Source organism: Streptomyces sp. NPDC096323, from assembly GCF_040302845.1.
In the GTDB taxonomy this organism is placed as follows: Bacteria; Actinomycetota; Actinomycetes; order Streptomycetales; family Streptomycetaceae; genus Streptomyces.
This window is the reverse complement of the sequence record NZ_JBEOSI010000001.1, coordinates 628,362-684,075: the sequence shown is the minus strand read 5'-3', so window position 1 is coordinate 684,075 and position 55,714 is coordinate 628,362. Positions and strand designations below refer to the sequence as shown.

Annotated in this window: 57 protein-coding genes (2 of these 57 only partly in view); 42 read left to right on the top strand and 15 right to left on the bottom strand. The window is 70.7% G+C overall.

Annotation, left to right across the window (positions count from 1 at the left end; all coding sequences use genetic code 11):
* The 7 genes from ABTX18_RS03070 to ABTX18_RS03040 all read left to right on the top strand — a co-directional run.
* On the top strand, positions 1-165 hold the final stretch of the coding sequence (locus tag ABTX18_RS03070) for a MarR family winged helix-turn-helix transcriptional regulator (protein ID WP_352120972.1). 342 nt of this gene lie to the left of the window's left edge; the window shows 165 of its 507 coding nt (coding positions 343-507); the start codon falls outside the window, past its left edge; the stop codon is at positions 163-165.
* 386 nt (positions 166-551) lie between these two features.
* Positions 552-2,147: a sensor histidine kinase gene (locus ABTX18_RS03065; RefSeq protein ID WP_352120971.1), complete on the top strand. Its 1,596-nt coding sequence runs from the start codon at positions 552-554 to the stop codon at positions 2,145-2,147.
* Positions 2,144-2,551 (top strand): roadblock/LC7 domain-containing protein, encoded by a 408-nt coding sequence (locus tag ABTX18_RS03060; protein WP_136324765.1) that lies wholly within the window; start codon positions 2,144-2,146, stop codon positions 2,549-2,551. Before ABTX18_RS03065 ends, ABTX18_RS03060 begins: the two co-directional genes overlap by 4 nt.
* The gene (locus ABTX18_RS03055) at positions 2,548-2,919 is read left to right on the top strand and encodes a DUF742 domain-containing protein (protein WP_352120970.1); all 372 of its coding nucleotides are present in this window, start codon (positions 2,548-2,550) and stop codon (positions 2,917-2,919) included. Before ABTX18_RS03060 ends, ABTX18_RS03055 begins: the two co-directional genes overlap by 4 nt.
* Entirely contained in the window at positions 2,900-3,514 is a 615-nt protein-coding gene (locus ABTX18_RS03050) for a GTP-binding protein (protein ID WP_352120969.1), read from the top strand. The genes ABTX18_RS03055 and ABTX18_RS03050 overlap by 20 nt, the downstream gene beginning before the upstream one ends.
* A gap of 68 nt (positions 3,515-3,582) precedes the next feature.
* Entirely contained in the window at positions 3,583-5,136 is a 1,554-nt protein-coding gene (locus ABTX18_RS03045) for a cytochrome P450 (RefSeq protein ID WP_352120968.1), read from the top strand.
* An 88-nt stretch (positions 5,137-5,224) separates the two neighbouring features.
* Positions 5,225-6,565 carry a 6-phospho-beta-glucosidase gene (locus ABTX18_RS03040; RefSeq protein WP_352120967.1) on the top strand — a complete coding sequence of 447 codons (1,341 nt, stop codon included), beginning with the start codon at positions 5,225-5,227 and terminating at the stop codon, positions 6,563-6,565.
* 34 nt (positions 6,566-6,599) lie between these two features.
* Here the strand turns inward: ABTX18_RS03040 and ABTX18_RS03035 are convergent, their stop codons facing one another.
* On the bottom strand, positions 6,600-7,040 hold the full coding sequence (locus tag ABTX18_RS03035) for a hypothetical protein (protein ID WP_352120966.1): 441 nt from the start codon (positions 7,038-7,040) through the stop codon (positions 6,600-6,602).
* A complete protein-coding gene (locus tag ABTX18_RS03030; protein WP_352120965.1) occupies positions 7,034-7,492 on the bottom strand; it encodes an ATP-binding protein in 459 nt (152 codons plus the stop codon). The genes ABTX18_RS03035 and ABTX18_RS03030 overlap by 7 nt, the downstream gene beginning before the upstream one ends.
* Positions 7,493-7,696: 204 nt before the next feature.
* Between ABTX18_RS03030 and ABTX18_RS03025 the strand changes: the two genes are divergently transcribed.
* The 3 genes from ABTX18_RS03025 to ABTX18_RS03015 all read left to right on the top strand — a co-directional run bounded on the left by ABTX18_RS03025 (position 7,697) and on the right by ABTX18_RS03015 (position 9,697).
* On the top strand, positions 7,697-8,557 hold the full coding sequence (locus tag ABTX18_RS03025) for a Sco1979 family transcriptional regulator (protein ID WP_352120964.1): 861 nt from the start codon (positions 7,697-7,699) through the stop codon (positions 8,555-8,557).
* On the top strand, positions 8,557-8,796 hold the full coding sequence (locus ABTX18_RS03020) for a DUF397 domain-containing protein (RefSeq protein WP_352120963.1): 240 nt from the start codon (positions 8,557-8,559) through the stop codon (positions 8,794-8,796). The genes ABTX18_RS03025 and ABTX18_RS03020 overlap by 1 nt, the downstream gene beginning before the upstream one ends.
* 94 nt (positions 8,797-8,890) lie before the next feature.
* Entirely contained in the window at positions 8,891-9,697 is an 807-nt protein-coding gene (locus ABTX18_RS03015) for an SAM-dependent methyltransferase (protein WP_352120962.1), read from the top strand.
* A gap of 19 nt (positions 9,698-9,716) precedes the next feature.
* Here the strand turns inward: ABTX18_RS03015 and ABTX18_RS03010 are convergent, their stop codons facing one another.
* Complete coding sequence (locus ABTX18_RS03010) at positions 9,717-11,204, bottom strand: membrane-associated oxidoreductase (protein WP_352120961.1); 1,488 nt, start codon at positions 11,202-11,204, stop codon at positions 9,717-9,719.
* Between the two features lie 129 nt (positions 11,205-11,333).
* Between ABTX18_RS03010 and ABTX18_RS03005 the strand changes: the two genes are divergently transcribed.
* The gene (locus ABTX18_RS03005) at positions 11,334-11,774 is read left to right on the top strand and encodes a YchJ family protein (RefSeq protein ID WP_352120960.1); all 441 of its coding nucleotides are present in this window, start codon (positions 11,334-11,336) and stop codon (positions 11,772-11,774) included.
* Between the two features lie 54 nt (positions 11,775-11,828).
* Here ABTX18_RS03005 and ABTX18_RS03000 read toward each other — a convergent pair whose 3' ends face one another.
* The 4 genes from ABTX18_RS03000 to ABTX18_RS02985 all read right to left on the bottom strand — a co-directional run bounded on the left by ABTX18_RS03000 (position 11,829) and on the right by ABTX18_RS02985 (position 16,744).
* Positions 11,829-13,901 carry an MDR family MFS transporter gene (locus ABTX18_RS03000; protein WP_352120959.1) on the bottom strand — a complete coding sequence of 691 codons (2,073 nt, stop codon included), beginning with the start codon at positions 13,899-13,901 and terminating at the stop codon, positions 11,829-11,831.
* 55 nt (positions 13,902-13,956) lie between these two features.
* The gene (locus tag ABTX18_RS02995; protein ID WP_352120958.1) at positions 13,957-14,784 is read right to left on the bottom strand and encodes an ATP-grasp domain-containing protein; all 828 of its coding nucleotides are present in this window, start codon (positions 14,782-14,784) and stop codon (positions 13,957-13,959) included.
* A 225-nt stretch (positions 14,785-15,009) separates the two neighbouring features.
* Positions 15,010-15,273: a hypothetical protein gene (locus ABTX18_RS02990; RefSeq protein WP_352120957.1), complete on the bottom strand. Its 264-nt coding sequence runs from the start codon at positions 15,271-15,273 to the stop codon at positions 15,010-15,012.
* Between the two features lie 256 nt (positions 15,274-15,529).
* On the bottom strand, positions 15,530-16,744 hold the full coding sequence (locus tag ABTX18_RS02985) for a PucR family transcriptional regulator (protein WP_352120956.1): 1,215 nt from the start codon (positions 16,742-16,744) through the stop codon (positions 15,530-15,532).
* Positions 16,745-17,676: 932 nt separating this feature from the next.
* Between ABTX18_RS02985 and ABTX18_RS02980 the strand changes: the two genes are divergently transcribed.
* The 17 genes from ABTX18_RS02980 (at position 17,677) to ABTX18_RS02900 (ending at position 34,678) form a co-directional block, all read left to right on the top strand.
* Positions 17,677-18,309, top strand: coding sequence for a hypothetical protein (locus ABTX18_RS02980; RefSeq protein ID WP_352120955.1), 633 nt, complete (start codon positions 17,677-17,679; stop codon positions 18,307-18,309).
* A 123-nt stretch (positions 18,310-18,432) separates the two neighbouring features.
* Positions 18,433-19,947, top strand: a complete 1,515-nt coding sequence (locus ABTX18_RS02975) for a DUF6801 domain-containing protein (RefSeq protein ID WP_352120954.1) — start codon at positions 18,433-18,435, stop codon at positions 19,945-19,947.
* Between the two features lie 79 nt (positions 19,948-20,026).
* Positions 20,027-20,980: a hypothetical protein gene (locus tag ABTX18_RS02970; protein WP_352120953.1), complete on the top strand. Its 954-nt coding sequence runs from the start codon at positions 20,027-20,029 to the stop codon at positions 20,978-20,980.
* A gap of 367 nt (positions 20,981-21,347) precedes the next feature.
* On the top strand, positions 21,348-22,343 hold the full coding sequence (locus ABTX18_RS02965) for an ABC transporter ATP-binding protein (protein ID WP_136324787.1): 996 nt from the start codon (positions 21,348-21,350) through the stop codon (positions 22,341-22,343).
* Positions 22,340-23,188, top strand: coding sequence for an MlaE family ABC transporter permease (locus ABTX18_RS02960; RefSeq protein ID WP_352120952.1), 849 nt, complete (start codon positions 22,340-22,342; stop codon positions 23,186-23,188). Before ABTX18_RS02965 ends, ABTX18_RS02960 begins: the two co-directional genes overlap by 4 nt.
* Before the next feature lie 3 nt (positions 23,189-23,191).
* Positions 23,192-23,995 (top strand): MlaE family ABC transporter permease, encoded by an 804-nt coding sequence (locus tag ABTX18_RS02955; RefSeq protein WP_352120951.1) that lies wholly within the window; start codon positions 23,192-23,194, stop codon positions 23,993-23,995.
* A complete protein-coding gene (locus tag ABTX18_RS02950) occupies positions 23,995-25,308 on the top strand; it encodes an MCE family protein (protein WP_352121156.1) in 1,314 nt (437 codons plus the stop codon). The genes ABTX18_RS02955 and ABTX18_RS02950 overlap by 1 nt, the downstream gene beginning before the upstream one ends.
* Positions 25,305-26,336, top strand: coding sequence for an MCE family protein (locus ABTX18_RS02945; protein WP_352120950.1), 1,032 nt, complete (start codon positions 25,305-25,307; stop codon positions 26,334-26,336). The genes ABTX18_RS02950 and ABTX18_RS02945 overlap by 4 nt, the downstream gene beginning before the upstream one ends.
* Positions 26,333-27,352 (top strand): MCE family protein, encoded by a 1,020-nt coding sequence (locus ABTX18_RS02940; protein WP_352120949.1) that lies wholly within the window; start codon positions 26,333-26,335, stop codon positions 27,350-27,352. The genes ABTX18_RS02945 and ABTX18_RS02940 overlap by 4 nt, the downstream gene beginning before the upstream one ends.
* Position 27,353: 1 nt before the next feature.
* On the top strand, positions 27,354-28,484 hold the full coding sequence (locus ABTX18_RS02935; protein WP_352120948.1) for an MCE family protein: 1,131 nt from the start codon (positions 27,354-27,356) through the stop codon (positions 28,482-28,484).
* A complete protein-coding gene (locus ABTX18_RS02930; protein WP_352120947.1) occupies positions 28,481-29,638 on the top strand; it encodes an MCE family protein in 1,158 nt (385 codons plus the stop codon). Before ABTX18_RS02935 ends, ABTX18_RS02930 begins: the two co-directional genes overlap by 4 nt.
* On the top strand, positions 29,635-30,897 hold the full coding sequence (locus ABTX18_RS02925) for an MCE family protein (protein ID WP_352120946.1): 1,263 nt from the start codon (positions 29,635-29,637) through the stop codon (positions 30,895-30,897). Before ABTX18_RS02930 ends, ABTX18_RS02925 begins: the two co-directional genes overlap by 4 nt.
* Positions 30,894-31,415, top strand: coding sequence for a hypothetical protein (locus ABTX18_RS02920; protein WP_352120945.1), 522 nt, complete (start codon positions 30,894-30,896; stop codon positions 31,413-31,415). Before ABTX18_RS02925 ends, ABTX18_RS02920 begins: the two co-directional genes overlap by 4 nt.
* On the top strand, positions 31,412-32,047 hold the full coding sequence (locus tag ABTX18_RS02915; RefSeq protein WP_352120944.1) for a flagellar basal body-associated FliL family protein: 636 nt from the start codon (positions 31,412-31,414) through the stop codon (positions 32,045-32,047). Before ABTX18_RS02920 ends, ABTX18_RS02915 begins: the two co-directional genes overlap by 4 nt.
* A 62-nt stretch (positions 32,048-32,109) precedes the next feature.
* Complete coding sequence (locus ABTX18_RS02910; RefSeq protein WP_352120943.1) at positions 32,110-32,640, top strand: Rv1363c family protein; 531 nt, start codon at positions 32,110-32,112, stop codon at positions 32,638-32,640.
* Positions 32,641-32,679: 39 nt separating this feature from the next.
* Complete coding sequence (locus ABTX18_RS02905; protein ID WP_352120942.1) at positions 32,680-33,375, top strand: hypothetical protein; 696 nt, start codon at positions 32,680-32,682, stop codon at positions 33,373-33,375.
* A gap of 22 nt (positions 33,376-33,397) precedes the next feature.
* Entirely contained in the window at positions 33,398-34,678 is a 1,281-nt protein-coding gene (locus tag ABTX18_RS02900; protein ID WP_352120941.1) for a lytic murein transglycosylase, read from the top strand.
* A 19-nt stretch (positions 34,679-34,697) separates the two neighbouring features.
* On the opposite strand, the gene ABTX18_RS02895 is transcribed toward ABTX18_RS02900, so the two are convergent.
* Positions 34,698-35,762 (bottom strand): ATP-dependent DNA ligase, encoded by a 1,065-nt coding sequence (locus ABTX18_RS02895; RefSeq protein ID WP_352120940.1) that lies wholly within the window; start codon positions 35,760-35,762, stop codon positions 34,698-34,700.
* Positions 35,763-35,859: 97 nt separating this feature from the next.
* Between ABTX18_RS02895 and ligD the strand changes: the two genes are divergently transcribed.
* The 3 genes from ligD to ABTX18_RS02880 all read left to right on the top strand — a co-directional run bounded on the left by ligD (position 35,860) and on the right by ABTX18_RS02880 (position 38,846).
* Positions 35,860-36,870 (top strand): non-homologous end-joining DNA ligase, encoded by a 1,011-nt coding sequence (gene ligD / locus ABTX18_RS02890; protein WP_352121155.1) that lies wholly within the window; start codon positions 35,860-35,862, stop codon positions 36,868-36,870.
* Positions 36,867-38,045 carry an ABC transporter permease gene (locus tag ABTX18_RS02885; protein ID WP_352120939.1) on the top strand — a complete coding sequence of 393 codons (1,179 nt, stop codon included), beginning with the start codon at positions 36,867-36,869 and terminating at the stop codon, positions 38,043-38,045. The genes ligD and ABTX18_RS02885 overlap by 4 nt, the downstream gene beginning before the upstream one ends.
* Positions 38,046-38,111: 66 nt before the next feature.
* The gene (locus tag ABTX18_RS02880; protein ID WP_352120938.1) at positions 38,112-38,846 is read left to right on the top strand and encodes an ABC transporter ATP-binding protein; all 735 of its coding nucleotides are present in this window, start codon (positions 38,112-38,114) and stop codon (positions 38,844-38,846) included.
* Between the two features lie 61 nt (positions 38,847-38,907).
* Here the strand turns inward: ABTX18_RS02880 and ABTX18_RS02875 are convergent, their stop codons facing one another.
* Together ABTX18_RS02875 and ABTX18_RS02870 are read right to left on the bottom strand one after the other, a co-directional pair.
* Entirely contained in the window at positions 38,908-41,115 is a 2,208-nt protein-coding gene (locus tag ABTX18_RS02875; RefSeq protein WP_352120937.1) for a DEAD/DEAH box helicase, read from the bottom strand.
* A 113-nt stretch (positions 41,116-41,228) separates the two neighbouring features.
* Entirely contained in the window at positions 41,229-42,014 is a 786-nt protein-coding gene (locus ABTX18_RS02870) for an IclR family transcriptional regulator (protein ID WP_352120936.1), read from the bottom strand.
* A gap of 192 nt (positions 42,015-42,206) precedes the next feature.
* Between ABTX18_RS02870 and ABTX18_RS02865 the strand changes: the two genes are divergently transcribed.
* From ABTX18_RS02865 to ABTX18_RS02825, 9 genes are all read left to right on the top strand, one after another.
* Entirely contained in the window at positions 42,207-42,317 is a 111-nt protein-coding gene (locus tag ABTX18_RS02865) for a putative leader peptide (RefSeq protein WP_352120935.1), read from the top strand.
* Between the two features lie 144 nt (positions 42,318-42,461).
* Positions 42,462-43,490, top strand: a complete 1,029-nt coding sequence (locus ABTX18_RS02860; protein ID WP_352120934.1) for an ABC transporter substrate-binding protein — start codon at positions 42,462-42,464, stop codon at positions 43,488-43,490.
* Positions 43,487-44,503 carry an ABC transporter substrate-binding protein gene (locus tag ABTX18_RS02855; protein WP_352120933.1) on the top strand — a complete coding sequence of 339 codons (1,017 nt, stop codon included), beginning with the start codon at positions 43,487-43,489 and terminating at the stop codon, positions 44,501-44,503. The genes ABTX18_RS02860 and ABTX18_RS02855 overlap by 4 nt, the downstream gene beginning before the upstream one ends.
* Complete coding sequence (locus tag ABTX18_RS02850; protein ID WP_352120932.1) at positions 44,500-45,333, top strand: ABC transporter permease; 834 nt, start codon at positions 44,500-44,502, stop codon at positions 45,331-45,333. Before ABTX18_RS02855 ends, ABTX18_RS02850 begins: the two co-directional genes overlap by 4 nt.
* Complete coding sequence (locus ABTX18_RS02845; protein WP_352120931.1) at positions 45,330-46,088, top strand: ABC transporter ATP-binding protein; 759 nt, start codon at positions 45,330-45,332, stop codon at positions 46,086-46,088. The genes ABTX18_RS02850 and ABTX18_RS02845 overlap by 4 nt, the downstream gene beginning before the upstream one ends.
* Complete coding sequence (locus tag ABTX18_RS02840) at positions 46,089-46,976, top strand: ABC transporter substrate-binding protein (RefSeq protein WP_352120930.1); 888 nt, start codon at positions 46,089-46,091, stop codon at positions 46,974-46,976.
* Positions 46,977-46,980: 4 nt separating this feature from the next.
* Positions 46,981-48,054 carry an LLM class flavin-dependent oxidoreductase gene (locus ABTX18_RS02835; protein ID WP_352120929.1) on the top strand — a complete coding sequence of 358 codons (1,074 nt, stop codon included), beginning with the start codon at positions 46,981-46,983 and terminating at the stop codon, positions 48,052-48,054.
* Between the two features lie 130 nt (positions 48,055-48,184).
* The gene (locus ABTX18_RS02830) at positions 48,185-48,985 is read left to right on the top strand and encodes a VOC family protein (protein ID WP_352120928.1); all 801 of its coding nucleotides are present in this window, start codon (positions 48,185-48,187) and stop codon (positions 48,983-48,985) included.
* A 96-nt stretch (positions 48,986-49,081) separates the two neighbouring features.
* Complete coding sequence (locus ABTX18_RS02825) at positions 49,082-49,336, top strand: WhiB family transcriptional regulator (RefSeq protein ID WP_219568402.1); 255 nt, start codon at positions 49,082-49,084, stop codon at positions 49,334-49,336.
* A gap of 15 nt (positions 49,337-49,351) precedes the next feature.
* Here the strand turns inward: ABTX18_RS02825 and ABTX18_RS02820 are convergent, their stop codons facing one another.
* From ABTX18_RS02820 to ssgD, 4 genes are all read right to left on the bottom strand, one after another.
* Positions 49,352-50,260: a chitosanase gene (locus ABTX18_RS02820; protein ID WP_352121154.1), complete on the bottom strand. Its 909-nt coding sequence runs from the start codon at positions 50,258-50,260 to the stop codon at positions 49,352-49,354.
* A gap of 146 nt (positions 50,261-50,406) precedes the next feature.
* Entirely contained in the window at positions 50,407-51,381 is a 975-nt protein-coding gene (locus ABTX18_RS02815) for an acyl-ACP desaturase (protein WP_352120927.1), read from the bottom strand.
* Positions 51,382-51,630: 249 nt separating this feature from the next.
* Positions 51,631-53,262, bottom strand: coding sequence for an ABC-F family ATP-binding cassette domain-containing protein (locus ABTX18_RS02810; RefSeq protein WP_352120926.1), 1,632 nt, complete (start codon positions 53,260-53,262; stop codon positions 51,631-51,633).
* 337 nt (positions 53,263-53,599) lie between these two features.
* Positions 53,600-54,016: a spore wall synthesis regulator SsgD gene (gene ssgD, locus ABTX18_RS02805; protein WP_352120925.1), complete on the bottom strand. Its 417-nt coding sequence runs from the start codon at positions 54,014-54,016 to the stop codon at positions 53,600-53,602.
* Positions 54,017-54,231: 215 nt separating this feature from the next.
* Here ssgD and ABTX18_RS02800 point away from each other — a divergent pair, with 215 nt between their 5' ends.
* The gene (locus tag ABTX18_RS02800) at positions 54,232-55,332 is read left to right on the top strand and encodes a WD40/YVTN/BNR-like repeat-containing protein (protein ID WP_503061081.1); all 1,101 of its coding nucleotides are present in this window, start codon (positions 54,232-54,234) and stop codon (positions 55,330-55,332) included.
* Here the strand turns inward: ABTX18_RS02800 and ABTX18_RS02795 are convergent.
* Complete coding sequence (locus ABTX18_RS02795; RefSeq protein ID WP_352120923.1) at positions 55,329-55,622, bottom strand: YciI family protein; 294 nt, start codon at positions 55,620-55,622, stop codon at positions 55,329-55,331. The genes ABTX18_RS02800 and ABTX18_RS02795 overlap by 4 nt on opposite strands.
* A gap of 89 nt (positions 55,623-55,711) precedes the next feature.
* Between ABTX18_RS02795 and ABTX18_RS02790 the strand changes: the two genes are divergently transcribed.
* A protein-coding gene (locus ABTX18_RS02790; RefSeq protein ID WP_352120922.1) for an endonuclease V crosses the window boundary here: on the top strand, positions 55,712-55,714 show its 5' end (the start). The gene runs 675 nt beyond the window's last position; only the first 3 of its 678 coding nucleotides appear in the window; it begins with the start codon at positions 55,712-55,714; its stop codon lies beyond the right edge, outside the window.

Here is a 55,714-nt window from a genome sequence, read left to right as displayed (position 1 = left end):
ACCGACGAGGGGCGGGAGCTGGTCGACGGACTGCTCCCGCAGCAGCTCGCGTACGAACGCGCGGTGCTCTCCGGTCTCGACGCGGAGTCCCGCGACCGGCTCAGTGCACAGCTCAGCGAACTGCTCCTCCAGCTGGAAGGCCGCATCGGCGGCGCCCGCCGCTGATCGACGGGCCGCCCCCGCGACCGGGCGGCCTCGCACGCTCGGGGTGGTCATGGGTCTGCCACTTTCGATCCGCTTCGATCACATGTGCCCTTGTCCCGGCGGTCCCCGTCTCGTGCAAGAGGGGATGCGCAGGCCAGGCCCCGCATACCCGGCCTTCGTCACTCCTCGCGCACGACCGTTGGCGGTGCGTGCAAAAACTCGTGAGTGTATTACCGCCCGAGCGCTCGCGCAGGGGGTTGGGCGAATGTGCCGAAGCACTGTTTCGATCTGACTAAGCTCACGCGCAGTGAAGCCGAGTTGATATGAATTCGAGCGCTTGTTCCCTCCTGCCCTGTAAGTGCCGTAGCTCCCGATATACCTCCCGAATCAACCGCCAGAGGTTTTAGATGGTTCGTGTTGAATCACCACCGATCGACCGAGAAACCCCCGTCGTCCGCACCGTGTTGCTGTCCGTCGTCGTGATGGCCGGAGCAACCGCGGCCGCCGTGGCCCTGGTTGCCGAGGCCGCGCGGATACCACTCATCTGGGGCGGCGCCTTCGCCACCGTCGTGGTCGCCGTGCTCACCGCCGAACTCGCCCGCCGCGCCCGTACGATCCGGCGCCAGCGCGCGCATTACGAGCAGCGCGTCACCGCGCTGGAGCGGCGCATCGCCAACCATGACGAAGAGACCGTGCGGATCAGCAAGGAGCTCCTCCCCGCCGCGATCCACCGGCTGCGCGTGGGCAATTCGCCCGACGAGGTGCTGCGGGACGTCGTCGACGCGGACGAGGTCTACCGCCATCTCCCGGACGCCCAGCGCTCGCTCGTCTACACCGTGCTGGACATCATCGACAACGAGGAGGCGACGCGTGACTCCGCGCAGCGCGCCTTCGTCAACGTCGCCCGCCGCGTCCAGGCGATCGTCCACCGGCAGGCCAGTGAACTGCGGGAGATGGAGGAGCACCACGGGCGCAACCCCGACGTCTTCGACGACCTCCTGCGCATCGACCACGGCACCGCGCTGATCGGCCGGCTCGCCGACTCCATCGCCGTGCTCGGCGGCGCACGCCCCAGCCGTCAGTGGCCCAAGCCGGTACCGCTGTTCAGCGTGCTGCGCGGCGCCATGTCACGCATCCTGGAGTACCCGCGCGTCGATCTGCACTCGATCGCCAAGGTCGCCATCATCGGCACCGCCGTCGAACCGCTCATCCACGCCTGCGCCGAACTCCTCGACAACGCCACCCGCTACTCACCGCCGCAGACCCGCGTCCACGTCACCGCCGTCGAGGTCCAGACCGGCATCGCCATCGAGATCGAGGACGGCGGCGTCAGCCTGAGCGAGGAGGCCCGCGCCCGGGCCGAGAACATGCTCGCCAGGGCCCAGGCCGGCTCGAGTATGAACGACCTCGGTGAGTCCCCCCGCCTCGGCATGGCGGTCGTCGGCCGGCTGTCGCGGATGTACGACCTCCAGGTCTCGCTGCGCCAGTCCGCGTACGGCGGCGTCCGCGCCGTGCTCATCGTGCCCCGCGCCATGATCACCACCGGACCCGCGCCCGGCATCGCCCACGGCATCGGCGCCACGTCGCGGCCCACCAGCGACATCGACCTCGCGGACATGAAGCACGTCGTCCCGGCCCGCAGCCCCCACCGCAAGCCGCGCCCCGTCGCCTCCCGCCCGGCCACCGGACCGGTCGCACCCGAGACGCGCCCCGCCACCCCCGCCGTCGCCATGCAGGACGACGCCCCCGTGGTGACCGAATGGACCTCGGGCGGACTCCCGCAGCGCCGCAGCCGCGGCCGCGCGCCGCTGGGTTCGCACAACCTCCCCGCCCAGTCCACCGACGGTGCCGGGCGGAGCAACGGCAGCGGCCGGGCCAACGGAACGGAGCCGCCTCCCGGGATCTGGCTGGAGGCGTTCACCAAGGCCGCCAACGGCGTGCCCCAGGAGCCCAGGACGGACGACGACTCTGACGATGCGTGGGACAAGGGAGACCTGAAGTGATCCAGCAGCGAGGCAACATGGACTGGATGCTCAAGGAGCTCGCGGACGACGTCCCCGACATCCATCAGATCGTCGTGCTCTCCGCGGACGGACTGCGCATCGCCCGGCACGGCGGTGACCCCGACGTCGCGGACCGGCTCGCGGCGGCCTGCGCCGGGCTGCAGAGCCTGGCCGCCGCGGTCGCCTCGGAAATCCCGTACAGCGACGGCAAGATGCGGCTCGTCGTCATCGAGGTGACCGGCGGGTTCTTCTATCTGATGGCCGCCGGGACCGGCGCGTACCTCGCGGTGCTCGCCGGTGAGACGGTCGACGCGGGGCTCGTCGGAGCACGGATGCGCGACATGGTCGTACGGATCGGCGCCCACCTCACGAGCCCGCCCCGGCACGACGGGCAGGCCGGATGAGTTCTTCCCGACGAGAACGCCCCAAGGCCGATCCGGCACTGAGCGATCCGGAACGGCTCTACGTCATCACCGGCGATCCCGACGGCAGCGAGCGGGCAGCGCTCGACCTGGTCACGATGGTGGTTTCGAAGTCGCAGCCGACCCCGACGGTCCAGCCCGAGCAGGCCGTGATCCTGCGGCTCTGCCAGGCCCCGTTATCCGTCGCCGAGATCTCCGCCTACCTCAGCCTGCCCTTCAGCGTGGTGACCTCGCTCCTCACCGAACTCCTCGCCACGGAACTGATCGAATCGCGCGCGCCGATCGTCCGCGCGACCCTCCCGGACAGGTCCCTCCTCGAAGCGGTGATGCATGGACTTCAGAAACTCTGACACGATCACGGGCCCACGGAGCGAGGACATCCTGCCCACCACGGCCACCGCCGCGGTGAAGGTCGTGATCGTCGGCGGATTCGGGGTCGGCAAGACGACCATGGTCGGCTCGGTCAGCGAGATCCGGCCGCTGACCACCGAAGAGACCATGACCCAGGCCGGTGTCGGCGTGGACGACAACTTCGGGGTGGAGAGCAAGACCGCCACCACCGTCGCCATGGACTTCGGCCGGATCAGCATCAGCGAGGAGCTGATCCTCTATCTGTTCGGCACGCCCGGCCAGGAGCGCTTCTGGTTCCTGTGGAACGGGCTGTTCGAAGGCGCGCTCGGCGCCGTCGTGCTCATCGACACCCGCCGGCTCGAGGTCAGCTTCGACGTCATCGGGCGGCTGGAGGAGCGCGGCGTGCCGTTCGTCGTCGCCGTGAACACCTTCCCCGACGCCCCGAAGCACCCCGTCGAGGCGCTGCGCAGCGCCCTGGACCTGCCGGACGAGGTCCCGATGATCGACTGCGACGCCCGGCTGCGCGCCTCCAGCCGCGATGTGCTGATGACCCTGATGCGCTATCTGCACAGTCTGGCCGTCCCGCTCGGCTGACGCCGCCCCGCACCCGATTCGCGTACCCCACCCGTCCGGCCCTTGGCAGCCTGATCCCTGGAGCGATCGTGACAACCCCATTCCACTACGAACCCGGCGAGGCCCGGGGGCAGGTTCCGCCCCCCGAGTGCCCGGCCCACGGCCTCGGCATCGGCCCCGGAGGCGTGCGACGGTTCTACGGCCCCGAGGCCGAACAGGATCCGCATGGCCTGTACGACAAACTGCGCGCCGAACACGGCTCCGTGGCGCCCGTGCTGCTGCACGGGGACGTACCTGCGTGGCTGGTCCTCGGGCACAGCGAGAACCTGCACATGACCCGTACGCCCTCGCAGTTCTCCCGTGACTCGCGCCGCTGGCGGGCCCTGCAGGACGGCAGCGTCGCGCCCGACCACCCCCTGGCACCGATCTTCACCTGGCAGCCGATCTGCGCCTTCGCCGACGGTGCCGCCCACGAGCGTCAGCGCGGCGCCGTCACCGACTCCATGGGGCGGATCGACACCCGCGGGGTGCGCCGCCACGTCAACCGGTACAGCAACCGGCTCGTCAACGACTTCTGCCGTGAGGGCCGCGCCGACCTGGTCAGCGCCTTCGCCGAACGGCTGCCCATGATGGTGATGTGCGCGATCCTCGGCATGCCGGAGGAGTACAACGACCGGATGGTGCAGGCCGCGCGTGACATGACCCGGGGCACCGCGACCGCCGTCGAGAGCAACGCCTATGTGCTGGCCGCGCTGAACCGGCTCGTCGAACGGCGCCGCCGCGAACCCGCGGACGACTTCGCCACCTGGCTCGTCGAGCACCCCGCCGCCATGAACGACAAGGAGGTCGCCGAGCATCTGCGGCTCATCCTGATCGCCTCCTACGAGTCGACCACCAACCTGATCGCCAACGTCCTGCGCATGGTGCTCACCGATCCGCGCTTCCGGGCCCGGCTCAGCGGCGGGCACATGACCGTCCCCGAGGCGGTCGAGCAGACCCTCTGGGACGAGCCCCCGTTCACCGCCGTCTTCGGCCGCTGGGCGGTCGGCGACACCGAACTGGGCGGGCAGCGCATCAAGGCGGGCGACGCCCTGATCGTCGGCATCGCCCCGGCCAACACCGACCCGCTGGTGCGGCCGGACCTCGACGCCAACATGGAGGGCAACCGTGCCCACCTCGCGTTCAGCGGCGGACCCCACGAATGCCCGGGCCAGGACATCGGCCGCGCGATCGCGGACGTCGGCGTCGACGCCCTGCTGATGCGCCTGCCCGACCTCGAACTCGCCGTCGAGGAGAGCGAACTGCGCTGGGTCGGCAACATCATGGGCCGCCATCTGGTCGAGCTGCCCGCCGAGTTCGCGCCGCGCTCCCCGCAGGACGACCGGGAACCGCCGTCCATGGGCAAGCCGAACCCGGCGCGCCAGGACTGGGAGGTGCAGTCGGCGGTCCGCCACGTGGCGCCGACCCCGGTACGCACCCCCGTTCCCGCCTCCGCGGCCGGCGCGGCCCCGGCGGGGGCGACCGTGACCGTCGAGGGGCGGGTGGGCGAGGGCTCCCCGGCCGGAATGATCCCTCAGCAGCGCAGGCCCGCGGCCCCGGCCAGGCTGTGGCGCGTCGTGACCCGCTGGTGGAACGGCTACTGAACCGCGCGCCCGCTGACGGGCGCGGGCGTCCCGGCCCACCGGCCGGTCGTCCGCGCCCCGTTCCGCCACCCACGTACCATGCGGAAGCGTGAAGCTGACAATTCTGGGCGGCGGCGGATTCCGGGTTCCTCTGGTGTACGGGGCGCTGCTCGCCGACCACGCCGAGGGCCGCGTCACGGCCGTCACTCTCTACGACACGGACGCGGACCGGCTCACCGCCGTGGCCCGGGTCCTCACCGAGCAGGCCGAGGGCATTCCGGACGCGCCGGCCGTCGTCGCCACCACGGAACTGGACGAGGCGCTGCGCGGCGCCGACTTCGTCTTCTCGGCGATCCGGGTCGGCGGCCTCGCGGGCCGGGCCGCGGACGAGCGGGTCGCACTCGACGAGGGCGTCCTCGGCCAGGAGACCGTCGGCGCCGGCGGAATCGCCTACGGGCTGCGTACCGTACCGGTCGCCGTCGACCTGGCCCGCCGCATCAGTCGGCTGGCCCCGCACGCCTGGGTCATCAACTTCACCAACCCCGCGGGTCTGGTCACCGAGGCCATGTCCCGCCACCTCGGCGACCGCGTCATCGGGATCTGCGACTCGCCCGTCGGCCTCGGGCGCCGCATCGCCCGCGTGCTCGGCGCCGACCCCGGCCGGGCCCGGATCGACTACGTCGGCCTCAACCACCTCGGCTGGGTGCGGGGCCTGTACGTCGAGGGCCGGGACGAACTCCCGCGCCTGCTCGCGGATCCGGAGCTGCTCGGCTCGTTCGAGGAGGGCCGGCTCTTCGGCGCCGACTGGCTGCGCTCCCTGGGCGCGATCCCCAACGAGTACCTGCACTACTACTACTTCAACCGGGAGGCGGTCCGCGCCTACCGGGACGCCGAGCAGACCCGCGGCGCCTTCCTCCGCGCACAGCAGGAGGGCTTCTACGGCCGGATGAAGGACCCCGCCACACCGGCGCTGGCCACCTGGGACCGCACCCGTGCCGAGCGCGAGGCGACGTACATGTCGGAGAACCGGGACGTCGCGGGGGCGGGGGAGCGGGACGAGAGCGACCTCGACTCCGGCGGCTACGAACAGGTGGCGCTCGCCCTCATGCGGGCCGTCGCGCGCAACGAGCAGACGTCTCTGATCCTCAACGTCCGCAACCGCACCACCCTTTCGGTGCTCGACGAGGACGCCGTCATCGAGGCGCCCTGCCTGGTCGACGCGAACGGCGCCCGCCCGGTCGCGGTCGACCCGCTCCCGTACCACGCCGTCGGCCTGGTCACCGCGGTGAAGGCCGTCGAACGCGCGGTGCTCGACGCGGCGGCGAGCGGTTCGCGCACCGACGCCGTGCGCGCCTTCGCCCTGCACCCGCTGGTGGACTCCGTCTCAGTGGCCCGCCGGCTCGTCGACGGCTACGTGAAGGCGCACCCGGGGCTGTCGTACCTGCGATAGCCGCCACACCCCCGCACGCACACGGGAAAGGGCGTCAGGGAGCGGAGACGACGCGTGGTCCGCCCGCGGGTGCCCACGAAGGGGCCACCCCCATCACCTGGCAGACCATCAGGAAGAGGGGGATGGGCGGGGTGTAGGGCGTCCGGCTGTCCGGCTGGTGGATCAGCCGGGGGCGCACCGCCGGGACGCGGGTCCCTCGCGCGTAGGCGGCCTGCGCGGGCCAGTCCAGATCGAGGTCGGAGCCGGACGGCACGATCCACCACCAGCGCTCGGCGTCCGCGAAGACGCAGCCCGTGCGCGGCAGATGAGACATCAGCCGGAAGCCGTAGCGCGCGGGCACCCCCACCGCGTCACAGCCCAGGCTCGCCGAGAGGGACGCCGGCAGCGGCAGCTGCACCATGCCGGCGGCGGGGACGCAGCCCGGTTCGCGGGAGCGCCTGGCTCCGAGCAGATGGGACATGGCGTTCTTCAGCATGAGTGCTCCGAGCCGTGCGGCAGTTCCGCCCAGACGATGCGGCCCGACCCGTTCCCCGCGTCGCGGGACCCCCAGGCGCTGCACATCGCGTCGACGAGCAGCAGGCCGCGTCCGTGCTCGTCGTCGGCACCGGCGCCCAGACGCGGCCCGCCGGGTTGGTGTCCCTGGTCCTGCACGGCTATGCGCAGCCGGTGGCCGAGGCGGCTCAACTCGCACACGACGCGGGTGCTGGCGGTGTGCACCACCGCGTTGGTGACCAGCTCGGACACGATGAGGACGGCGGCGTCGTAGGTGTCGCCGTCCGGCCGCCACTCGTCCAGCCGGGCCCGCGTCAGCCGCCGGGCACCGGCGACCGACTCGGGCTGCGCGGGCAGCGCGAAGCAGTACCGGAGCGCTTCGGTCCCGGGGCTGAGATCCATGAGCCGGGGGATGAGCGCACTGCCAGGTGCCACGACCGAATCCTCACAGTGGGGGCTGTGTCACGCTTCGCGATCTTCCTGAAAAAGGGCGGGCATGACGAGTGAACTGGTTCACTCACCAACTCTCCCCCTGTCGGGAACACTTGGCAAGGGGCACTCTGAAAATTTCAGAGTGGCTGTGTTCTTGGTGGGATGCACATGGCACACTGCTGGCAACAGAGCATGGGGAGGTCTGAAGTGAGCGAACCGCGGTCCGCCCCGACCGTGGGTCAGGTCGTTCTGGGCAAGCGCCTGCAGGATCTGCGGGAGCGTGTCGGCCTGAGCCGGGAGCAGGCAGCCAAGGTGCTCCGCGTCGCCCCGGCGACGATCCGCAGGATGGAGACGGCCGAGGTCGCTCTCAAGATTCCCTATGTGCAGGCGCTCCTGAAGGCCTACGGCATCGCCGAGGCGGAGACCGACGCCTTCGTCGATCTCACCGAGGAGGCCAACAAGCCGGGCTGGTGGCAGCGGTTCCACGACGTGCTGCCCGACTGGTTCAGCATGTACGTCAGCCTGGAGGGCGCCGCGAGCCTCCTGCGCATGTACGAGCCGCACTTCGTCCCCGGACTGCTGCAGACCGAGGACTACGCGCGCTCCGTCATGCGCACCGGAGCGATCGGCCAGACCAGGCCCGAGGACATCGAACGACATGTGGCCCTGCGGATGGAGCGGCAGTCCCTGCTCACCCGGCCGGACGCCCCGAAGCTGTGGGTCGTGATGGACGAGACGGTGCTGCGCCGCCCGGTGGGCAGTCCCGACGCCATGCGCGCCCAGACGGACCGGCTGCTGGAAGCGACCGAGATGCCCAACGTGACCCTGCAGGTCGCCGAGTTCTCGACCGGCCACCACCCGGGCACGTACGGGCCCTTCGTCCTCTTCCGGTTCGCCGTCCCCGAACTTCCCGACATGGTCTACAGCGAATACCTGACCGGGGCCGTCTACTTCGACGCGCGCCCCGAGGTGGCCTCCTACCTCGAGGTCATGGACCGCATGGCGGCCCAGGCCGCGACTGCACAACGCACGAAGGAAATCCTCCGGGACTTCCGCAAGGAGCTGTGATGACACCACCCATATACAACGGCATGCCGGCCGCCGATCTCGGCTCCGAAGGCTGGTACAAGCCGTGGAGCGGTGGCAACGGCGGCAACTGCGTCGAGGCGATGAAGCTCTCCGACGGAAGAATCGCCATGCGCCAGTCGGCCGACCCCGAGGGTCCGGCCCTCATCTACTCCCACCGCGAGATCGCCGCCTTCATCCAGGGTGCCAAGGCGGGCCAGGCGGACTTCCTCCTGACCTGACCTCGCCCGGCCTACGTCTCCGCGCGGACGGTTCCCGGTCGCCGCGCACCGAAGCAGTCCTCTGTTCGCCGACCACGGAACCAAGGAGCGCGCTATGACCGGGCACGAGCCCCCCGTCGAGATCGACACGAGCAAGCCGCATCCTGCGCGGATGTACGACTGGTTCCTCGGCGGCAAGGACAACTATCCGGTCGACGAGCAGATGGCCCGGCAGTTGCTGGCCGTGGACGCCCGTGGCCGTGACATGGCGCGCGTCAACCGGGCGTTCATGCACCGGGCCACCCGCTGGCTCGCGGAGAACGGCATCCGGCAGTTCCTCGACATCGGTTCCGGGATTCCGACCGAACCCAACCTCCACCAGATCGCCCAGCGGACCGCGCCGGACGCCCGCATCGTCTACTGCGACAACGACCCGATCGTCCTCGCCCACGCGGCGGCCCTGCTGCGCTCCACCCCCGAAGGCGCCACCGAGTACATCCAGGCCGACGCCCGCAGGCCCGAGGTCATCCTCGAAGCGGCCGGCAAGGTCCTCGACTTCGACCGGCCGGTCGCCCTGTCGCTGCTGGCGCTGCTGCACTTCCTGGACGACGAGGACGGCGCCGCCGAGCTGGTGGACCGCCTGGTCGACCAGCTCGCGCCCGGCAGCTACCTCGTCCTCTCCCAGACCACCGGCGACTTCGACCCGGAGGGCGCGGCCAAGGCAGCGGCCCTCTACAAGGCCCGCGGCATGACGCTGCGCCCCCGCAGCCACGCCGAGCTCTCCGCCTTCTTCCACGGCCTCGAACTCGTCGACCCCGGCGTCTCGCTCTCCGCCGACTGGCACCCGGAACTCGGCGAGGTCATCGACGTCCCGGGCGACGAGCCGATCCCGGGCTACGCGGGCGTGGCCCGCAAGGGCTGAGCGACGGGGGTGCGCACCGCTACTGCCTGCTGACCGAACGGCTGATGCCCGCGGCGATCGTCGTCGCGAGCAGCCAGCCCGTGACGATCAGCGCGTACGACAGCCACTGGAACCCGCTCTGCGGATTGAACGCCTTCTCCTGCCCGAAGTCGACGAGGGGCAGGAGCAGGTCAAGGGTGTAGAAGAGCGCGTTGAACGGGGGATGTTCGTCCGCCTTGAGCGGGACCGGCTCGTGAGCCGCGTACGCCAGCGTGCCGATGAGCAGTAGCGACACGAGCCAGGTGGCGGCCCGGACCGGACGGTAGCCGTACCCGACGGTGACGTCCTGGAGATAACCCCAGATCCGGGCGTACATGGGCAGGGTGCCGCGGTGGCGGCGCTGCTTGGCGAGCAGCACGGTGCGCGCCGCGCTGTCGTCCCCGATCCGACGGTACGACGTCGTCAACTGCTCGTAGGCGTACGGGGTGTACCCGTCACCCTCCCTCTCGAGCAGGGGAAGCCGCTGCTCGGCGGGCAGGGTCGGCAGCAGGGCCGTGTAGCTCAGCCCGTCGAGCCGCACGTCCCGCGGCCATACGGCCGGCTCGGCGTGGATGAGGTCGATCTGGGTGCGGCGCAGATTCACGGCGCCCTGAATGGGCGCGGCGGCCCGCAGCCAGAACTCGCCGACCATGCAGCTGCTCGCGCGGAGCGCCACTCCGCCGGGATTGGAGAGCCGGGCGTACGAGAGGTTCCACTGCCCCGGAATCCGCATGCCGCGCACGTTGGTGCGTCCCTGGATCCGGATCCGCATCGCATGCAGGTCGGTGCCTGCGGTGAGGGTCTCCGCCTGCAGAGCGGTGGCCCCCGGATGCGTCAGCTCGGCGTCGTCCAGCCGGACCTGGCCGGACACGCTCGCTCCGTCCAGCCGGAGCTCGCCGTGCAGGACGAGCCCCGGCAGCCACAGATCGTCCTCGATGACGGTGTGGTTCAGCTGGAGGACCGGATTCCGGTTGAACGCGGTCGAGCCGTCCGCGTGCACGCCGATCCTCGCCCGGTCGCCGAACAGGGCCTGGGTGATCTTCGAGCCGCCCAGCTTGACCGGGCCGGGAATGCGGCAGCCGCTGATCCGGAGCACGCCGTCGACCCGGAGGGTTGCGGCGGACAGCCCGGGCAGCACCGAGTCGCTCAGATTGAGCTGCCTCATCGCGGCCCCGTAAAGCTCGGGCGCCTGCTCGAAACGGCAACGGTGCAGGGTCACGGCGCAGGCGACGGTGGCGAACCGCAGATTCAGGACGCCCGTGACGCGTGCGCCGGTCACCCGCAGCGCGGCTATCTGGCCGTCCTCCTGCGGGCTGACGGCCAGCAGCGCGCGCAGCACCTCACCGCGCACGGTGCGTTCGCCGCCCCAGGCCTCGGCGGTCTCCGGATCGTCCGCCACCTCGTCCCCGGTGCGGAAGTCGACGGTGTCACCGCGGGGGAAGGCATCCCAGACGCGGCGTTCGGCGGCGGTCAGCTCGGTGATCTCCATCGGCGGGACTCTGACCCGTGAGCCCGGTGCAAGTCAACCCGGCCCTCCCACCCGGCCATTCGGACTTCGGGGCGCGGGCGGACGACCTCCGCCGCACGACCTGTCACCGCCGCAGGTCACAATGGATCCATGTCCCGACGCACCGCACGCCCCAGGCGGCCCTCCACCGCTCCCGCCGCTGAGGTCACCGCGGCCTCGCCGTGCCCCTGCGGGCTGCGCGCCCCGTACGCGGAGTGCTGCGGGCGGTTCCACGCGGGGGCGGCGGCGCCGACGTGCGAGGCGCTGATGCGGTCGCGGTACACCGCCTTCGTGGTCCGGGACGCGGCCTACCTGCTGCGCACCTGGCATCCGGACCACCGGCCGGACGTCCTCGACCTCGACCCCGGTCAGCGCTGGCTGGGACTGGAGATCCTGGAGACCTCGGAGGGCAGTGCCTTCCACACCACGGGTACCGTCACCTTCCGGGCGCACTACTCGTCGGGCGGCCGGCGCGACTCGCTGCACGAGAAGAGCCGCTTCGTCCGGCACGAGGGCGCGTGGGTGTACGAGTCGGCGGTCTTCGCCGACTGACGGTCCGGGGTCTTCGCCGACTGACGGTCCCCGGCCGGGCGGCCCGGAGCGGCCTCAGACCGGCGCGCCCGCCGGCGCCGCGGGGGAGAGTTCCTGGGTGAGGTCCTCCGCCAGCAGCCGCTTGGCGATCACATCGACCGCGGCGCGCAGCCGGGCGTCGTCCGCCTGCTCCCGCTGGTCGCCCAGCTGCTCGGTGAGCCAGTGGGACCAGGCGTCGGTGATCGTCCTGGCCTCCCGGCTGCCCGCCGCGGTGTGGGTGAACAGATGTCCGTCCCCGGTGAGGTAGCCCTCCTCGATCATCCGGTCGAAGACGGGCACCAGGACCTCCGGCGGAATCCGGTGCCGGGCCGCGATCAGCCGGAGCCCCGCATGGCCGACCATGCGGGTGAACAGCTCGACCTGCATCACCGCCCAGGCGCCCGCCATGTCGAGCCGGGTGTCGGACGAGGCCACGATCCGCCGGGCCGTGTCCGGGTCCACCCGCCGCAGGACCTTGGCCACCGAGAACTCCAGCAGCCGGGCCGAGTCCCCGGCGCTCGGCGAGGCGAATCCCTCACCCATGTCGGTCGAGCCGGCCCGTGCCGTGTCCCGCAGCTTCACCTCCTTCAGGAACAGCGCCACCAGGAAGCCGAGCACCGCGACCGGCACCGTCCACAGGAACACCGTGTGCAGGGTGTCGGCATACGCCTGGGCCAGCGGCGCCGACTGGGCGTCCGGAAGCGCGTGCAGCGCCTGCGGACTCTGCGAGGCCTTCGCCAGCACCGCCGGATCACCGCCCGCCCGAGCCGCTTCCGCGACGCGGTCCTCGAGGTTCGGGCCGAGCGAGTTGGCGTAGATCGTCCCGAAGACGGCCGTGCCGAAGGAGCTGCCGAGCGTACGGAAGAACGTCACGCCCGAGGTCGCCGTGCCCAGGTCCGCGTAGTCGACGGTGTTCTGCACCGCGATCGTCAGTACCTGCATGCACAGCCCGATGCCGAGACCGAGCACGAGCATGTACAGCGACTCCAGCCACACCCCGCTGTCCGGGCCCATCCGGGACAGCAGGAACAGTCCGACCGCCATGACCAGCGAACCCACGATGGGGAAGATCCGGTAACGGCCGGTCTTGCTGACCACGTTGCCGCTGAAGATCGAGGCGGCCAGCAGGCCGATGACCATCGGCAGCGTCCGGACCCCCGAGAGCGTCGCCGAGTCCCCGTCCACGTACTGCAGATAGGTCGGCAGGTAGATCATCGCGCCCAGCATCGCGAAGCCCACGATGAAGCTGAGGATCGAGCAGACGGTGAACACCGGATTCCCGAACAGCCTCATCGGCAGCATCGGCTCCTTCGCCCGGAACTCGACGAGGCAGAAGAGGGCCAGGGCCACCAGACCGAGGACGAACAGGCCGATGATGACGCCGGAGCCCCAGGCGTACTCGTTGCCGCCCCAGCTCGTCGCCAGGATCAGCGAGCTCGCCCCGACCGTGACCAGCGCGATGCCCAGATAGTCGATGACCGGCCGGCCCGCCGCCTTCACGGACGGGATCGTGCGGGCCGCCGCGATGACCACCACGATCGCGATCGGCACGTTGACGTAGAAGGCCCAGCGCCAGGTCAGATGGTCCGTGAAGAGACCGCCGAGCAGCGGCCCGATGACGGTCGACACGCCGAAGACGGCGCCGATCGCGCCCTGGTACTTGCCGCGGTCGCGCAGCGGGATCACATCGGCGATCAGCGCCATCGACGTGACCATCAGACCGCCCGCGCCGATGCCCTGCAGACCGCGCCACACGATCAGCAGCGTCATGTTGGTCGCGAGACCGCAGAGGAACGAACCGGTGATGAAGATGATCGCCGAGAGCTGGAAGACGATCTTCCGGCCGAACAGGTCGCCGAACTTGCCGACCAGGACCGTCGCCACGGTCTCCGCGAGGAGATACGCCGTCACCACCCACGACATGTGGGCGGCGCCCCCGAGGTCCGAGACGATCGTCGGCAGCGCGGTGCCCACGATCGTCTGGTCGAGGGCCGCCAGCAGAATGCCCAGCACGATCGTCGCGAAGACGATGTTCCGGCGGCGCGGATCGAGCAGGGGCGGGGCACCGGCAACCTGCGCGGCGGGGGCGGTCTCGCTGGCAGTGGTCACCTTTGCACCCTCACACCGCGCCAGGCGCCACGCATGCGGTGAACGGCCGGACGTGTCAGCCCAGCAGATCCTTCAGCGACGCCTTCATCCGGGTGACGAACGCCTCCCGTACCGGCTCGGCCACCCGGTCCAGCGAGAGATACGGATTGAGGTCCTCGAGCTCGACGAGCAGCAGAGCGCCCTCGGCGGTCCGGCACGCGTCGACCCGCTGGATGCCGTGGTCGAGGGTGTTCCACTCGACGAACGACCGTGCGAACTCCAGATCCGCCGCAATCGCCTCGTACGGCTCCAGGACCCAGCGCCGCTCCGGGTGCGGCGCGTACAGCGCGTACTGGAAGTCGTGGTCGACGAAGTAGAAGGACACCTCGTACCGGAAGTCGATCCGAGGCTGGACCAGCTGCGTGCCGTCCGCCCCGGGCGGCAGCGCGGGGGTCCGCACGAACCGCAGGCCGGCCGAGTCCGCGCCCAGCTTCGGCTTGACGACATAGCCCTCGGACTCGGGCAGCAGCCCCAGATCCGCCACCCGGTCCACGGTCGGGATCACCGGATACCCGGCCCGGCCCAGATCGACGAGGTACTGCTTGCCCGCCATGTCGCCGCGCCCGGTCAGCGGGTTGTAGACCCGAGCGCCCACCTCCCGGGCTCGCGCGCGGAAGGCGTCGTACTCCTCCTGGTAGTGCAGGACGGGACCGCTGTTGCGTACGACGACAGCGTCGAAACCGTCCAGCAGAGCTGCGGCATCACGGGGGTGACAGAGCGCGATGTCGAAGTCCTCGCGCAGCCGCGACGTCAGGTGGATGTCCTCGTCGCAGTAGCGCCGGCCGCGGGCCTCGTAGGCGAGGTCGGTGACGAACAGGACGGACGGGCGCGGTGCGGCGGGCATGGTTCCCCCAGGGGTTTCGGGGCGGACGGTGGGACGGCGTCGGGGGTGCTGCCCGTCAGCGACCCCGGGGCGTCACGACGTCCGCCCCACAAGAGTCACTCGCCTCGCAAGCACCGCCCGTTCCCCGCATTCTCTCGCCCGTGCGTGCCGGCGATCGCCGCGGGGCCCACCCGGCCCTGCGAACACGACCTCGGGCGGGACCGACCGTCACACGAGGCCGGGGAGTCACCAGGAGCTGCCGGGGCTGATGGCCAGGCGGGGGTGGTGGGCGGAGAGGACCTTGTTGGCACGGGCCAGCTCCGACAGGGCCTGCTCGCGGTCGGCCTGGTCCTCGACGCCGAGCCGCGGGCCGCGGAACCTGCGGACCTCGCGCGCGGCGCACTCGGCGGCGAACTCCGCCTCCACGATGTGCGCCGGGGTGCAGGAACCGATCAGTGCCGCGATGCGGTCCGGGATCGGGACGGGGACGAGCAGGTGCGAGGCGGTCATGGGTTCCCTCTCGAATGGTGGCCAGGAGGTCGGGCGGCGCGGCCGCCGGGTGGGCTGCCGACTCCTCCATGTGTACGGGACGCGCTTCCGGGTTTCTCGCTGAGAACGTCTCCGTGTGGCAACCGTTTGGGAGTGACCGGGTATTTCCTCTTACCTGTCGGTAAGTTGACCCGTCGTGACGTACGTGCTCCGGCCCCGCGTCGCTTCCGCCCCCCATCAGGGCGACGGTGCGCGGATCACGCGGCCGGAGCGCCGTTCAACGAGACGCGTCCTCGCTGCGGGCCCGCAGTTGGAGCGCACGCAGGACCGCCTCGGTCGAGAACCGGCTTTCCGGGTTGACGAGTTGGTCACCGAATATGGTCTCCAGGTTGCGCATGCGGTAGCGGACGGTCTGCGGATGCACATCGAGGAGAGCTCCCATGTGCGCGGCGGTGCCACGGGTGTCGAGCCAGATGCGCAGCGTTTCGACCAGCCTGTCGCGCCGGGCCGCGCTGATGCCGGCGACGGGCGCGAGCTCGCGCGCGGCCAGTTGGTCGAGCAGGGCGGGGTCGGACAGCAGCCAGAGGGTGACCAGATGGTCCTCGCACAGCACGACCGGGGCGTCGTCGATGACTCCGCTGTCGACGAGTTCCAGGACGCGGCGTGCCCAGCGGAGGGAATCCGAGGCCTGCGCCGTCGGTACGGTGGGGCCGATCGCCGTGCGGGTGCCGATGAGCGCCCGGTCGAGCATCTGTCTGCGAGCCTCGTCGAGTGGCCCCGGGATGAGTAAGTGCGGCTGCGGACTGCTGAGATCCACGAGCAGGTCGCGGTCCGCCTCGACCCGGTCGAGACCGGCGGGCGTCCGGGCCGCGACCAGCGTCACCCGCTCGGGCAGTGCCCAGCCGGTCTGCTCGCAGAGCTCGGCGATGGCCGTGCGCGGCACCGGGCGCCCGGCGAGGATCAGATGGAGCAGCCGGCGGCGCACGGCCTCGCTCTGTTCGCCCGACTGCGACTGGGCCTCGAGGAAACCCTCGCGCGAGAGCGACTCCAGCTCGTCGACGTAGCCGAACAGCGCGTCGGCGAAGCTGAGCATCAGGGCGGGGGAGAAGTTGTAGCTCCGGCCGACCTTCTTCGCTCTGCGCAACGCCACCCGTGCGCCGAGGCGGTACGCCCCCTGCAGCGCCTCCATGCTCCGGCCCTCGTAGGCCTCGAACCGGCCGAAGCGGCGGCACATGTCGTCGCGCAGCGTCGTGGACGTCGTGGGCTCGGCGACCAGGTCGACGAACGAGGAGAGGCTCTGTTCCACGCCGACCCGCAGGGCCTGTCCGTTGGGTCCGTCGAGCAGGCGCGCGTACTCCGGGTACGCCCGGGTCACCTCGACGCCTATCTCCTTGATGAGGCTGGGCAGTTCGGGCCGCATAATGGCGGCGAATTCCTGGGGGAGCGGTCCCAGTGGGTCGCCGGCGTCGGACGGATGAATGAGATGCGGCATGGCTGTCCCCTTGCTCTCCGGCGCCCGGTGGGGGGTGAGGCAGTGGGGGAAAGCGCTCCCACGAACCGACAGGTGCGTACCAAAGTCCGCGATGAAGATAGACCAACGCGACGGCTGTGGGCACCACTTGAACAAGATCAAAATGCAGGGGCCACACATCATGGGCGCGTTGTGGTGCTTCCGTGCAGGTGGGACGCGAATGCTCACTTCAGGACAATGTTTTTCGGACAATTGCTCTTCTCCCGACAATGAAGTAACCCTGGGTAACGGTGGGCATGGGGGAACTCGGGTCGATTCGTCGTCGAATGTTCCGGGGCCCGAAGCCCGGGTGTCCTCGGCGCCCGGACACCGGGACCGTGGCGGCGCGGTGGCCCATTTCGTCCGGCATTCCCGGGCGCACGCCGTTTTCCGGCCTCCCGGCGTTCGGTGGCGGTCATCGGAGTCGGGTATTCCGGCGTTCTCGGGGCGCTTGTGCGGGGTCGACGCGGAATCTCACCGACAGTTACCACGAAGCCTGGCCGACTCCCGTCCCCGGAGGAAGCCGCCGGGCGATTGCCGGCGTCCGGGCGGACCGGGGCACCGGGCGGCCGCGTGTCCGCGGGGAATGGTGGCGGCGCGGCTGTATGCGCCGGGACGGGTGAGGGGGCCGCGAGCTTCGGGTATGGCCGGGAAAGTGCGCAGTAAGTGCTAAGCCGGGTGAGCGAATTAGTGACCGGCGGACGAGGAAAAAGTCTCTTACGGAGAATCTTGACGAGCAGGATTGTGCTGGAAGTTTCCCGCAAGTAACGTCACGGCCTGTCACAGAACGTGTGTGGCTGATCATGCACGGCCCCCACGCAACACGGTTCATCGCCGCACTCCCTGCGTCTGTGCAGGATCCCGGGTGCGTCCCCGCAGCAGTGCACCCGCACTGTCGAATCGGAGGAACTACTGTGCGCAATTCCCTCAGAAAGCTCGCTGTCGCGGTCGGTGCCGGCGCCGCCGCCGTCGTCCTCGCCGCCCCCGCCGCCACCGCCGGCGCGACGGCACTGTGGACCGTCGGTCCCAACTCACCCGAGACGTTCTCGGGTTCGGCCACGAACGCGGTGCTGACCCTCAACAGCATCCCGATGACATGTTCGTCCTCCGCCGCGAGCGGTGTGCTGACATCGGCGAGCGGCACCACGAACGTCCAGCTGGGCACCATCGCCCCACTGACGTTCTCCGGCTGCACCAGTGCGTTCGGCGTCGTGACGCCGACCACGGACACCTCGACGCCGTGGCGCCTGGTGGCCAACACCTACAGTGCGGGCGTCACCAGCGGCTACATCGACGGCGTCAAGGCCACCATCAAGGTGCTCACCTGCACCTTCTCGGTGACGGGCCGAGTCGCGGCCACGTACACCAACTCCACCGGCAAGCTGGCGGTCAGCAACAACGCCACCTACAAGCTCACGGTCTCGGCGGTCAGCGCGAGCGGCTGCACCGGCATCGCGAAGGTCGGCGACGTCCCGACCTTCACCGCCTCCTACGCGGCGGTCACACCGGCCGGCGGAACGGTCAAGCCGACCATCGTCTACAGCTGATCCGGCCCCGCGCGACCCGTGGGTGAGAACGGGATCGCACGGCGGGTCACCCGCCGTGCGGTCCGCAGCCGGTCCGCAGCCCAGTCCGCAGTCCGGTCCGCTCGAAGGGAGAAACCGTAAGTGATGCGCATCCGGTCGGTGGGAGTCCGGCGTCGTGCCACGGCGCGCAGCGCCGTCGTGGCGACCGCGGTACTGCTGGGTGGCATGCTGCCCGGCGCCCAGGCGATGGCCGGGGATCAGGAGATCGACGCCGACCTCGTCTACACCTGCGACTTCCCTTCGGGCAGGCAACCGGTGAAGGTCGGGGTCACCGCGACCGTTCCGGACGCGGCGAAGCCCGGCGAGATGATCCAGCCCACCGCGGTCGTGACCGAGGTGACCCTGCCGGAAGCCGCTCTGAAGGACCTGGTCGCCGCCGGTGCGACGGTGCTGAGCGCCGAGACGCGGCTCACCACGCAGGTTGCCCAGAAGGACCACCGGGCCGAGAGCGAGTGGATCGGTAACACCGAGGAAGCGGTCCCGATTCCCGGGTCCGGCGACCTCACGCTGACCGCGTCCGGCGGCGTTCCCTTCGTACGGCCCCTGGCGTCGGGCGATCTGGCGTTCACGGCCGCCGGTCTCTCGGGCGTGCTCACGCCCCGGAAAGCCGACGGGACACCCCTCGAACCGCCCACCACGCCTCTCGCCTGCACACCGGACGCGGGGCAGGAGACGACGATGGGCACGGTACGGATCGCGGGGGAGGAGCCGGCGTCCGCCGAACCGGAGCCCACCTGGTCCGCCGTGGACGACGACAACAAGACCGAACCGGCCGACCCGGCGGCTCCGGAGGTCGGCGCCGACAAGCGGAAGGCCGCGCCGGCCGACAGGGCCGGCGTGCCCCCCTGCGTGGGTGATCCGAACGACGGGCTCAACATGGTCGCCTACGTCACCGGCTACGCGAACGTGGCGAAGCTTCACAGCGCGACCAAGTTCCCCGTGGGCTGCGGACAGATCACGCAGGGACCCACGGTGCCGGACTTCTCCCAGCCCGGTTTCCTCCACATCTACCAGGACTCCGCCGTGGTGCTGGATTACCAGGGGAAGCCGCAGCTCCCACCGGCCGAGGGCACGTTCCTCACGTTCGGCTTCATGCCGACCACGGCGGTTCTGGAGATGACACAGATACCGCCGAAGACCGGTGCGGACGGCGTCCCGGTGCCGAACATCAAGTCCGACATCGCCATCGACCTGTCGGACGGCTCCAGCAAGAACATCACGATCATCACGCTGGACCTCACCCTGCGGCTGCACGATGTCGAGGTCAACGGCGTACCGCTGGACGTCGGGGACTCGTGCCGCACGAGCAAGCCGTTCACCCTCACCCTGGAGGGCCGGATGACGCGGACCGCGGAGGGTGTCATCGACGGGTACACGCTGGTCGGCGGCGGCGCGTTGACGGGAGGGGTGACCATCCCCCCGTTCAGCGGATGCGGCAGCGCCGGTGATGATCTCGACAGCCTCTTCACCGCGTCGATCTCCGGCGTGCCCAATTACGTCAAGCAGGTCCAGGGCGCTCCGTGCGCGACCGTGAGCGCCGACCCCACGTACTGCACACCGGACGGGCAGCCGGTCGACATACCCGAGGCGCAACGCTGAACCACGACGGTTCGGCGGGAAGTCCGCACCTCGCACCGAGTTCCGCAATCCACAGTGGCGCAATCGAATCGAGGAACACATGAGACCTGTCCCGAAGAGCTGGCGAAACGGTCTTTTCGCGGCCGCGGCCGCTGCCGCACTGGTCGTGCCCGTGGCCGCCTCGCCCGCCGGCGCCGCAACGGCGGCAACCCAGCTCAACGGCGGCTGGGCGCCGTTCACCCGCTGTCCGGTGGACAACCCCGCCATGCTGGCCACGGACGGCGAGAACGAGATCGCGCTGTGCGTGACCTCGACGTCCCCGAACGGCACGATCAAGCTCGGCAACACCACGGCGACGACCGGGGCGACCAACCTCCAGTTCGGTGTCATCCAGCACCCGGCCGAGGGGACGTACACCGTGGTCCCGCCGGCCGGCGGCTCCATCATCAGCGGCGCCACCACCATCCCGGGCGGGCTGCTCGGCCTGATGTGCCCGAGCAACATCCCGGTCGTTTCCGGCATCTGCCGGCAGATCACCGACGCCTCGCTGAACAAGGTGACGGCGACGGTGGAGTCGGCGGGCACGCCCACCGACTTCGACCTGGTGGCGGGGCTCAGCTCCGGACCGATCGTCTCGCTGCCGGTCCGCATCCACCTGCAGAACCCCTTCCTCGGATCCAACTGCTACCTAGGCTCGACGAGCAACCCGATCGTCCTGCACCCCGGCAACCTGAGTGCGCCGACGCTCGGCGTGACCCTGTTCGATCCCGACGGGGCGACGAACCCGGACGGATCACTGATCCAGATCGCTCTGACGGGCGCCGGCCAGGGTGACAGTACCTTCGCCGTGCCGAAGTCCAGTGGCTGCGGCCTGGGCGGCATCCTCAACGGCGTGCTCGACCTGAAGACCGGACTGCCCGCCGCTTCCGGGAAGAACAACCTCGTGCTGAACAACGCCTCGACGTACACCGCCGGTCTCAGCGCGCCCGGGCTTGTCGTGCCGGATGCCGGGAAGATCCTCTCGCAGAACTGGCACGCCGGAGTGACGCAGTAGTCGCTCCTCCTGTGGGCGGGCGGGCGGGGCACTTTGTCACTCCGTGCGTATTCGCTTCCCGCCCGCTTTCAGGACCGCCCCGCTCAGGTGACCCCTGACCGGGGCGGGTCGCGGCCAGGGCCCCTTTCCGTACGCGGATCGCTTGCGCACGTTCCGACAAAGTCGTTCCCCGGATTTGTCACTCGGTGACAAGTGATCCACGCCGAGTGCCCCGTTCGTCGATTTCCGCTGTTCAACGGCTTGTCCTGGCGGTTTCGGCGGACATAACGTGCGCCTCCTGGTGCATGTGTGACGAGCCGCCATTGGATTTCTCAGAGTCGGAGCGCTGACAGATGACTTCGTTCACCGATACGTCGAGGGAGGGCCGATGGGAATCGAAGTAGTCGTGGAAGGCCTGACGAAATCCTTCGGCAAGCAGAACATCTGGCAGGACGTCAGCCTCACCCTGCCCGCCGGTGAAGTGAGCGTGATGCTCGGTCCTTCCGGCACCGGAAAGACCGTCTTCCTCAAATCCATCATCGGCCTGCTCAAGCCCGAGCAGGGACGCGTGCTCATCAACGGCGTCGACATGGTGAACAGCCCCGAGCGGAAGATCATGGAGACCCGGAAACTGTTCGGGCTCATGTTCCAGGACGGTGCGCTCTTCGGGTCGATGTCCCTCTTCGACAACATCGCCTTCCCGCTGCGTGAGCACACCCGCAAGAGGGAATCGGAAATCCGCCGGATCGTCATGGAGCGGATCGACATCGTCGGTCTTCTCGGGGCCGAGGACAAACTGCCCGGTGAGATATCCGGCGGCATGCGCAAGCGGGCGGGCCTCGCCCGCGCACTCGTCCTGGACCCGCAGATCATCCTCTGCGACGAGCCCGACTCCGGACTCGACCCGGTCCGCACCGCGTTCATCTCACAGCTGCTGATCGACCTCAACGCCCAGATCGACGCGACGATGCTGATCGTCACCCACAACCTCGACATCGCCTCCACCGTCCCGGACAACATGGGCATGCTGTTCTGCCGCAACCTCGTCACCTTCGGGCCGCGCGAGGTGCTGCTGACCAGCGACCTGCCCGTCGTCTCCCAGTTCCTCGCCGGGCGTCGCGAAGGGCCCATCGGCATGTCGGAGGAGAAGGACGCGGCCACTCTCGCCGCCGAACAGCTCAATGGGTACGGACAGGGCATCAGTTCGGCGAACGCCCCGCGCACCGTCGTGCCCCAGCTGGAGCCCTCGCCCGGCCTGCCCGTGCGGCAGGGCGCCCTGCGCCGCCGCGAGCGGGTCATGGCGATGATGGGACAGCTGCCGGAGGCCGCCCGTACCGCCATCCTGAACAGCTACAGCCCCGCCGCGGGCGGTGGGCGCCCATGACCGCCCCCATGCCCGTGCGTCCTCCCGGGCCGCCGGCGGACCGGGAGGCGGAGAAGGCGCCCGGGGAGCGACGGCCGGCACGGCTGCTCGCCCCGCTGCGCGAGACCGGGAAGCTGTTCACCCTCGCCGGGACCGTGTGCCGCGAGACCTTCCGCAGGCCCTTCCAGGTACGGGAGTTCATCGAGCAGTTCTGGTTCGTCGCCAGCGTCACCATCCTGCCCGCCGCCCTCGTCTCCATCCCGTTCGGCGCGGTCATCGCCCTCCAGGTCGGCTCCCTCACCCAACAGCTCGGCGCCCAGTCCTTCACCGGCGGCGCCAGCGTCCTCGCTGTCATCCAGCAGGCCAGCCCGCTCATCGTGGCGCTGCTGGTCTCCGGGGCGGCCGGTTCGGCGATCTGCGCCGACCTCGGATCACGCAAGATCCGTGAGGAGCTCGACGCGATGGAGGTCATGGGCGTCTCGCCCGTCCAGCGCCTCGTCGTCCCGCGGGTCCTGGCCACCATGCTGGTGGCGGTCCTGCTCAACGGCCTCGTCTCCGTCGTCGGCACGATGGGCGGCTACTTCTTCAACGTGATCATGCAGCACGGCACCCCCGGGGCCTACCTCTCCAGCTTCTCCGCCCTGGCCCAGCTGCCCGATCTGTACATCAGCGAGATCAAGGCCCTGATCTTCGGTTTCATCGCCGGCATCGTCGCCGCCTACCGCGGTCTGAACCCGCGCGGCGGGCCGAAAGGGGTCGGGGACGCGGTCAACCAGTCCGTCGTCATCACCTTCATGCTGCTGTTCTTCGTGAACATGGTCCTCACGGCGATCTATCTGCAGATCGTCCCCGCGAAGGGGAGCTGACCGATGTCGATGCTCAGCTGGCTCGACCGGTCCGGAGACCAACTCACCTTCTATGTACGGGCGCTGGTCTGGATCCCCCGGACCCTGCGCCGCTACCTCAAGGAGGTGCAGCGCCTGCTCGCCGAAGTCGCCTTCGGCAGCGGTGGGCTCGGGGTCGTCGGCGGCACCATCGGTGTCATGATCGCGATGACGCTCGCCACCGGCACCGTCGTCGGCCTCCAGGGTTACGCGGCCCTCAACCAGATCGGCACCGCGGCCTTCACCGGGTTCGTCTCCGCCTACTTCAACACCCGCGAGATCGCCCCGCTCGTCGCCGGACTCGCCCTCTCCGCGACCGTCGGCGCGGGCTTCACCGCCCAGCTCGGCGCCATGCGGATCAACGAGGAGATCGACGGCCTGGAGTCCATGGGCGTGCGGTCCATGCCCTACCTCGTCACCACCCGCATCATCGCCGGCGTCGTCGCGATCGTCCCGCTGTACGCGATCGGGCTGCTCTCCTCGTACCTCGCCTCCCGTTACGTCACCGTCCTGTTCAACGGACAGTCGGCGGGCACCTACGACCACTACTTCAATCTCTTCCTCTCCCCGCAGGACGTCCTGCTGTCGGTGCTCAAAGTGCTGATCTTCAGCGTGATGGTGATCCTCGCGCACTGCTACTACGGCTTCCACGCCACCGGCGGCCCCGCCGGGGTGGGCGTGGCGGTCGGCCGGTCGGTGCGCAACGCCATCGTGCTGATCAGCGTCACCGACTTCTTCCTCTCCCTCGCGATCTGGGGCGCCACGACGACCGTGAAGGTGGCCGGATGATGAAGAACCGGACCTCACGGACGGCCGGCCGCAGGGCCGCCGGAGTCGCCTTCCTGCTGGTGCCCGCCCTCCTCATATGGGTGTCGGTCGCCGTGTACGAGAAGGAGTTCAGCGACGACGCGACCGTGACCGTACGCACCGGAAGCGTCGGCAACGAGATGCACGACAACGCCGATGTGAAGCTACGAGGAGTCGTCATCGGACACGTCCGCGACATCGCGGCCGACGGCGAGGGCGCCCGGCTGACCCTCGCGATCGAGCCCGGCCGGCTCGAACGGATTCCGGCCGACGTGACCGCCCAGATGCTGCCCACCACCCTGTTCGGCGAACGGTTCGTGGCTCTCGTGCCGTCGGCCGTCCCCTCCGCGCAGACGCTGCGGGCCGGAGCCGTCATCCCGCAGGACCGCTCCAGCAACGCCATCGAACTTCAAGAGGTGCTCGACAACGTCCTGCCGCTGCTGACCGCGGTGAAGCCCGAGAAGCTCTCCGCCACCCTCAACGCGGTATCCCAGGCACTCCAGGGGCGCGGCGAGAAGCTCGGCGACACCCTCGTCACGCTCGACGCCCACCTCCAGAAGTTCAACCCCCAGCTCCCCACGCTCAACGCCGACATCAAGGAACTCGTCAAGGTGAGCAGGGTGTACGCGGACGCGGCGCCCGATGTCCTGGACGCCCTCACCGACCTCACCACCACCAGCGGCACCATCGCCGAACAGCAGGCGGAACTCGCCGACCTCTACGGCTCCACCACCGCCACCGCCCGGGACGTCACCTCCTTCCTCAGGGAGAACAAGGACAACCTGATCCGGCTCTCCGCCACCGGCAGGCCGACGCTGGAGCTCCTGGCGAAGTACTCCGCCGAATTCCCCTGCACCCTGCGGACCATGGCCGGCTTCGTCCCGGCGATGGACAAGGCGCTGGGCAAGGGAACGGACCGGCCCGGCCTGCACGTCACGCTCAAGTCCGTGAAGTCCCGGGGGAAGTACGTGCCCGGCGCGGACACCCCCGTGTACGACGCCACCGGCGGCCCGCACTGCTACTCCGTGCCGTACGTCGGGACGGCCGTGCCCACCGCCGCCGGGCGGGCGGCCGGCTCGCCCGCCCCCGGCGGCGCGGCCAACGCCCGGGAGCGGACCGTCACCGTGCCGGCGGCCCAGGACGCCGCACTCGGCATGCCCAACTCCCCGCAGGAGAGCCGGCTCGTCAACGAGCTGGTCGCTCCCTCACTGAAGGTCCAGCCGCAGACCCTGCCCGACTGGAGCAGCGTGCTCATCGGTCCGGCCTTCCGCGGTGCGGAGGTGAAACTCAAGTGAAGCGCCGCTCCCTCGCGGGACCGCTCGCGAAATCGATCGTCTTCATCCTGGTGACCGTCCTGGCCACCACCGTCCTCGGTCTGTCCATCGCCAACACCGGGGTCGGCGACACCACGACGTACAAGGCCAGGTTCGCGGACGCCACCGGGCTGATCGTCGGTGACAGCGTCCGGATCGCCGGGGTCAAGGTCGGGCAGGTCGAGTCCATCGAGGTCGCCGACAGACGGGTCGCCGAGGTCGGCTTCGCCGTCCGCAAGGGACGGAAGCTGCCCGCTTCGGTGACCGCTTCGATCAAGTACCTCAACATGGTCGGCCAGCGGTACATCGACCTCGACCAGGGGGCGGGCCCGGTCGGCACGAGCTTCCCCGCCGGAGAGACCATTCCGCTCGCCCGCACCACACCGGCGCTCGACCTGACCCAGCTCTTCAACGGCTTCCAGCCGCTCTTCGAAGGGCTGTCGCCTCCGGACGTCAACCAGCTCGCGGGCTCCATCGTCCAGGTGCTCCAGGGCGAGGGCGGCACCGTCGACAGCATCCTCCAGCACGTCGGCTCCCTGACCAGCACGGTCGCGGCCAAGGACAAGGTGATCGGCGAGGTGGTCAAGAACCTCAACACGGTGCTGAAGACCGTGAACGACCGGGAAGCCGGCTTCGACGATCTGGTCGACACGCTCCAGAAGCTCGTCACGGGCTTCTCCGGCGACCGCAAACCGCTCGGACAGGCCGTCAAGGCCATGGGCGCGCTCACCACGGTCACCGCCGACCTGCTCCAGGACGGCCGTAAGCCCCTCAAGGACGACATCAGGCAACTGGGGCGTCTGTCCGGTCAGCTCGACCAGGGCGCCCCGCAGATCGAGAACTTCCTGAAGAGGACCCCGGCCAAGATGGAGGCGATCAGCCGCCTCGCCTCGTACGGCTCCTGGCTCAACCTGTACCTCTGCGAGGCCAAGGTCCGCGGTGTGACCACCGAGGACGGCAGCGCGCCGCCCACCGGGATCACGATCACCCAGCCGAGGTGCCTGGCATGAGCATCAGACCCCTGCGGGACCGCAGTCCCGTCGCCATCGGCATCGTCGGACTCCTCGTCCTGGCCCTCGTCGGGTTCGGCGCCTACCGCGCCGACTCGCTGCCCTTCATCGGCGGCGGCACCACCTACACCGCCGACTTCACCGAATCGGCGGGCCTCGCGGAGGGCGACGAGGTGCGGATCGCCGGCGTCAAGGTCGGCGAGGTCACCGGCGTCTCGCTCGACGGCGCCAAGGTCAAGGTGAGCTTCCGGGTCAAGGACGCCTGGATCGGCGACTCCTCCACCGTCGGCATCGCCATCAAGACACTCCTCGGCGAGAAGTACCTCGCCGTCGACCCGCTCGGCACCGGCCCCCAGGACCCGGAGCTGCGTATCACCGCGAGCCGCACGACGTCCCCGTACGACGTCACGCAGGCGTTCAACGGCCTGGGCGAGACCATCGGGGAGATCGACACCGAGCAGCTCGCCAAGAGCTTCGAGACGATCTCCGCCACCTTCAAGGACTCACCACCCGACGTGAAGAGCGCCGCCGACGGGCTCTCCGCCCTCTCCCTGACGGTCTCCAAGCGCGACGCCCAGCTGGCCACCCTGCTCAAGGGCAGCAAACAGCTCACGAAAACCCTCGCCGGCAAGAAGAGCAGCTTCGAAACCCTGCTGGAGGACGGCAATCTGCTCCTCGGCGAGATCCAGGCCCGTCGCGACTCCATCCATCTGCTGCTCACCGGCACCCGGAACCTGGGAACCCAGCTCACCGGCCTGGTCGCGGACAACAACAAGCAGTTGAAGCCCACCCTGGACTCGCTCGGCCGGGTCACCGCCGTCCTGGTCAAGAACCGCAAGAGCCTCGACAAGGTGCTGTCGCTCGCCGGGTCCTACAACCGGCTCGTCGGCAACACCCTGGGCAGCGGCCGCTGGTTCGACAACTACGTCTGCGGGGTCGTCCCCAAGAACTACCTGCCCGCCGGCACGCCTCCGGCGACCGGATGCATGCCACCCAAGCAGCAAGGCGGCCGCTGACATGAGACTCACGCGCATCGTCGGCATCGGCGCCGGACTCGCCGTCGTGGCCGTGGCGGCCACCACCGGGGTGATGGCCATGGACGAGGAGGGAACCACGACCGTCACCGCCTACTTCGACCAGGCCACCGGGGTCTACGCCGGATCGGACCTGCGGGTCCTCGGAGTGAAGGTCGGCAGGGTCGAATCGGTGCAGCCGAAGGGGAAGGAGGTCAAGGTCGTCCTCCGCGTCGACAAGGGCGTCAAGGTGCCCGAGGACGCACACGCCGTGGTCGTCGCCCCCAGCCTGGTCGCCGACCGGTACGTCCAGCTCGCCCCCGCCTACAGCGGAGGACCGGTGCTGGACGACGAAGCCGAGCTGCCGGCCGCGAACAACGCGACCCCCGTCGAGGTCGACCAGCTCTACGCCTCCATCACGGAACTCTCCACCGCGCTCGGCCCCGACGGCGCCAACGCCAACGGCGCGCTGGCGAAGCTGCTGGACACCGGCGCCAAGAACCTCGACGGCAACGGAAAGGCCATCGGGGACTCCATCGAACAGTTCGGCAAGGCGACGAAAACCCTCGACAAGAGCAGCGGGAACCTCTTCGACACGCTGTCCTACCTGCAGACGTTCACCACGATGCTGAAGGACAACGACGGCAACGTCCGCGTCGCCGAACAACAGCTCAACTCGGTCACCGGATTCCTCGCCGACGACAAGAAGAACCTCAGCGCGGCACTGAAGGAACTGGGCACGGCCCTCGGCCAGGTCAAGACCTTCATCCAGAAGAACCGCGGTGCCCTGAAGGCCAACGTGGACGCCCTCGTGCCGATCACCCAGACGCTGGTCGACCAGCGGGCCTCGCTCGCCGAGTCCATGGACACGCTGCCGCTCGCCGCGGGCAACGTGCTCAACGCCTACGACCCGTTGAACCGCACGCTCAACGGCCGTACCAACCTCAACGAACTCTCCATGGGGGGACCGCTCACCGACGAGCCGGCCGGCCTGGCCGGACTCTCACCGGTGGGCGCCACCCGGCAGAAGGCCCTGCCCGCACTGCCGCTGCCCGCCGTCGGCACCGTCTACGGCACGCCCGAGAAGTCCGCCACGCAGAAGTCCGCCACGCAGAAGGAGGGGGCGACGCGATGAGCAGCGCGCTGCACAGACCCGGCGCCCGCGTGACCGGCGTCGCCGCCGTGCTCGCCGTGGGCGTCGGCCTGGCCCTGGTCGCCACCACGGTCGACCTGCCGGCATTCACCGGCATCGACCAGGTGGCCCTGCCCGGCGGCGCTGACCTGGGCGATCACCCGTACGAGATCACCGCCGAGTTCGCGGACGTACTGAGCCTCGCCCCGCAGTCCTCGGTCAAGGTCAACGACGTGGCCGTCGGCCGCGTCACCAAGATCTCCCTGGCCTCCGGCAGCTGGAACGCCAAGGTCACCATGCGGGTCAACGGAGGGATCAGACTGCCCGCGAACGCCTACGCACACCTGGAGCAGTCCAGCCTCCTCGGCGAGAAGTACATCCAGCTCTCCCCGCCCGCCACCGGCACCGCCACCGGAGCCCTCGCCGACGGCGCCCGCATCCCGCTGACCAGGACCAACCGGAACCCGGAGGTCGAGGAGGTGTTCGGGGCCCTGTCGATGCTCCTCAACGGCGGCGGCATCAACCAGCTCAAGACCATCACCACCGAACTCAACAAGGCACTCGCCGGGCAGGAACCCCAGGTCCGCTCCATGCTCAAGCGCGTCAACACCCTCGTGACCGATCTCGACGGCCACAAGGAGGACATCACCGATGCCCTCGACGGGGTCAACCGGCTCTCCGCCACCCTCGCCACCCGCAAACACGACGTCGGCACCGTCCTCACCGGGCTCAGCCCCGGCATGAAGGTCCTGGAGAAGCAGCGCGGCTCGCTCATGACGATGCTGAGCTCCCTCGACACGCTCTCCACCGTCGCCGTCGACACGGTCAAAAAGAGCAAGGCCGACATGGTCGCCGACCTCAAGGCACTCGCCCCCACCCTCCAGGCCCTCGCCGACTCCGGCCAGGACCTGCCCGACTCCCTCCAGGTGCTGCTCACCTACCCGTTCACGGACGAGGTGCTGCGCGGCGTGAAGGGCGACTACCTCAACGTCTACCTGGATGTGACGGCCCTGCCCGGCACCCAGATCATTCCGCCGCTCGACCCGGCCGGCAGCACACCCCCGGCGGCCTCGGGCAACACGGCCAAGAAGTCCGGCGCGGCCCTGCCGCTGCCCCTTCCCCCGGTCACCCCCACGACGAAGGGGAGCAACCGATGATCACCCCGGCCATCCGGCTCAAGAACCTCGCCTTCCTGATCATCGCCGTACTCGTCCTCGGCTATCTGGGAGTCCGCTACGCCGACCTCGGCCACTACATCGGCATGCGCGGCTACTACACCGTCAAGGTCCAGCTCCCGCGGACCGGCGGCCTGTTCACCCACTCCAACGTCACCTACCGGGGCGTCTCCGTCGGCAGGGTCGGCCCCATCGAGCTCACCGACGACGGGGTGGAAGCCGAACTGCGCATCGAGAAGGACGCCCCGCGCATCCCCGACGGGCTGAAAGCAGTCGTCGCCAACCTCTCGTCGGTCGGGGAGCAGTACGTCGATCTGCGGCCGACCCGCTCCGAAGGCCCGTACCTGGCGAACGGCTCCGTCATCGACCAGGCCGACACCACCGTTCCGGCGCCCGTCACCGATGTGCTCACCGGCGTCGACGACCTCGCCCGCTCCGTCGACCTGGAATCGCTGCGCACCGTCGTCGACGAGTTCGGCACCGCCTTCGAGGGCCGGGGCGACGACCTCCAGGTGCTGCTGGACACCGGCAGCGACTTCGTCCGGGCGGCCGACGACGCACTGCCCGTCAACACCCGGCTGATGATCGACGGCGAGACCGTGCTGCGTACCCAGGCCGAACAGGGCGACGCGCTCAAGGGGTTCGCCTCGGGGGCGAAGGAACTCGCCGCCGAGCTCAAGGGCTCCGACACCGATCTGCGCGAGCTCATCGCGGCGGCTCCCGACGCGACCAGCCAGATCAGCGGACTGCTGCGGGACGTCGACCCGAGCCTCGGCGTGGTCGTCGCCAACCTCCTCACCACTTCGGACGTGGCCGTCACCCGGCAGCGCGGACTGGAGGAACTGCTGGTGAAACTCCCCGCCGTCGTGGCAGCGGGCTCCAGCGCGGTCGACGAGGACGGTGCCAGGTTCGGCATGTCGGTCACGTTCTTCGAGCCGCTGCCCTGCACCGCCGGCTACGGCGGCACGACCTACCGCAACGGCCTCGACGTCACCGCCGGGCCCGCCCTCAACACCAAGGCCCGCTGCACCTCGTCACCCGGAACCGGCATCAACGTCCGCGGCAGCGCGAACGCCCCGAAGGGCGGGGCCCTGGGCCCGCCGGCCAAGCCCGGCTCGATGCTCCTGTCCGACGACACGCAGGCCCGGCTCCCGGGCGCGCTCGGCGTCCGCCCGGATTCCGCCCCGGCCGCCGGGGGCATGGCCGGCCTGCTGGGCCTCGGTCAGGGAGGCGGCGCATGACATCCCGTACCAAGACCCTGGGCGGCTGGGCCGTCCTGCTCGCCGCCGTACTGATCTGCGCACTGGGCGGCTGGTCGTACGCGCAGGCGCGCGGCGACGACGACCTGGCGTACGCCAAGAGCAGGGACACCGCCCTGGCAGCGGGGAAGCTGCACCTCGCCCGGCTCAACAGCCTGGACGCAAAGAGCGGCACGACCGTGGAGGCCGGGCTCGGGACGTGGCTCGACTCCTCGACCGGGCCGCTCCACGAGCAGCTGGCGCGCACCCGGTCCAAGGACGCGGACGAACTGACGAAGTCCGGCACCACCGCGCGCGGAAAGGTCACCGACGCGGCGCTCACCGCACTCGACGAGCGGACCGGCACCGCGGAGATGATCGCGACCGTCGATGTCGAGGTCACCCCGCGCACCGGAAAGGGCGGCACCGAACGCAAACGCTTCGAGGCCACCCTCGGCCGGACCGCCGACGGCTGGAAGGTCAAGGCGCTCACGGCGATCGCGGTCGGGAGCGGCACATGAAGCGGCAGACAGGGGCGACGGTCATGGCCACCGGCACGGATCCGGAGGGCGCCATCGCGGCGGACGTGGGGGACGGTGCGGACAGCACGGCGGACGCCGGGCCCGGCGAGGACGAGCAGGCGCCCGGCGCGGGCCGCCGGCTGCTCCGGGTGGCGGCCGGAGTCCTGGTCGTGGCACTGCTCCTGGCCGGCGGCGGACTCTTCGCGGCGGGGCGTCAGCTGCGCGATACCCCCGCCACCTCCAACAAGGCGCTGACCGACAGCCGGGCGACGACCCGGGTCGCGGGCGATGTCACCAACGCGCTCGGCAAGGTGTTCTCGTACAGCCCCGAGGCCACCGGCGTCACCAAGGAGTCGGCGAAGCAACTCCTCGCCGGCAAGGCACTCCAGAGTTACGCCGCGTTGTTCGGCCAGGTCGAGAAGCAGGCCGCCGACCAGAAGCTCACGCTCACCACCCATGTCGTACGGGCCGGGGTGACACGGCTCACCGACGACAGCGCCCACCTGCTCGTCTTCCTGGACCAGGTCTACGAACGCAAGGGGAAGGCCGCCAGCAGGGCCGCCGCCCAGCTCTCGGTCACCGCCCGACTGCGCGACGGGCGCTGGACGATCGTCGAGATCAACTCGAGATAGCGCCGCGACGGCAGCGCGCGGAGCAGCCCACAGCACGGATCAGCCGGCAGGGAGAGGCAACGATGGCACGGGTAGGGATGACGAGGAACCCGCTGGTGGCGGCAGCGATCGTGCTGACCGTCGCGGCGGCCGGAGCCGCGGGGTGGGGCGGAGTCTCCTGGTACCAGGCGGAGCACGACGACGCGGCCGCGTACGCCCAGGTCCGCGACGACGCGCTGGCCGCCGGCGAGCAGGCCGTGCAGAACATGAACACGCTCGATCACGAGCAGCTCGACAAGGGGCTCGACAGCTGGGAGGACTCCACCACCGGGGACCTGCACCAGCAACTCGTCGACGGGCGGGACGGGTTCGTGAAACAGATCAGGGAGGCGAAGACCGTCAGCACGGCCAAGGTGCTGTCCGGCGCGGTCACCGAGCTCGACGACCGGGCCGGCAAGGCGGGCGTGATGGTGGCGCTGCGGGTGACCGTGACCGCGCCCAAGGGCAAACCGGCGGTGAAGGAGAGCCGGATGCTGGGCCAGCTCACCCGCACCCCCGAGGGATGGAAGCTCAGCGCCCTCGGCCAGGCGCCCGTAGGCAACACCGCCGGCTGACGTCACCGGCTCCCACCCCGCACCGAGAGGACCCCGGACATGTCGACGACCCGTCACCTCGTCAACCGCCAGCGCCGCCTGGCCACCGTCGCGGCCGAACGGAGTGCCGCGCCCGCCCCCGTACGCGAACCCGCTGCGGAGGACCGGCAGGAAGCGCCCCGGCAGAAGAAGGAACACAAGAAGGCGGAGGAGGCGGAGCCGCACTCCGGCCGGCCGCCCCGCCTCCGCATCAGGCTGCCCGCCGTGCTGTGCGCCGCGACCGTGCTCCTCGGCGCCTTCGCCGCCTGGGCGTTCACCTCCGCCGGCACCCTGAACGACGATCCGAGCCGGCAGAACACCGCCCTCACCGACATCAGCCGCACCAGCGAGGTGAAGGGACAGATCACCGAGGCCGTCGGCGCCGTGTTCTCGTACAACTACGCCTCGCCGGCCAAGGCCGACACCGCGGTGAAGAAGTTCCTGACGGGCAGGGCCGTCCAGCAGCACGAGGACATGCTCGCCGAGGTACGGGCGCAGGCGCCGAAGCAGAAGCTCGTCCTCACCACGACCGTCACCGAGAGCGGTGTGGAGCTGCTGAACGGCGACCGGGCCCGGCTGATCATCTTCGCCGACCAGAGCAACACCCGTACGGGGAAGGCGGAGGAGACCACGTACGCGGCCGCCATGTTCGCCGTGGACGCGGTGCGCCGGGGCGGCACCTGGCGGATCTCCGCCATCGACACGTTCACCCGGTGACCCGGGGGAGAGGAGAGCACGCATGAGGTTCAAGGGCACCATGCGCCGCGGAATCGGGGGCACCGCAGCCGCCGTCGCCGCGATGGCAGCGCTCACCGCGTCCCAGGCGCCGGGACTCGTCGCGCACGACGAGCCGCGGAAACAGAAGACGGAGACGGAGTCGGACGAGGTCACGTGGTCGAAGGTCGCCAACGACGACTCGTACCACACCGAACTCCCGCCCCTGAAGACCCCCGAACCGCCGAAGCCCGGCGTCAAGCGGAACAAGGCCACGGTCCAGTCGTGGGCCGAGGCGGGCATCCCGTCCACGGTGCTCGCCGCCTACCGCAGGGCGGAGGGCACACTCCGGCACAGTGACCCGGGCTGCCGGCTGCCGTGGCAGTTGCTCGCGGCGATCGGCAAGGTCGAGTCCGGCCACGCGAGCGGCGGCCGGGTGGACGCCGGCGGCACGACGCTCTCCCCGATCCTGGGACCGGTGCTCAACGGCGCCGGTTTCGCCAACATCCCCGACACGGACGGCGGCGGATACGACGGGGACAAGACCTACGACCGGGCGGTCGGTCCCATGCAGTTCATCCCGTCGACCTGGGCGCACTGGGCGCGGGACGGCAACGGCGACGGCCGCAGCGACCCGAACAACGTCTACGACGCGTCCCTGGCGGCCGGGGCCTATCTCTGCGCGGGCACCCGCGATCTGTCGGTGCGCGCCGGCCTCGACCGGGCGATCCTGAGCTACAACCACTCGGACACCTACCTGCGCACCGTGCTGTCCTGGCTGGCGTTCTACCGCAACGGCATCCATGTGGTGCCCGACGGCAAGGGCACGGTGCCGACGAGCCCCGGCGCCGGCGGCCCGGGCGAACCAGAGCACCGCGTGGGCGGCGCGGGCGCGGCCGGTGACGGTGCGGGAGGCGGCAGTGGCGGCGGCATCGAGGTCGGTCCGCAGCCCGGCCGCTCCCCGCGTCCGACAACACCGGGAAGCGTGAACCCGGGCACTATTCCCTCGCCGGGCGACACGGAGTCCCCGGACCCCGGCGAACCCACGGACCTCGGCACACCCGATCCCACCGACACGGGTTCCGCGAGCCCCGACCCGACGACGACCCCCGACCCGAGCACCACCCCGGACCCCGGCACCACCCCCGACCCCAGTGTCACGCCGCCGGACCCGGGCGAGCCCGGCTGCCCGACGGACCCCGCCTCTCCGGACCCGTCTCAGACCCCGGAGGCCACGCCGTCACCCGACCCCACGGAGACCGAGGAGCCCTGCTCGACGGCCTCGGTGCCGCCGCCCGCCGGCTGATCCCCGGCGGGCGCCTTCGTCAGACGTCCGCCGACAGCACCTCGGCCAGGTCGTACCGCACCACCTCTTCCAGCTGCGCGTACGTGCAGCTTTCGGGGGTGCGGTCCGGCCGCCACCTGCGGAACTGGGTGGTGTGCCGGAAGCGTTCTCCCTCCATGTGGTCGTACGCGACCTCGCAGACCCGCTCCGGACGCACCGCGACCCAGGACATGTCCTTCTTCCCCGCCCAGCGGCTCGGCGCACCGGGCAGCCGGGACTCCTCGTGCGCCTCGGCGTCGGCCCAGGAACCCCATGGATGACCGGCGACATCGGTCACCAGGGGCTCGAGTTCGGTGACCAGCTCGGCTCGGCGCTTCATCGGGAAGGCCGCGCACACACCGACGTGCTGGAGGCCGCCCCGGTCGTCGTACAGCCCGAGCAGCAGCGAGCCGACGACCGGACCGCTCTTGTGGAAGCGGTAGCCCGCCACCACGCAGTCGGCGGTGCGCTCGTGCTTGATCTTGTACATAGAGCGGGTGTCCGGCCGGTACGGGAGATCGATCGGCTTGGCGACGACCCCGTCCAGACCCGCCCCCTCGTACTGTTCGAACCACTCCCGCGCCACCGCCGGATCGGTGGTGGCCGGAGCGAGATGGACCGGGGCCGAGGCGTCGGCGAGCGCGGCCTCCAGCACCGTCCGGCGGTCCGCCTGCCGGGTGTCCATGAGTGATTCGTCGCCCAGGGCGAGGAGGTCAAAGGCCACCAGGCTCGCCGGGGTGCGCTCGGCCAGCAGACGCACCCGGGAGTCGGCGGGGTGGATGCGCTCGCTGAGCCGGCCGAAGTCGAGCCGCCCGTCGAACGCGATCACGATCTCGCCGTCGACGACGCAGCGCGGCGGCAGATTCTCCCGGACCGCGGTGACCAGCTCGGGGAAGTAGCGGGTCAGAGGCTTGCCGGTGCGGCTGCCGATGACCACGTCGTCACCGTCCCGGTGCACGATCGCCCGGAAGCCGTCCCACTTCGCCTCGTACTGCATCCCGGCCGGGATCTGTTTCACGGACTTCGCGAGCATCGGCTTCACGGGCGGCATCACCGGCAGGTCCATGCCCCGATTGTGGACCGTACGGCGACCGGAGTCCTCCGATATGCGGCATATGTGTGCCCCGCCTACCGTGGCCGACATGGCAGCAGCGGTCAAAGCGGTGGAGCTGGAAGCGGCGGGACGGGCGGTAAGACTGTCCAATCCGGACAAGATCTACTTCCCGGAGAAGGGGTACACGAAGAGGGACGTGGCCGAGTACTTCCTGGCCGTGGGCCCCGGAATCCTGCGTGCCCTGCGCAACCGGCCCACGACGCTCCAACGGTTCGTGGACGGGGTCGAGGGCGAGTTCTTCTATCAGAAACGCGCCCCGAAGAACCTCCCCGAATGGATCCCCACCGCCGAGATCGCCTTCCCGAGCGGCCGGTCCGCCCGCGAGATGTGCCCCACCGAGGTGGCCGCCGTCCTGTGGGCCGCCAACCTCGGCACGCTCACCTTCCACCCCTGGCCGGTCCGCGGCGGAGACACCGACCACCCCGACGAACTGCGCATCGACCTCGACCCCCAGCCCGGCACCGACTACGCCGACGCGGTCCGGGCGGCCCTCGAACTGCGCTCCGTCCTGGACGAGCACGGCGTGCGCGGCTGGCCCAAGACCTCCGGCGGGCGCGGCATCCACGTCTTCGTGCCCATCGAGCCGCGCTGGACGTTCACCGAGGTCCGGCGGGCGGCCATCGCGGTGGGGCGCGAGCTGGAGAGCCGGATGCCCGACCGCGTGACCACCGCCTGGTGGAAGGAGGAGCGCGGCGAGCGCATCTTCGTCGACTACAACCAGACGGCCCGGGACCGCACGATCGCCTCCGCCTATTCGGTGCGGCCCTTCCCGCACGCCCCGGTGTCGGCCCCGCTGCGCTGGGACGAGATCGAGGACGCCGAACCCCGCGACTTCGACATCCGGACCATGCCGGCGCGGTACGCGGAACAGGGCGACGTGCACGCCGACATGGACCAGGAGGCCTTCCGGCTCGACGCGCTGCTGGAGCTCGCCGACCGGCATGCGAGCGACGGCGGCCCAGGCGACCTGCCCTACCCGCCGGAGTACCCGAAGATGCCGGGCGAACCGAAGCGCGTGCAGCCGAGCCGTGCCCGCCACGACGAGGACGGTGACACATGAGCGCGCCGGGCGGCGGGCCGGACGAGGCGCACCACGGCGGGCCCGGCGAGGCGCCTCACGGCGGGCCGGACGAGGCGCACCACGGCGGGCCCGGCGAGGCGCCTCACGGCGGGCCGGACGCGGCGCACCACGGGGCGCACGGCAGGCCGCTGACCCGGCGGGAGAAATGGGAGGGCTTCAAGGAGTCGCCCTACTTTCCGGCGCTGGTCCTGGTGTTCATCCTCGCGGGAGCCGCCGGGCTCTTCGCCGGTTCGTACACGTACGCGATGGCCAACCCCACCCCTCACCGGATTCCGGCCGCCGTGGTGAGTCCGCCGGAGACGGCACGTGGCAAGGAGTTCGTCGCCGCGATGGACAAGGCGCTGGACGCCTCCCTCGACCTCCATGTGTACAGGACCCCCGCCGCGGCGCGCGAGGCGATGGAGGAACAGGAGGTCTTCGCCATCGTGCGGTCCGGCAGCCGTGGGGTGTCACTCGATGTGGCCAGTGCCTCGGGCGCCGCCGTCGCCCAGCTCCTCGCCGAATCGGCGCTGAAGGTGGGGGACACGCTCGGTATCCCGGTCACCGTCGCGGACGTCAAACCGCTGCAGAAGGGCGACCCGCGCGGGCTCGCGCTCTTCTACATCTCCCTGGCTGCCGTGATCATCGGCTTCGTGGGCGCCATCCAGCTGAGTGTGCACGCCAGGAGCCTGAACCCGCTGGAACGGATCTGGTTCACGGTTCTCTACTCGCTGCTGGGTGCCTTCGCCATCGCCGCGGTGGTGGACTGGTGGCTGGGCGCGGTCGATCTGCCGTTCGCGGAGTCCTGGCTGATCCTGGCGTTCACGATGTTCACCTCGGGCATGGTCTTCACCATGTTCAACACCCTGATGCGGCGCTGGGCCATGCTCCCGACCTGGGGGCTGATGGTGATCGTGGGGAACCCGTCCTCCGGCGGAGCCGTGTCCTGGCCACTGCTGCCGTCGCTGCTGGGGCACATCGGACGCTGGCTGCCGCCGGGCGCCTCCGTCAACGCCCAGCACACCGCCGTCTACTACCAGGGCCATCAGAAGCTGCTTCCCTTCCTCGTGCTCGCCGCCTGGTCCCTGGTCTCCTGCACGGTGTTCTGGGTGTGGCGCCACCGGCACCCGGGAGGCCGCGACCGCATGCCCGGGCATGCGGCCGCGACCGCCTGAAGCAATTGCCCGGACGCGCGTCCTTGCACATACTTGGCCGGACCGATTCCGTACGGGGGACACTTCATGACAGAGAGCATCAGCGCACACGCCGGCACGGCCTTCGCAGCGGGCAGCGACCGGGAACCCATGGTGCGGGTGGAGAACCTGCATCGTTCCTACGGCACAGGGGCCGCTGCCGTCCACGCACTGCGCGGCGTCTCCTTCGAGGTGGGGCGCGGTGAGCTGGTCGCACTCAAGGGCAGGTCGGGCTCCGGCAAGACGACACTCCTCAACCTGGTCGGCGGGTTCGACTCCCCCGACGAGGGCCGCGTCACCGTGGGCGGTACCGCTCTGGCGGACCTCGGTGAGGAAGGCCTGCTGGAGCTGCGCCGCGACCGGATCGGCTTCATCTTCCAGTCCTTCGGGCTGATCCCGATCCTGACGGCCGCCGAGAACGTCGGGGTGCCGATGCGGCTGCGCAGAACCGATCCGAAGGAGCGCGACGAGCGGGTCGAGCTGCTCCTCGCGCTGGTGGGGCTCGCCGCACACGCGGAGCAGCGCCCCGGTGAGCTCTCCGGCGGCCAGCAGCAACGTGTCGCCATCGCCCGCGCACTCGCCAACCGGCCCGCCCTGCTGATCGCCGACGAACCGACGGGCCAGCTGGACGCGGAGACCGGGCTGGCGGTGATGGAGCTGCTGCGAGCCGTGGTGCGGGCCGAGGGCGTGACGGCGCTGGTCGCCACGCACGACGCGCAGCTGCTGGGCCTGGCCGACCGGGTGCTCGAACTCAACGACGGCCATATCGTCGAGCACGTCTGACCCACGGACGGAGTACCGCTGGAGTCGTCTTCGACGGACTGCCGGTGACCCCCACGCGGAACTACGGCTGTGGCACGACGGCCGCGTCCGTCACAGCGGCCAGACGCTGCTGCTCCTCCTCGACGATGCGGCGGGCCAGCGAACCGTCCGACACGTCCACGGCGTCCGGCGTCGTCTCGGCGACGTCGCTGCGCCGTGCGTACGCGTCGAACAGCCGCTCCTTGCGGGCCAGGATGTCGAGCATCCGCTGGTCGACGCTGTCCGTCGCGAGGAGCCGGTGCACCTGGACCGTGCGTATCTGGCCCATCCGGTGCGCGCGGGCGACGGCCTGGTGCTCCATCGTGGGCTTGATCTGAGGCTCGCAGAGGATGACGACCGACGCGGCCTGCATGTTCAGACCGATCCCGCCCGCCTGGATCTGGCTGAGCAGCACCGCGTGGCCGTCCGCCGCGGCGAAGCCGTCGATCAGCTCCTGCCGCCGCGCGGCCGGGACGCTCCCCGACAGGGGGCCGGACACCTCTCCCTCCAGGGACTGCCGGACGGTTTCCAGTACCTCGCGGAAGTAGGAGAAGACGACGACCTTCAGGCCGTTGCCCGCGGCCTCCGCGACGAGTTCGCGCAGCCGGTTCAGTTTCGCGGAGGTGGCCGGGTGGGCGTACGCGGCCCGGCGCATCCGCATGAAGTGCCCGGCTGCCACGGCCTCGCGGTAGGCCCGCTGGTCCGCCTCGCTGAACTCCTCCCACTCGTCGACCTGCACGAGGGCGGGCAGTTCGGTGAGTACGTCCTGCTGGTTGCGGCGCAGATAGGCGGGGGCGACGGCCCGGCGGAAGGCGTGCGAACCGGCGACGCCGTGCGTGGTGTTGACGGAGGGAGCCAGTTCGGGCCGGAGCTGGCGGACGAGGCTGCGGAACTCCTCCACCCGGTTCTCCATCGGGGTGCCGGTCAGGAAGAGGACGTGCTCGGTCCCTTCCGACCAGCCGGACACCGCGCGGGCGCGACGGGTGGCCGGATTCTTGACGTAGTGGGCCTCGTCGACGACGAGCATGCCGGGCCGCACCCCGCTGTCGCCCGCAGGGGGGAGGGTGTGCAGCGCGTCGAACGTGGTCAGGGCGACCCCGCCGTGGTCGCGCCACTCGCCGAACGCGTCGTGCCGCTGCGGACCGTGCACCGGCAGGGCCCGCAGCGTGGAGCGGGCGCGGATCTCCCGCGTCCAGTTGATCAGAACGCTCGCGGGGCACACCACCAGGAAGTGCGTCTCCCCGCGCGCCGCGAGATGGGCCAGCGCGGCGATGGCCTGCACGGTCTTGCCGAGCCCCATCTCGTCGCCGAGGATCACCCGCTTCTGCGCGAGCGCGAAGCGTGCGCCGAAGGACTGGTAGCCGCGCAACGAGACCCGCAGCCGGGCGTCGTCCAGCCGCAGCCCGCGGACCCGGTCCGCGATCCCGGACGGCAGGAACCCCTCGGCCGCGTCCCGGTCGGGGCCGGTGCCGGACATCTCGGCCAGCAGGCTGTAGTACTCCGCGGACCGCAGCTCGAAGTCGACCCAGGCCGCGACGTCGGACTCCGCCTCCCGCAGCAGGTCGACCGACACCTGATTGAAGAGCAACGGGAGTTCGCGCTCCACCGCGTCGGCCACGGCCGAGCGCACCGAGGCCACCGCCTCCAGCACCCGCGCCCGGACCTGCCGCCGGGTGAAGACCATCCGCAGCCGGCCCCGCGCGGGTCCGGCGGCAGCCAGCAGCGGCTCCAGACGGCCGGCCAGCCGCCGGGCCCCGTCCACCGCCCGGCGCACGTCCGGGCCGGCCTCGACCAGCCGGTACAACGCGGTGACCAGGGCGGTCGTGGCATCGTCGGGGGTGTCCACGTCTATCCGCAGGGCGACGGTGTCCCGCACCGCGTGCGCGATCTGGCCCGCCGCGGCCAGGGTGTGGTCGGCCGTCTGCGCGCCGACGCCGGGAATCTGGCGGAGCTCGTAACGGCCCGCCCCGTACACCTGCGCCACCGTCGTGAAACCGGCCTGCTCCACCGCCCCGAGGCGCAGCCGGCCCTCGGTGACGTCCTTGAGCCGGGACACCGGGATGGCCGCGAGCTCCTCGCGGACGAGGGCGTCGAGGAGCGGATCCAGGGCCGTGCGCACGGCGCCGATCGCACGGGTGTGGTCCGCCAACACGCCACGCGCGGCTTCCAGCAGCCCGTCGGCCCGCGCCAGGAGCTCCCGGGCGGCCCGCCCGGTCGGCGCCCCGCCCTCCGTGGACCCGGCCTCAGTCATGTCGTACCTTCTGTCCCCGCCGCCTTGCCGCCTTGCCGCCGCGCCCGCCCGTCGTCCGGCCGGAGCGACTCATATCGTCCCATGCGTGACTGACAGCGAGGGCCGGTGAGGGCTCATGGCGCGGGCGGCGGCCGGCGCTCCGCCGGTGACAGCAGCAGCACCTCCAGCGCGCGGGCGCAGGAACGCGCCTGCGCCAGGAACCAGTCGACGCGTGCCTCGGTGATCACGGACGGGGTCGCCCGTACCGCCAGGGCGAAACGGGCATAGCCGGCGCCGTCCAGCACGGGGACCGCCAGGGTTCGCACTCCATGGGCCGACTCGCCGTCGTTGACGGCATAGGTGTCGGACCGTACGCGGGCCAGCTCCGCCTCCAGGGCCGCCGGTTCGACGATCGTCCGGTCGGTGAACGCGGGCAGCGGCGGCAGCGAGGACGGACCGCCCTCGCCCGGCCCCGCCCAGGCCAGCAGGACCTTGCCGAGCGCCGTGGAGTGCAGCGGCCGGCGCAGCCCCACCTTGGGAGTCACCGAACCGCCGGCGACGATCACCGCGTGCGGTCCGCTGCGCAGCGCCAGGTCGGCGGTGGCGCCCGTGCGCTCGGCGAGATCGGCCAGCTCGGGGGCGGCCAGATGGAGACCGCGCTGGTGATAGGAGAGCCGGCCCAGTTCGGTCACGGCGGGCCCCAGCCGGTAACGGGACGTCCGGGCGTCCTGCTCCAGGAACCCGGCACCGAGAAGGGTGCGCGCCAGACGGTGGGCGGTGGAGACCGAGAGCGTGAGACGGCGGGCCAGATCGGAGGCGCTCAGATCGGGGCCGTTGTCATGGAAACAGTGCAGGACGTCCAGGGCGCGCTGTACCGCCTGCGCCCCGCCGGGAGCGCGCACTGCGGCGGTCTCGGTCATGGGGTTTCACTCTCCGCTCGTGGGGTGCGGGGTTCGACGTTGCCACATTACGGGAGTCGGTCCGGGCCGGAACCGACTGATGAAATACGCCGTTCATACGCAATCCCACATCATGGGAAGCGAGTTGTGGGCGGGCGCCGCCCCGTGGCAGGCTGCAGCCGTCACCACCGACGAGCTGAAGGGAGCAGTGCCATGGCCGGCCGCCGATCCGCGCCCCCCGCCCACACCGCTCCGGTCCGGCCCGCCCTCACGCTGCGCCGTCACATCGACCTGGCCCGCGTGTCCAGCGCCGCCTGTCGCTGACCCTCCCCGCACACCCCGCCTTCCCCGGGCCGGACGCGTCGCCCCGACGCGCCACGGGCCCCGCCGCACGTACCTCCCCGCTCGGGGACGTACGTGACGTGCCCCTGCTCGCACCCCCCGCTTCGCCGATCACGGGAAGTCCCCATGACGCATGCCGTCCTGCCCCGCACCCTCTGGTTCACCCGCTGTCCCGTTCCCACCGCCACCGGCATCGCCGCCGACCGGCAGTGGCTCACCGACGAGTTCGCCTCCGACGGCATCTCCGTGCGCTCCCTCCAGGACGTCTCCCCCGGCGCCGACCGCGCCGCGCACTTCACCCACGCCCTGCCCGGCCTCTTCCGGGAGGGCGGCAACGTCCCCGCCCTGTGGGCCCGTTCGCGGGGCGAGCGCACCCGGCTGATCGGACTCACCTGGATCGAGGAACGGCAGACCGTCCTGGTCGCGCCCGGCTCCGGCCTCCGGGGCGCCGCCGCACTGCGCGGGCTGCGGCTCGCCGTGCCGCGGCACGACATCGCCATCGACTTCTGGCGGGCCATGGCCCTGCGCGGCTTCGAAGGGGCGCTCGCCTCCGCCGCGCTCGGGCCGGCGGACGCCTCGTTCGTCGACGTACCCGCCGCCGGGGACAAGGGTCAGTGGGAGGCCGAACTCGCGGCACTGCGACGCGGAGACGTGGACGCCGTGTACGTGAAGGGCGCGCTGGCCGTCGAGGCGGCCCGCCGGACCGGCGCCGAAGTGGCCGTCGAGCTCGACGACCTGCCCGACCGCCGGTTCCGCGTCAACAACGGCACCCCGCGCCCCATCACCGTCCACCAAGAGCTCCTGGACGACCACCCCGGCCTCGTCGACCGCTTCCTCGCCGTCCTGCTGAGGGCGGCCGACTGGGCCGCCGGACAGCCCGGCGAGGTCGACCGCATCCTCGGCGCCGAGACCGGGGCGGGCGCCGACGGAGTTGCCGGCGCTTACCGGCCCGGCACCCATCTGACCCTGCACCCCGACCTCTCCGCCGAACGCCTCGCCCTGCTCACCGCGCAGGAGACCGGGTTGCGCGCCCATGGCTTCCTGCCCGAGCCGGTCGACGTAGCGGCCTGGGCCGACCCCGAGCCGCTACGCCGCGCCGCCGCCCTGGTCCGCCGCACCCCCGCCCCCCTGAGCCCGGAGGAACCCGCGTCATGAATCCCACCCGCCCCCTGCGTACGACAGCCGTGCCGGCGCTCCTCACCGTCTCGGCGCTCATCGCCCTCACCGCCTGCGGCACGTCCGAGGCCGACAGCTCCGCCCCCGGTTCGAAGGCCACGGTGACGGTCCGCATCCCCGACCCCGGCAACTCCGGTGTCCTCGCCCTCGGCAAGAAGGACGGCAGCCTCGACAAGGCACTGGCCAAGGCGGGCGCCAAGGTGCGGTGGACCGGCAGCGCGGGCCCGTTCGCCCCCGCCGCCCAGGCGATGAACGCGGACCAGCTGGACATCGCCACCGGCTCCATCACCTCCGGCATCACCTCGCTCGCCCAGCGGCCCGGCTTCAAGTTCTTCACCGCCGTCGACCCGGACGCGACGGGGGAGGGCATTCTCGTCAGGGAGGGCTCGGACATCCGCTCGGTGGCCGACCTGGTGGGGAAGAAGGTCGCCGTCAACCAGGGCGGCACCGGGGAGTACCTCCTGCTCAAGGCCCTCGCCAAGGCCGGGATTCCGGCCGGCAAGGTCACCCGCGTCTATCTGCGGCCGGACCAGACCGCGGCGGTCTTCAACGCCGGCAAGGTCGATGCCTGGGCCGTCTGGGCCACCTACGCCGTCGCCGAGATCGGCAGCGGCAAGGCGCACTTCCTCGCCGACGGCGCGGCGATCGGCTCCGACAACTACAGCCTCAACGCCGTACGGACCGAATTCGCCGAGGACCACCCCGACGTCGTCAAGGCCCTCTACCAGTACCTCCACGAGGCCAGCGCCAAGGAGAAGCAGAACCCGGCCGCGTACCTCAACGTGTTCACGGACGTCGGACCGACCGCCGTGACCGGCAAGGCCAAGGAGGTCCAGACCGCGATCACCGCCAAGAGCGGCACCGTCGACCCCGTCGGGCCCGAGGACATCGAGCGCTTCGAGGCCGTCGCCGCGTTCTACACGGAGCAGAAGGTCACCAAGGACCGCGTCGACGTGGCCGCCCACCTGCTGGACGTCGGGAAGCTGACATGAGCGACACCACTGCCGCGCCCCCCGGCCTCGTCCGGCCGCGCCCCCGCGTCAGCAAAGCCCGCAGCCGGGGCTACGCACTGACCGTCCGCACCGTCGGACCGGTCGCGCTGCTGCTCCTGTGGTGGGTGGCCTCCGCCACCGGCCTCCTCACCCCCGACGTCCTGGCATCGCCCGGCGAAGTGCTGCGGGCCGTCGGTGAGTTGTGGGGCAACGGCCAGCTGCCCGACGCTCTCACCACCTCTCTCACCCGCTCCGGCCTCGGCCTCCTCATCGGGCTCGCCGCCGGACTGACCCTCGGCATCACCACCGGCTTCACCCGCCTCGGCGACGAACTCCTCGACTCCTCCCTCCAGACCCTGCGCACCATCCCCTTCCTCTCCCTGGTCCCGCTCTTCATGGTCTGGTTCGGGATCAACGAGACGGCGAAGATCCTCCTCATCGCCGTCGCCACCACCTTCCCGATGTACGTGTCCACCTCGAGCGGGGTGCGCGACACGGACCCGAAACTCCTCGAAGCCATGCGGAGCTTCGGCATGGGACGCCTCGCCCTCGTACGCGAAGTCGTCCTGCCCGGTGCCCTGCCGTCCCTGCTCGCCGGACTGCGCCTGTCCATGACGCTCAGCGTCATCGCGCTGATCGCCGCCGAGGAGATCAACGCCACCGCCGGCATCGGCTATCTGATGTCCCAGGCACAGAGCTACGCCCGCACCGACATCCTCGCCGTCTGCATCCTCGTCTACGGGCTCCTCGGACTGACCGCCGACATCCTCGTGCGGCTGCTGGAACGCTTACTGATGCCTTGGCGCACCCCCCAGGGAGCCACCCGATGACCACCGATCCCACCTCCGCGCCCGCGGTACGGGTACGCGGACTGCGCCGGGTCTTCGGCGACCGGGCCGTCCTCGACGATCTCCGACTCGACATCGCCCGCGGCGAGTTCGTGGCCCTGCTCGGCGCCAGCGGCAGCGGGAAGACGACGCTGCTGCGCATCCTCGGCGCCCTCGACGGCGCCGACGGGGGAGAGGTGCTCGTCCCCGAGGCACGCACCATCGTCTTCCAGGAGCCCCGGCTCGTCCCGTCGAAGAAGGTCCTGGCCAATGTGACGGTCGCGCTGCCCCGCAGCCGCGCCGCCGACGGGCTCCGGGCGCTGGCCGAAGTCGGTCTGGAACGCCACACCGAGGCCTGGCCGGCCACCCTCTCCGGCGGCGAGGCCCAGCGCGTCGCACTCGCCCGCGCCCTGGTCAGAGAGCCCGAACTCCTCCTGCTCGACGAGCCGTTCGCCGCCCTCGACGCGCTGACCCGGCTGAAGATGCAGGACCTCGTCGGCGAGCTGTGCCGCCGCCACCGCCCCGCCGTCCTGCTCGTCACCCATGACGTCGAGGAGGCCGTGCGGCTGGCCGACCGGGTGGCGGTCCTGCGCGACGGCCGCCTCGTCACCGACGAGACGGTGGACGTCGACCGGCCGCGCGACCCGGGCGATCCCGCGTTCGCGGCCCTGCGCCGGCGGCTCCTGGCCGACCTCGGCGTCGACGCCCCCGCACCTTCCCTTCCGACCCCCGTCCGTACCGAAGCCGGAGTGATCTGAATGACCCTCACCATCGGTGTCCACAGCAGCAACCCGTCCCTCTATTACCTGTACCACCTCTCCCGGCTGGGCTTCGCCCAGGAGGAGCTGGCCCCGTTCGGGGAGAGCGTCGTCTTCCACCCGTACAGCAACGGCGTGCGCACGGGCGAACTCCTGACCCGGGGCGTCATCGACTTCGGCGGCACCGGCTCCACCCCGCCCGTCACCGCCCAGGCCGCCGGCCACGACATCGTCTACACCGCGGTCTCCGCCCCACGCCCCGGACACGGCGCGCTCCTCGTCCCCGAGGACAGCCCCCTGCGCACCGTCGCCGACCTCAAGGGCGCGACCGTGCACCTGGCGATCGGATCCTGGCAGACCCACCTCGTCGCCAAGGCACTCGACGACGCCGGTCTGTCGCACGCCGACGACATCACGGCCGTCCGCAGCGGCGCGGGCAGTGAAGAACTGCTGCGCACCGGTGAGATCGCCGCCTGGGTCGCCCAGGGCGTCGAGCTGGCGGCGGCCCGGCGCACCGGCGGACTGCGGACGCTGGTCCGCACCGGCGACGTCATCAGCGACCGGTCCGTCTTCTTCACCCGTCGCGACCTCGCCGAATCCCGGCCCGAGGTCGTCGAGGCACTGACCGGGGCGCTGCGGCGCGCCGACGAGTGGGCCGCGGCCCACCCCAGGCAGGCGGCCGAGATCGCCGCGGCCGACCTCGGAGGATCGGCCGACGACTGGGAGACCGCGCTCGCCTCGCTGCCCTGGACGATCGAGCCCGTGTCCGACGCGTTCATCGCGGAGCAGCAGGAGGCCGCCGACATCTTCCACCGGACCGGATTCATCGACCGGCCGGTCACCGTCGCCCACGCGCGCGCCCGTATCGCGGCCGACAAGGCGGTATGACGCCATGGCGACCGAAGTCCTCTGGTACATCATTCCGCGCGAAGGCGCCTACCCCTGGGAACCGGCGGGCAGACGCCCGGTCGACCTGGGCTACCTGACCCAGCTGGCCGGGACGGTCGAGCGGCTCGGCTACAGCGGCGCGTTGCTCGCCACCGACCTGTACGACGTCTGGCCGCTCGGCAGCGCGCTGGCCGCCTCGACCAGCACCCGGTTCAAGCCCCTGCTCGCCGTCCACCCGGGGCTCGTCGCGCCGACCCTGCTCGCCAAGATGGCGCTGAGCTTCGACACGCTCTTCGGCGGACGGCTCCGCTTCAACGTGGTCAATGGTTCAACCAAGTCTCTGCAGGAGTACGGACTCCACGTGGAGCACGACGAGCGGTACGAGCTGAGCGCGGAGTACTGGTCGATCGTGAAGCGGCTGACGGCCGGCGAGGTCTTCGACCACAAGGGCCGCTTCTACGACCTGAAGAACGCCGGCGCTTCCTTCCGGGAGTTGAAGCCGGTCCAGGACGGACACATCCCGCTCTGGTTCGGCGGCTCGTCCGACCCCGGCATCGAGATGGCCGCCGAGCACGTGGACGTCTTCCTGACCTGGGGCGAGCCGCCCCACCTGTTGAAGGAGAAGCTGGAGAAGGTCCGCGCCAGGGCCGCCGCGTACGGCCGCACGCTCAGGATCGGACTGCGGCTGCACCTGATCGTCCGGGACACGGAGAAGGAGGCCTGGGCCGCGGCCGACCGGCTCCTCGACGTGACCAGCGACGCGACGTACGCCCGTCAGCTCGGCGACCGGGCGGGCGAGGACGGTGTCGGCTGGCAGCGGCAGTTCCGCCAGCACGGTGGAAGGGTTCCCGCGCACGCCCGTGACCTGGAGGTCCACCCCAACATGTGGCCGGGCATGAGCCTGTTCCGGCCGGGCCCCGGAACCGCGGTGGTGGGATCGGCGGCTCAGGTCGTCGAGCGGCTGAAGGAGTTCGAGGACCTGGGGGTAGACACGTTCATCCTCTCCGGCAACCCGCTCCTGGAGGAGGCGTACCGGGTGGCGGAGACGGTACTGCCGGCGCTGGGCGTCGCCCGCTGACGGCCGGACGGGGTGCTCCGGCCGGCCGCGGCCGGAGCACGCAGGGACTGCGGTTGTCAGTGCCCGGTGGAAGACTCGAAGCATCAGCGATTCCCGCTGTCCGGGAACGGGACCACCGAAGGAGCCGGTCATGCTCACCACCCGTTTTGTCGACGGAGCGCCCAACTGGATGGATCTCGGCACACCGGATCTCGAAGGGGCCAGGGCCTTCTACACCGCCCTCCTCGGCTGGGAGTTCCAGGCCGGCGGCCCCGAGACCGGCGGCTACGGGATGTTCCTGCTGGACGGGAAGACGGTCGGCGGCGCGATGACGGTCACCGAGGACCAGGCGAAGCCGTCCTGGTCCGTGTACTTCCAGTCGGCGGACGTCGATGCCACCGCCCAGGCCGTGGAGAAGGCCGCGGGGACGGTGGCGTTCCCGCCGATGGACGTGCTGGAGTACGGCCGGATGGGCGGGTTCACCGACCGCGCAGGGGCGTACTTCGGCGTCTGGCAGCCCCGGCAGAATCCGGGACTCGGCGTCGTGAACGAGCCGGGCAGTCTCTGCTGGGCCGAGCTGTACACCCCGGACGTTCCGGCGGCCGCGGCGTTCTACAGCGCGGTCTTCGGCTGGGAGACCACGCAGACGCCCTATCCGGACGGCAGTGGGGCGTACACCGTGGTCCGGACGGCGGGGGGTGGCGAGGAGACCTCCTTCGGCGGCCTCGTCCCGCTGGACGCCGTGCCCGTCCGGGCCGTCGCCGGGCCGCACTGGCTGCCGTACATCGAGGTCGACGACTGCGATGCCGCGGCGGCCGAGGTCGAGCGGCTCGGCGGCAAGCTGACACTCGAACCGATGGAGATGGAGGGCGTCGGCACGTTCGCCAACGTCGCCGATCCGTACGGTGCCGCCTTCGCGGTGATCAAGAGCGCGCAGACACCCGCCGCCTGACCGGGCGGCGGTCCGGGAGCCCGCCGCGAGCGGCACGCCGGGCCGGTTGATGGATCGTTGATCAGTCGTTTATCGCGGCAGGGCACTGTGTGGCCCATGCTGATCAACACCGCGACCGACCCCGCTCTCGCCTGGCAGGAGACAGCGCTGTGCGCACAGACGGGGCCCGAGTTCTTCTTCCCCGCCCCCGGCAGCTCCACCCGCGAGGCCAAGCAGCTCTGCAACGCCTGTGAGGGACGTCTGGCCTGCCTGGAGTACGCACTCGACAACGACGAGCGCTTCGGCGTGTGGGGCGGTCTCTCCGAGAAGGAGCGCGACCGGCTCCGCAGAGTGGACCGCGACCGGGCGTGAACGCCGGAGGGCGGATCAGGACGGGATGCGGAACGTCTCGCCGTACATCCGCCAGGTCAGCGGAGGCTCCAGGGCCAGGTTCCCGTCCTCCAGGAACACCCGCTGGGCGGTGTCGAGGCGCGAGGTGTCCTGCTGGTGCTTCTTCGACTTCATGACGGTCCGCGCCGCTTCCAGGAAGGCGTCCAGATAGGCCGGCTCGTCGCCGCCCTCCGCGACCGTGTCCGCCTCGGCCAGGGCCGCCTTCCGGATGCCGTAGAAGGCGTCCTCCTCGGACCCGGGACCGTGGAGAACCATGGCGTCGAAGTACATGAACTGACCCAGGGCGCCGAGCCCGTCCAGTTTCGCCAGGTGGACGGCCGGTTCGAAATACTGCTTCAGCCGGACGCGGTCCTGGGCGGCACGGAAGGCGGGGTCCTCGGCCGACTTCTTCCAGGCGGCCGTGAAGCCGGGATCCAGGCCCTCGTGCGAAGCGGAGCCGTCGACCTTCCGCAGCGCGGGAACGAACGGGCGCAGCGGACTGTCCGGATGATCCTCGGTGAACGACTCGACGAACGTCAGCATGTCGTGCGTGCCGGAGGAGAAGCCGACGATCCCGGCGTTGTACCCCGTGCCGTCCCCGGTGTCCTCGATCGTTCCGTACTGGCTGTGCCAGTCCAGGCTCGACCCCTCGGCGCTGGCCAGCAGCTTCCAGGCGACCTCGCGCATCTCCGGCGCGGCGAGGCCCGGCGGCATCGCGGCGACGCGTGCGTTCAGCTCGCGCACGTCCTCGTCGTCCGCTTCGGCGTACGGGTCCGCGCCCTTGTCGGCAGTGGGCGACGCGGTCCGCCCGGGGGAGCTCGTGGGCAGCCCCTCGTCGCCGCCGCCGTTGAGGAGCAGGGAGACGGCGATGACGATCGGCGCACCGAACAGAACGAGACGGGTCACAGGTTTCACGCGCACAGAGTACGGTCCGTGCGGCCCTGCGCAGGGCTCGGCCCCGGGGACGGGGGACGGCCGGGGAAGCCCGCCCCCGTCGCGGTTGTGTCGGGGGCGGGCTTCCCCGGCCGTCAGGCCTGAGTCGGGCCCGGCCGTCAGGCCTGGGCGCGGGCCGCCAGGCGGGCCTTGCGGGCGGCGAGCTTCTCGTCGAACTTCGACGCCTCGCTGTCCAGCCCGTTCATGTACAGACCGAGCTCCTCCTGCGCCTGGAGGCCCTCCGGGCCCAGACCGTCGATGTCGAGCACCTTCAGGTAGCGCAGCACCGGCTGGATGACGTCGTCGTGGTGGATCCGCATGTTGTAGATCTCGCCGATCGCCATCTGCGCGGCGGCCCGCTCGAAGCCGGGCATGCCGTGGCCGGGCATTCGGAAGTTCACGACGACATCGCGTACGGACTGCATCGTCAGGTCCGGGGCGAGCTCGAAGGCCGCACCGAGGAGGTTGCGGTAGAACACCATGTGCAGGTTCTCGTCGGTCGCGATCCGCGCCAGCATACGGTCGCAGACGGGGTCGCCCGACTGGTGCCCGGTGTTGCGGTGGGAGACCCGGGTCGCCAGCTCCTGGAACGCCACGTACGCCACGGAGTGCAGCATCGAGTGGCGGTTGTCGGACTCGAAGCCCTCCGCCATGTGCGCCATCCGGAACTCTTCCAGCTTGTCCGGGTCCACGGCGCGCGAGGTGAGCAGGTAGTCGCGCATCACGATGCCGTGGCGGCCCTCCTCGGCCGTCCAGCGGTGCACCCAGGTGCCCCAGGCGCCGTCGCGGCCGAAGAGCGAGGCGATCTCGTGGTGGTAGCTGGGGAGGTTGTCCTCGGTCAGCAGGTTCACGACCAGTGCGATCTTGCCGATGTCCGTCACCTTGGACTGCCCGGCCTCCCAGGCCTGGCCGTCCTCGAAGATCCCGGGGAAGTTGCGGCCGTCGGAGAACGGCACGTACTCGTGCGGCATCCAGTCCTTGGCGACCTTGAGATGGCGGTTGAGTTCCTTCTCCACCACCTCTTCCAGCGCGAACAGCAGTTGGGCGTCGGTCCACGCCTGTGAACTGCCGAGGTGGGGAGAGGTGATCGTCACGAGGGCTCCTGGGGACGGGAGAATTACCTACGGCTTCGTAGGTTACGAGACCGTAGGTTAAAGCGGCGGTAAGGCCCCCGCCAAGCCCATCCGGGCGACAATCGTTCACAGACTGTCATAGGTGCAGGTCAGATGTATACACAGAGGGTCAGGGAGGTCGGGGGGCAGGGCGTGCAAGGCACCGGAAATCGACTGATCGGCCGTTGCTTTCCGACACGCGTGGCCCCCCGCCCCCACCCCCGCCCCGCCTCACAGCCCTGCGCGCACCTCCTCGGCCGTGGTGTCCCTGATTCCGCCGTCCAGCAGCAGCCAGCGAGTGATCCCGAGCGATTCGAGGAACGGCACGTCGTGGCTCGCCACGATCAGCGCCCCCTCGTACGCGTCGAGTGCCGCGGTCAGCCGGCGCACGCTCGCCATGTCCAGGTTGTTCGTCGGCTCGTCCAGCATCAGCAGCTGAGGCGCCGGCTCGGCCAGCAGCAGCGAGGCCAGAGCGGCACGGAACCGCTCCCCGCCCGACAGGGTCCCGGCCGGCCGGTCGGCCCGCGCGCCCCGGAACAGAAAATGTGCCAGTCGCGCCCTGACGCGGTTGTCCGTGGCATCCGGCGCGAACCGCGCCACGTTCTCCACCACGCTCAGCTCGTCGTCCAGCACATCCAGCCGCTGGGGCAGAAAGCGCATCGGCAGGAGCACCGACGCCTCGCCGGAGACCGGTTCCAGCTCGCCCGCCAGCGTCCGCAACAGCGTGGTCTTCCCCGCGCCGTTACGACCCACCAGCGCGATGCGCTCCGGGCCGCGTACGTCGAACGAACCCCGCACCCGTGCCCCGTAGGAGAGTTCCAGATCGCTCAGCAGCAGAACCCCCTGGCCCGGATGGACCTTGGTGTGCGGCAGTTCGACCCTGATCTCGGCGTCGTCCCGCACCGCGTCGACGGCTTCGTCCAGACGCTCCTTCGCCTCGGCCAGCCTGCCCGCGTGCATGATGCGGTGCTTGCCCGCCGATTCCTGGGCGGAGCGCTTGCGGGCACCCATGACGATCTTCGGTTCGCGTTTGCTCTCCTGCATCTTCTGTCCGTAGCGCTTGCGCCGCGCCAGTTTCACCTGGGCCTCGGCGAGTTCGCGCTTCTGGCGGTGCACATCGGCCTCGGCGACCCGCACCATCCGCTCGGCGGCCTCCTGTTCCACGGCGAGCGCCTCCTCGTACGCCGAGAGGTTTCCGCCGTACCAGGTGACCGAGGCGTCCCGCAGATCGGCGATCTGGTCGACCCGTTCGAGGAGTTCCCGGTCGTGGCTGACGACGACGAGGACGCCGTTCCACGCGTCGACCGCCTGGTACAGGCGGCCGCGTGCGTACAGATCCAGGTTGTTCGTCGGTTCGTCCAGCAGCAGGACGTCGGGCCGGGCCAGCAGCAGCGCCGCCAGGCGCAGCAGCACGCACTCGCCGCCCGACATCTCACCGATCGTGCGGTCGAGCCCGATGTGGCCGAGGCCGAGCTGGTCGAGCGTGGCGAGCGCCCGCTCCTCCACGTCCCAGTCGTCCCCGACGGCGGTGAACCGCTCCTCGGAGGCGTCACCCGCCTCGATGGCGTGCAGCGCCGCACGGGTCCCGGCGATGCCCAGGGCGGCGTCGACGCGCAACGCGGTGTCCAGGACCAGGTTCTGCGGCAGGTACCCGACTTCGCCCGCCGTTCTGATGTGGCCCTGGGCGGGCGTGAGTTCACCGGCGATCAGCCGCAACAGGGTCGACTTGCCCGAGCCGTTGAGTCCGATGAGTCCGGTACGGCCGGGCCCCACGGTGAGGTCGAAGTCCTCGAGGACCGGGCTGCCGTCGGGCCAGGCGAAGGAGAGCGAGGAGCAGGTGATGTGGGTGAGAGGGGTAGACATAAGGAATCTCCCGGTTGCGAGGAAGGGCAGGGGCAACGGGGCGAGACACCGGTCACCGGCTTTTCCACGGAAGAATTCCCGGAGGCGGAGACCTGTCGGAAATGGGGAGAGGAAAAGCCCTGGTCGCGGAGGACGGCTCGAAGAGCTGAGGTCACACTCGGGCACGCGGACATGTGCGACATGGCACGGCGTGCGACACGGTGTCTCAAGACCTCAGACGAGCAACGTCCTACTCCTATCGGCGACGACAAGGACGAGTACGAAGGTACGGCGGCCCCGCGGGACGGGCAAGCGAATTAGAAAGCCCCGTCCCGTGCGGAGGCCCCGGGGCCGTCGTTCAGCAGGACCCCCCGAGCAGATGGGTCAGGCTCCGGTCCAGATCCAGAAATCGGTGCTCGTCCCCGGCGGGGACCAACTCCTGCGCGCGCCGCAGGAACCGGCGCAGCTCCGCCGTGTGCACGTGCACCATGGCGATGCCCTCGGCGGCGTGGAACTCCAGCACCGTACGGTCGTATCCGAAGGGCCTGACGCGTACGTCCCCGATCCCGGCCGGCCCCTCCATTCCGGCCGCCAGCAACTCCCGGGAGAACTCCCAGGACACCTCGGCCCCTTGCAGCGTCGCCGGCGCGGGGAACGCCATGCGCACCGCGAAGGGATCCGTGCGGTTGTAACTCAGCACCGCGGGAAGCGTTTCCATCTGTGGTGCGGATGCGACCATGCGGGCCTGCACGGGCTGTTCGATTTCGGTGGACACGACCTGCTCCCTCTCGCGACCGGTTGAACGGTTTCCGGCACGTGCAGCGTCCGGCGCTCTTGTAGAGACGACGGAATCCGCCGTTCCGTGCACCGGAGCACGGCGTGAGCTGCGTCACCGCGTGCCGTTGCCTGCACGGATGCCCACTTACCGGCGCCCCACCCGGATCGATGCGCCCTGGACGCGGCGTGACCCTTGAGTTAGCTTCCAGCGCCATGAAGGCCCTTGGGAAGACGAGACGACTGATGTCAGTGGGACTGTGCGGGGCGGCGCTGGCCGCCGCGCTGGCCGCGCCCGCGGCTCACGCGGCACCTGGCGAACGGCACGGCACGGCCTGGACGCCCACCGACACGGGTACCGACGCCCGCTTCCGCGGCCTCGCGGCCGTCAGCACGCGTACGGCCTGGCTCGCGGGCTCGAAGGGCACCGTGCTGCGTACCACCGACGGCGGCCGGCACTGGCGCGACGTCTCGCCGCCCGGTGCGGCCGGCGCGGGGCTGGAGTTCCGTGACATCGAGGCCTTCGACGCCCGGCGGGCCGTGGCCCTGGCGATCGGCGAGGGCGAGGCCTCCCAGGTGTGGCGCACGGACGACGGCGGGGCCACCTGGACCGAGTCGTTCCGCAACACCGACGCCCGCGCGTTCTACGACTGCCTCACCTTCTTCGACAGCCGCCACGGCCTCGCCATGAGCGACCCCGTCGACGGACGGTTCCGCATCCTGTCCACCGCCGACGGCGGCCGCAGCTGGAACGTGCTGCCCAGCGCCGGCATGCCCGAGGCGCAGCCCGGCGAGGCGGGGTTCGCGGCCAGTGGCCAGTGCCTGGTCAGCTCCGGTCCGAAGGACGTCTGGCTGGCCACCGGCGGGGCGGCTGCCGCCCGGGTCCTGCACTCGGGCGACCGCGGACTGACGTGGGCGGCGACCGACTCGCCGATCCCGGCCGGTGATCCGGCACGGGGTGTCTTCGGCCTCGCCTTCCACGACCGCGGTCACGGCATCGCGGTGGGCGGCGACTACCGCGCCAGCCAGCCCTCGCCCCGCGCCTCGGCCGTCACCTCCGACGGGGGCCGCGGCTGGCAGCCGTCCCGGACGCCGCCCGCCGCCTACCGCTCCGGCGTCGCCTGGCTGCCGCACAGCCGGTCGGCGGCCTTGACGGTCGGCCCGACCGGTACCGACCTCACGACGGACGGCGGCCGTACCTGGCGCACGATCGACACCGGCTCGTACGACACGGTCGACTGCACGCCGGACGGGAGCTGCTGGGCAGCCGGCGAAAAGGGGCGGGCCGCACGCGCGGTCCGGCCGGACACTCCCTAAAGCTGCTGACGGTACGGAGCGAGCGCGTCCGCCGTCTTCGTCGCGATGAACTCCGTGATCCGGTACGCGCAGACGCCGTGGACGACCAACGGGTCGGACTCCGTCAGCCGTGTGATCGCGTCCCGGTCGTCGCCGACCGCGAGAATCACCCCGCCCTCGCGGGGGTTCTTGCGGCCGGAGGCGATGAACACCCCCGCCACGTACTGGACATCGAGCCAGGCGACGTGATCCGCCAGCAGCGCGTCGACGCGGTCGAGCGGGGCGGTGTAGGACAGGTCGAGTACGAACATGGTCAGCAGGCTACGGGACGGCACATGCGGCCCTGTGTTCGATTGGCGCCGCTCCTCCGTATGCCGGCCGGTCTAAGCTGACCGCCATCATG

Coding starts and splice junctions, on each gene's coding strand:
- ABTX18_RS02940 (WP_352120949.1), top strand. CDS start 26,333: ATGAGCATCAGACCCCTGCGGGACCGCAGTCCCGTCGCCATCGGCATC.
- ABTX18_RS02995 (WP_352120958.1), bottom strand. CDS start 14,784: ATGCCCGCCGCACCGCGCCCGTCCGTCCTGTTCGTCACCGACCTCGCC.
- ABTX18_RS02855 (WP_352120933.1), top strand. CDS start 43,487: ATGAATCCCACCCGCCCCCTGCGTACGACAGCCGTGCCGGCGCTCCTC.
- ABTX18_RS03035 (WP_352120966.1), bottom strand. CDS start 7,040: ATGCTGAAGAACGCCATGTCCCATCTGCTCGGAGCCAGGCGCTCCCGC.
- ABTX18_RS02925 (WP_352120946.1), top strand. CDS start 29,635: ATGATCACCCCGGCCATCCGGCTCAAGAACCTCGCCTTCCTGATCATC.
- ABTX18_RS02960 (WP_352120952.1), top strand. CDS start 22,340: ATGACCGCCCCCATGCCCGTGCGTCCTCCCGGGCCGCCGGCGGACCGG.
- ABTX18_RS02880 (WP_352120938.1), top strand. CDS start 38,112: ATGACAGAGAGCATCAGCGCACACGCCGGCACGGCCTTCGCAGCGGGC.
- ABTX18_RS02850 (WP_352120932.1), top strand. CDS start 44,500: ATGAGCGACACCACTGCCGCGCCCCCCGGCCTCGTCCGGCCGCGCCCC.
- ABTX18_RS02875 (WP_352120937.1), bottom strand. CDS start 41,115: ATGACTGAGGCCGGGTCCACGGAGGGCGGGGCGCCGACCGGGCGGGCC.
- ABTX18_RS02870 (WP_352120936.1), bottom strand. CDS start 42,014: ATGACCGAGACCGCCGCAGTGCGCGCTCCCGGCGGGGCGCAGGCGGTA.
- ABTX18_RS02950 (WP_352121156.1), top strand. CDS start 23,995: ATGAAGAACCGGACCTCACGGACGGCCGGCCGCAGGGCCGCCGGAGTC.
- ABTX18_RS02895 (WP_352120940.1), bottom strand. CDS start 35,762: ATGGACCTGCCGGTGATGCCGCCCGTGAAGCCGATGCTCGCGAAGTCC.
- ABTX18_RS02930 (WP_352120947.1), top strand. CDS start 28,481: ATGAGCAGCGCGCTGCACAGACCCGGCGCCCGCGTGACCGGCGTCGCC.
- ABTX18_RS02840 (WP_352120930.1), top strand. CDS start 46,089: ATGACCCTCACCATCGGTGTCCACAGCAGCAACCCGTCCCTCTATTAC.
- ABTX18_RS02800 (WP_503061081.1), top strand. CDS start 54,232: ATGAAGGCCCTTGGGAAGACGAGACGACTGATGTCAGTGGGACTGTGC.
- ABTX18_RS03050 (WP_352120969.1), top strand. CDS start 2,900: ATGGACTTCAGAAACTCTGACACGATCACGGGCCCACGGAGCGAGGAC.
- ABTX18_RS03005 (WP_352120960.1), top strand. CDS start 11,334: ATGTCCCGACGCACCGCACGCCCCAGGCGGCCCTCCACCGCTCCCGCC.
- ABTX18_RS02935 (WP_352120948.1), top strand. CDS start 27,354: ATGAGACTCACGCGCATCGTCGGCATCGGCGCCGGACTCGCCGTCGTG.
- ABTX18_RS02955 (WP_352120951.1), top strand. CDS start 23,192: ATGTCGATGCTCAGCTGGCTCGACCGGTCCGGAGACCAACTCACCTTC.
- ABTX18_RS02975 (WP_352120954.1), top strand. CDS start 18,433: ATGCGCATCCGGTCGGTGGGAGTCCGGCGTCGTGCCACGGCGCGCAGC.
- ABTX18_RS02835 (WP_352120929.1), top strand. CDS start 46,981: ATGGCGACCGAAGTCCTCTGGTACATCATTCCGCGCGAAGGCGCCTAC.
- ABTX18_RS02830 (WP_352120928.1), top strand. CDS start 48,185: ATGCTCACCACCCGTTTTGTCGACGGAGCGCCCAACTGGATGGATCTC.
- ABTX18_RS02910 (WP_352120943.1), top strand. CDS start 32,110: ATGGCACGGGTAGGGATGACGAGGAACCCGCTGGTGGCGGCAGCGATC.
- ABTX18_RS02885 (WP_352120939.1), top strand. CDS start 36,867: ATGAGCGCGCCGGGCGGCGGGCCGGACGAGGCGCACCACGGCGGGCCC.
- ABTX18_RS03055 (WP_352120970.1), top strand. CDS start 2,548: ATGAGTTCTTCCCGACGAGAACGCCCCAAGGCCGATCCGGCACTGAGC.
- ABTX18_RS02865 (WP_352120935.1), top strand. CDS start 42,207: ATGGCCGGCCGCCGATCCGCGCCCCCCGCCCACACCGCTCCGGTCCGG.
- ABTX18_RS02845 (WP_352120931.1), top strand. CDS start 45,330: ATGACCACCGATCCCACCTCCGCGCCCGCGGTACGGGTACGCGGACTG.
- ABTX18_RS02905 (WP_352120942.1), top strand. CDS start 32,680: ATGTCGACGACCCGTCACCTCGTCAACCGCCAGCGCCGCCTGGCCACC.
- ABTX18_RS03015 (WP_352120962.1), top strand. CDS start 8,891: ATGACCGGGCACGAGCCCCCCGTCGAGATCGACACGAGCAAGCCGCAT.
- ABTX18_RS03065 (WP_352120971.1), top strand. CDS start 552: ATGGTTCGTGTTGAATCACCACCGATCGACCGAGAAACCCCCGTCGTC.
- ABTX18_RS02810 (WP_352120926.1), bottom strand. CDS start 53,262: ATGTCTACCCCTCTCACCCACATCACCTGCTCCTCGCTCTCCTTCGCC.
- ABTX18_RS02795 (WP_352120923.1), bottom strand. CDS start 55,622: ATGTTCGTACTCGACCTGTCCTACACCGCCCCGCTCGACCGCGTCGAC.
- ABTX18_RS02965 (WP_136324787.1), top strand. CDS start 21,348: ATGGGAATCGAAGTAGTCGTGGAAGGCCTGACGAAATCCTTCGGCAAG.
- ABTX18_RS02915 (WP_352120944.1), top strand. CDS start 31,412: ATGAAGCGGCAGACAGGGGCGACGGTCATGGCCACCGGCACGGATCCG.
- ABTX18_RS02860 (WP_352120934.1), top strand. CDS start 42,462: ATGACGCATGCCGTCCTGCCCCGCACCCTCTGGTTCACCCGCTGTCCC.
- ABTX18_RS03020 (WP_352120963.1), top strand. CDS start 8,557: ATGACACCACCCATATACAACGGCATGCCGGCCGCCGATCTCGGCTCC.
- ABTX18_RS02985 (WP_352120956.1), bottom strand. CDS start 16,744: ATGCCGCATCTCATTCATCCGTCCGACGCCGGCGACCCACTGGGACCG.
- ABTX18_RS02920 (WP_352120945.1), top strand. CDS start 30,894: ATGACATCCCGTACCAAGACCCTGGGCGGCTGGGCCGTCCTGCTCGCC.
- ABTX18_RS02970 (WP_352120953.1), top strand. CDS start 20,027: ATGAGACCTGTCCCGAAGAGCTGGCGAAACGGTCTTTTCGCGGCCGCG.
- ABTX18_RS02825 (WP_219568402.1), top strand. CDS start 49,082: ATGCTGATCAACACCGCGACCGACCCCGCTCTCGCCTGGCAGGAGACA.
- ABTX18_RS03010 (WP_352120961.1), bottom strand. CDS start 11,204: ATGGAGATCACCGAGCTGACCGCCGCCGAACGCCGCGTCTGGGATGCC.
- ABTX18_RS02990 (WP_352120957.1), bottom strand. CDS start 15,273: ATGACCGCCTCGCACCTGCTCGTCCCCGTCCCGATCCCGGACCGCATC.
- ABTX18_RS02900 (WP_352120941.1), top strand. CDS start 33,398: ATGAGGTTCAAGGGCACCATGCGCCGCGGAATCGGGGGCACCGCAGCC.